The sequence below is a fragment of the Rhodobacter flavimaris genome (assembly GCF_021378075.1).
Classification (GTDB): Bacteria; Pseudomonadota; Alphaproteobacteria; order Rhodobacterales; family Rhodobacteraceae; genus Rhodobacter; species Rhodobacter flavimaris.
Window position 1 is genome coordinate 1 of record NZ_JAJUOS010000019.1, and the last position, 45,747, is coordinate 45,747.

46 protein-coding genes and 1 pseudogene are annotated in these 45,747 nt (G+C 64.9%); 34 read left to right on the plus strand and 13 right to left on the minus strand.

All coding sequences use genetic code 11. From position 1 onward, the window contains the following. Nucleotides 1–114, plus strand: a pseudogene (locus tag LZA78_RS16875) (IS5/IS1182 family transposase); the annotation flags it as partial. Between the two features lie 228 nt (nt 115–342). Here the strand turns inward: LZA78_RS16875 and LZA78_RS16880 are convergent. Then, nucleotides 343–1,608 (minus strand): isoprenylcysteine carboxylmethyltransferase family protein, encoded by a 1,266-nt coding sequence (locus LZA78_RS16880; RefSeq protein ID WP_233678068.1) that lies wholly within the window; start codon nt 1,606–1,608, stop codon nt 343–345. A gap of 651 nt (nt 1,609–2,259) precedes the next feature. On the opposite strand from LZA78_RS16880, the gene LZA78_RS16885 reads away from it, so the two are divergent. The 5 genes from LZA78_RS16885 to LZA78_RS16905 all read left to right on the plus strand — a co-directional run bounded on the left by LZA78_RS16885 (nt 2,260) and on the right by LZA78_RS16905 (nt 6,460). Beyond that, nucleotides 2,260–2,757: a hypothetical protein gene (locus tag LZA78_RS16885; protein WP_233678069.1), complete on the plus strand. Its 498-nt coding sequence runs from the start codon at nt 2,260–2,262 to the stop codon at nt 2,755–2,757. Between the two features lie 192 nt (nt 2,758–2,949). Beyond that, nucleotides 2,950–3,570, plus strand: a complete 621-nt coding sequence (gene rpsD, locus LZA78_RS16890) for a 30S ribosomal protein S4 (protein ID WP_233678070.1) — start codon at nt 2,950–2,952, stop codon at nt 3,568–3,570. A gap of 132 nt (nt 3,571–3,702) precedes the next feature. Then, entirely contained in the window at nt 3,703–4,794 is a 1,092-nt protein-coding gene (hisC, locus tag LZA78_RS16895; RefSeq protein WP_233678071.1) for a histidinol-phosphate transaminase, read from the plus strand. Beyond that, nucleotides 4,791–5,717: a prephenate/arogenate dehydrogenase family protein gene (locus LZA78_RS16900; RefSeq protein ID WP_233678072.1), complete on the plus strand. Its 927-nt coding sequence runs from the start codon at nt 4,791–4,793 to the stop codon at nt 5,715–5,717. The genes hisC and LZA78_RS16900 overlap by 4 nt, the downstream gene beginning before the upstream one ends. After that, the gene (locus LZA78_RS16905; RefSeq protein WP_233678073.1) at nt 5,717–6,460 is read left to right on the plus strand and encodes an extensin-like domain-containing protein; all 744 of its coding nucleotides are present in this window, start codon (nt 5,717–5,719) and stop codon (nt 6,458–6,460) included. The genes LZA78_RS16900 and LZA78_RS16905 overlap by 1 nt, the downstream gene beginning before the upstream one ends. Here LZA78_RS16905 and LZA78_RS16910 read toward each other — a convergent pair. Continuing rightward, on the minus strand, nt 6,448–7,434 hold the full coding sequence (locus tag LZA78_RS16910; RefSeq protein ID WP_233678074.1) for a DUF2125 domain-containing protein: 987 nt from the start codon (nt 7,432–7,434) through the stop codon (nt 6,448–6,450). The genes LZA78_RS16905 and LZA78_RS16910 overlap by 13 nt on opposite strands. 62 nt (nt 7,435–7,496) lie before the next feature. Between LZA78_RS16910 and LZA78_RS16915 the strand changes: the two genes are divergently transcribed. The 3 genes from LZA78_RS16915 to LZA78_RS16925 all read left to right on the plus strand — a co-directional run bounded on the left by LZA78_RS16915 (nt 7,497) and on the right by LZA78_RS16925 (nt 10,677). Beyond that, nucleotides 7,497–8,030 carry a gamma-glutamylcyclotransferase gene (locus tag LZA78_RS16915; RefSeq protein ID WP_233678075.1) on the plus strand — a complete coding sequence of 178 codons (534 nt, stop codon included), beginning with the start codon at nt 7,497–7,499 and terminating at the stop codon, nt 8,028–8,030. A 61-nt stretch (nt 8,031–8,091) separates the two neighbouring features. Beyond that, entirely contained in the window at nt 8,092–9,282 is a 1,191-nt protein-coding gene (locus LZA78_RS16920) for a biopolymer transporter ExbB (RefSeq protein ID WP_233678076.1), read from the plus strand. 3 nt (nt 9,283–9,285) lie between these two features. Then, on the plus strand, nt 9,286–10,677 hold the full coding sequence (locus LZA78_RS16925) for a peptidoglycan -binding protein (protein ID WP_233678077.1): 1,392 nt from the start codon (nt 9,286–9,288) through the stop codon (nt 10,675–10,677). 139 nt (nt 10,678–10,816) lie between these two features. Here LZA78_RS16925 and clpA read toward each other — a convergent pair whose 3' ends face one another. From clpA to gloB, 3 genes are all read right to left on the minus strand, one after another. Continuing rightward, entirely contained in the window at nt 10,817–13,135 is a 2,319-nt protein-coding gene (gene clpA, locus LZA78_RS16930; protein ID WP_233678078.1) for an ATP-dependent Clp protease ATP-binding subunit ClpA, read from the minus strand. A gap of 172 nt (nt 13,136–13,307) precedes the next feature. Beyond that, nucleotides 13,308–14,483, minus strand: a complete 1,176-nt coding sequence (locus LZA78_RS16935; protein ID WP_233678079.1) for an HPP family protein — start codon at nt 14,481–14,483, stop codon at nt 13,308–13,310. Nucleotides 14,484–14,487: 4 nt separating this feature from the next. Beyond that, nucleotides 14,488–15,258: a hydroxyacylglutathione hydrolase gene (gene gloB / locus LZA78_RS16940; RefSeq protein WP_233678080.1), complete on the minus strand. Its 771-nt coding sequence runs from the start codon at nt 15,256–15,258 to the stop codon at nt 14,488–14,490. 60 nt (nt 15,259–15,318) lie between these two features. On the opposite strand from gloB, the gene LZA78_RS16945 reads away from it, so the two are divergent. From LZA78_RS16945 to LZA78_RS16975, 7 genes are all read left to right on the plus strand, one after another. Further along, nucleotides 15,319–16,074 carry a class I SAM-dependent methyltransferase gene (locus LZA78_RS16945; RefSeq protein WP_233678081.1) on the plus strand — a complete coding sequence of 252 codons (756 nt, stop codon included), beginning with the start codon at nt 15,319–15,321 and terminating at the stop codon, nt 16,072–16,074. A gap of 320 nt (nt 16,075–16,394) precedes the next feature. Beyond that, on the plus strand, nt 16,395–16,955 hold the full coding sequence (locus tag LZA78_RS16950; RefSeq protein ID WP_233678082.1) for a F0F1 ATP synthase subunit delta: 561 nt from the start codon (nt 16,395–16,397) through the stop codon (nt 16,953–16,955). Continuing rightward, a complete protein-coding gene (atpA, locus tag LZA78_RS16955; RefSeq protein WP_233678083.1) occupies nt 16,955–18,484 on the plus strand; it encodes a F0F1 ATP synthase subunit alpha in 1,530 nt (509 codons plus the stop codon). Before LZA78_RS16950 ends, atpA begins: the two co-directional genes overlap by 1 nt. 21 nt (nt 18,485–18,505) lie before the next feature. Continuing rightward, nucleotides 18,506–19,381, plus strand: coding sequence for a F0F1 ATP synthase subunit gamma (locus LZA78_RS16960; RefSeq protein WP_233678084.1), 876 nt, complete (start codon nt 18,506–18,508; stop codon nt 19,379–19,381). A gap of 21 nt (nt 19,382–19,402) precedes the next feature. Next, nucleotides 19,403–20,821: a F0F1 ATP synthase subunit beta gene (gene atpD / locus LZA78_RS16965; RefSeq protein WP_233678085.1), complete on the plus strand. Its 1,419-nt coding sequence runs from the start codon at nt 19,403–19,405 to the stop codon at nt 20,819–20,821. Nucleotides 20,822–20,833: 12 nt separating this feature from the next. Further along, entirely contained in the window at nt 20,834–21,232 is a 399-nt protein-coding gene (locus LZA78_RS16970; RefSeq protein WP_233678086.1) for a F0F1 ATP synthase subunit epsilon, read from the plus strand. Between the two features lie 134 nt (nt 21,233–21,366). Further along, nucleotides 21,367–21,912 (plus strand): LysE family translocator, encoded by a 546-nt coding sequence (locus tag LZA78_RS16975; RefSeq protein ID WP_233678087.1) that lies wholly within the window; start codon nt 21,367–21,369, stop codon nt 21,910–21,912. Between the two features lie 85 nt (nt 21,913–21,997). On the opposite strand, the gene groL is transcribed toward LZA78_RS16975, so the two are convergent. After that, nucleotides 21,998–23,635 (minus strand): chaperonin GroEL, encoded by a 1,638-nt coding sequence (groL, locus tag LZA78_RS16980; RefSeq protein ID WP_233678088.1) that lies wholly within the window; start codon nt 23,633–23,635, stop codon nt 21,998–22,000. Nucleotides 23,636–23,691: 56 nt separating this feature from the next. Next, nucleotides 23,692–23,979, minus strand: a complete 288-nt coding sequence (gene groES / locus LZA78_RS16985) for a co-chaperone GroES (protein WP_218630959.1) — start codon at nt 23,977–23,979, stop codon at nt 23,692–23,694. Nucleotides 23,980–24,194: 215 nt separating this feature from the next. Here groES and msrB point away from each other — a divergent pair, with 215 nt between their 5' ends. The 5 genes from msrB (at nt 24,195) to LZA78_RS17010 (ending at nt 27,456) form a co-directional block, all read left to right on the plus strand. Next, the gene (gene msrB / locus LZA78_RS16990; protein WP_233678089.1) at nt 24,195–24,635 is read left to right on the plus strand and encodes a peptide-methionine (R)-S-oxide reductase MsrB; all 441 of its coding nucleotides are present in this window, start codon (nt 24,195–24,197) and stop codon (nt 24,633–24,635) included. A gap of 68 nt (nt 24,636–24,703) precedes the next feature. After that, entirely contained in the window at nt 24,704–25,750 is a 1,047-nt protein-coding gene (locus tag LZA78_RS16995; protein WP_233678090.1) for an aldo/keto reductase, read from the plus strand. After that, on the plus strand, nt 25,728–26,078 hold the full coding sequence (locus LZA78_RS17000; protein ID WP_233678091.1) for a hypothetical protein: 351 nt from the start codon (nt 25,728–25,730) through the stop codon (nt 26,076–26,078). Before LZA78_RS16995 ends, LZA78_RS17000 begins: the two co-directional genes overlap by 23 nt. Then, entirely contained in the window at nt 26,066–26,563 is a 498-nt protein-coding gene (locus tag LZA78_RS17005) for a lipocalin/fatty acid-binding family protein (RefSeq protein WP_233678092.1), read from the plus strand. Before LZA78_RS17000 ends, LZA78_RS17005 begins: the two co-directional genes overlap by 13 nt. Further along, a complete protein-coding gene (locus LZA78_RS17010) occupies nt 26,560–27,456 on the plus strand; it encodes an EamA family transporter (protein ID WP_233678093.1) in 897 nt (298 codons plus the stop codon). The genes LZA78_RS17005 and LZA78_RS17010 overlap by 4 nt, the downstream gene beginning before the upstream one ends. Here LZA78_RS17010 and LZA78_RS17015 read toward each other — a convergent pair. Continuing rightward, nucleotides 27,453–28,169 carry an NUDIX hydrolase gene (locus LZA78_RS17015; protein WP_233678094.1) on the minus strand — a complete coding sequence of 239 codons (717 nt, stop codon included), beginning with the start codon at nt 28,167–28,169 and terminating at the stop codon, nt 27,453–27,455. The genes LZA78_RS17010 and LZA78_RS17015 overlap by 4 nt on opposite strands. Next, nucleotides 28,162–28,566, minus strand: coding sequence for a DUF983 domain-containing protein (locus LZA78_RS17020; RefSeq protein WP_233678095.1), 405 nt, complete (start codon nt 28,564–28,566; stop codon nt 28,162–28,164). The genes LZA78_RS17015 and LZA78_RS17020 overlap by 8 nt, the downstream gene beginning before the upstream one ends. Before the next feature lie 178 nt (nt 28,567–28,744). Between LZA78_RS17020 and LZA78_RS17025 the strand changes: the two genes are divergently transcribed. From LZA78_RS17025 to LZA78_RS17040, 4 genes are all read left to right on the plus strand, one after another. Continuing rightward, nucleotides 28,745–29,467, plus strand: coding sequence for an EF-hand domain-containing protein (locus LZA78_RS17025; RefSeq protein WP_233678096.1), 723 nt, complete (start codon nt 28,745–28,747; stop codon nt 29,465–29,467). An 81-nt stretch (nt 29,468–29,548) separates the two neighbouring features. Beyond that, a complete protein-coding gene (locus LZA78_RS17030; RefSeq protein ID WP_233678097.1) occupies nt 29,549–30,133 on the plus strand; it encodes an RNA polymerase sigma factor in 585 nt (194 codons plus the stop codon). After that, nucleotides 30,126–30,494 (plus strand): hypothetical protein, encoded by a 369-nt coding sequence (locus LZA78_RS17035; RefSeq protein WP_233678098.1) that lies wholly within the window; start codon nt 30,126–30,128, stop codon nt 30,492–30,494. Before LZA78_RS17030 ends, LZA78_RS17035 begins: the two co-directional genes overlap by 8 nt. A gap of 10 nt (nt 30,495–30,504) precedes the next feature. Next, a complete protein-coding gene (locus LZA78_RS17040; RefSeq protein WP_233678099.1) occupies nt 30,505–31,005 on the plus strand; it encodes a periplasmic heavy metal sensor in 501 nt (166 codons plus the stop codon). Nucleotides 31,006–31,009: 4 nt separating this feature from the next. Here the strand turns inward: LZA78_RS17040 and LZA78_RS17045 are convergent, their stop codons facing one another. Beyond that, nucleotides 31,010–32,401 carry a diguanylate cyclase domain-containing protein gene (locus LZA78_RS17045; protein ID WP_233678100.1) on the minus strand — a complete coding sequence of 464 codons (1,392 nt, stop codon included), beginning with the start codon at nt 32,399–32,401 and terminating at the stop codon, nt 31,010–31,012. 95 nt (nt 32,402–32,496) lie between these two features. On the opposite strand from LZA78_RS17045, the gene LZA78_RS17050 reads away from it, so the two are divergent. The 7 genes from LZA78_RS17050 to dacB all read left to right on the plus strand — a co-directional run bounded on the left by LZA78_RS17050 (nt 32,497) and on the right by dacB (nt 39,118). Further along, entirely contained in the window at nt 32,497–32,775 is a 279-nt protein-coding gene (locus LZA78_RS17050) for a DUF3572 domain-containing protein (protein ID WP_233678101.1), read from the plus strand. Between the two features lie 9 nt (nt 32,776–32,784). After that, nucleotides 32,785–33,483 (plus strand): HAD family hydrolase, encoded by a 699-nt coding sequence (locus LZA78_RS17055; RefSeq protein WP_233678102.1) that lies wholly within the window; start codon nt 32,785–32,787, stop codon nt 33,481–33,483. 64 nt (nt 33,484–33,547) lie between these two features. After that, on the plus strand, nt 33,548–35,290 hold the full coding sequence (locus tag LZA78_RS17060) for a DUF4153 domain-containing protein (protein ID WP_233678103.1): 1,743 nt from the start codon (nt 33,548–33,550) through the stop codon (nt 35,288–35,290). Nucleotides 35,291–35,347: 57 nt separating this feature from the next. Further along, entirely contained in the window at nt 35,348–35,935 is a 588-nt protein-coding gene (locus tag LZA78_RS17065; RefSeq protein WP_233678104.1) for a heme NO-binding domain-containing protein, read from the plus strand. Further along, nucleotides 35,932–36,984 (plus strand): GGDEF domain-containing protein, encoded by a 1,053-nt coding sequence (locus LZA78_RS17070; RefSeq protein ID WP_233678105.1) that lies wholly within the window; start codon nt 35,932–35,934, stop codon nt 36,982–36,984. Before LZA78_RS17065 ends, LZA78_RS17070 begins: the two co-directional genes overlap by 4 nt. A gap of 60 nt (nt 36,985–37,044) precedes the next feature. Further along, nucleotides 37,045–37,653: a nicotinate-nucleotide adenylyltransferase gene (locus LZA78_RS17075; RefSeq protein WP_233678106.1), complete on the plus strand. Its 609-nt coding sequence runs from the start codon at nt 37,045–37,047 to the stop codon at nt 37,651–37,653. Between the two features lie 55 nt (nt 37,654–37,708). Continuing rightward, nucleotides 37,709–39,118: a D-alanyl-D-alanine carboxypeptidase/D-alanyl-D-alanine endopeptidase gene (gene dacB / locus LZA78_RS17080; RefSeq protein WP_233678107.1), complete on the plus strand. Its 1,410-nt coding sequence runs from the start codon at nt 37,709–37,711 to the stop codon at nt 39,116–39,118. 3 nt (nt 39,119–39,121) lie between these two features. On the opposite strand, the gene LZA78_RS17085 is transcribed toward dacB, so the two are convergent. After that, nucleotides 39,122–39,544, minus strand: coding sequence for a tellurite resistance TerB family protein (locus tag LZA78_RS17085; RefSeq protein ID WP_233678108.1), 423 nt, complete (start codon nt 39,542–39,544; stop codon nt 39,122–39,124). Between the two features lie 106 nt (nt 39,545–39,650). On the opposite strand from LZA78_RS17085, the gene LZA78_RS17090 reads away from it, so the two are divergent. Next, nucleotides 39,651–41,258: a lysine--tRNA ligase gene (locus tag LZA78_RS17090; protein ID WP_233678109.1), complete on the plus strand. Its 1,608-nt coding sequence runs from the start codon at nt 39,651–39,653 to the stop codon at nt 41,256–41,258. Here the strand turns inward: LZA78_RS17090 and LZA78_RS17095 are convergent, their stop codons facing one another. Next, nucleotides 41,259–42,140, minus strand: a complete 882-nt coding sequence (locus LZA78_RS17095) for a CHAD domain-containing protein (RefSeq protein ID WP_233678110.1) — start codon at nt 42,138–42,140, stop codon at nt 41,259–41,261. Between the two features lie 188 nt (nt 42,141–42,328). Between LZA78_RS17095 and LZA78_RS17100 the strand changes: the two genes are divergently transcribed. Continuing rightward, the gene (locus tag LZA78_RS17100; RefSeq protein ID WP_233678111.1) at nt 42,329–44,617 is read left to right on the plus strand and encodes a glycosyl hydrolase family 28-related protein; all 2,289 of its coding nucleotides are present in this window, start codon (nt 42,329–42,331) and stop codon (nt 44,615–44,617) included. A gap of 49 nt (nt 44,618–44,666) precedes the next feature. On the opposite strand, the gene LZA78_RS17105 is transcribed toward LZA78_RS17100, so the two are convergent. Beyond that, complete coding sequence (locus LZA78_RS17105; protein ID WP_233678112.1) at nt 44,667–45,161, minus strand: HugZ family pyridoxamine 5'-phosphate oxidase; 495 nt, start codon at nt 45,159–45,161, stop codon at nt 44,667–44,669. Nucleotides 45,162–45,747: the final 586 nt, after the last annotated feature.

The window sequence follows — 45,747 nt, forward strand, 5'->3', positions numbered from 1 at the left end:
ATCATGTTCGGCAGGCTCAAGGACTGGCGACGCGTAGCGACACGCTACGACAGATGTCCGAAGGTCTTTCTCTCAGCTGTCGCTCTCGCCGCTACCGTGCTGTTTTGGTTATGAGGCCTGAGCCTAGCTCTTGTTGTGCAACAGTGCCCATAGCAAGGCTGAACTAATCGCCCCCCCATAGCCCCAGCCCCGGAACTTCTTGCCAACATTCCCTATGGCACCAACCGGTTTTGGTAATCCTACCGCTCCAGCCATCTTTCCTTACTTCGATGTTCTCGATCGCGGCATTGTCAGCGCTCTGGCCAGAGCGGAGATGGCCCGCTCAGTAGATTGCGCCTTCCTTCAGGGCCGCGCCCTGTTTAAGAACCGAAACATCCCGTTGCGCCGGATATACTCGGCATAGGCGACATAGGTCGGGTCTTTCATCAGGTGCCGCTCTTCGGTCTTGGCGCGGGCGTAGTAGATCAGGTTCACTCCAACCATCAGTGCGCAGTTCTGGAGTGCGGTCAGGACTGACCCGTCCTGCGGGATGAAAGGGATCGCGATCAGCCACCAGAAGATGTTCTTGAAGATGTAGGAAGGGTGCTTGGTCCAGCGATAGGTGCCGCTAGTGATGATCCCTCGGTGGGTAAGGTTCGAGAACCGGATACCATAGGACATTGCGGTCCATACCCATAGCGATTTCATGAGGATAATCGCCGCGGCCCAAGCGATATAGAGAGGCTCATTTTCCCAAAGCCATGCGCCCCAACTCCAATCCGTATTGTAGGCAAGATACTTGCCATACAACAGCGGCCAGAAGGGGGAGTAGCAAATGATGGTCACGAGCCACCCGGACAGTGTCGTGTCGGTGCTGCGAATGTTCGTTCCCAAGGCTCGCAGCGTAAGCATGTAGCCGGCGACGGCAATCGTCAGGTCAAGGAAAAGGATCCCCGAATAGAGAAACGAGTAGGTGATCTGCGGCATGCGCGAGCCGTCGAAATCGAAGCTGCGAAGCGAACCGACCTCGTTACTAAGGTAGCCGTACATCATCGGTAGGAAGTAGGCCTTCACGAGCCACCCGAGCAGGAAGTTCTTCTCGCGAGCGATGCGGCGCGGCTGCATGCGAAGCAGCGCGTCGCCGATCACCCAGAGAGAATCCTCGGGCTCGTCCTGATGCATATCGACCAGCACGACATACGGGATCGAAATCGCCGCGAGGACCCACCAGAACGTTTCCAGAAGCCAGAAGAATGGTGCATACAGCTTCTCGTCGTAGACCGGGAATAACCAGTAAGAGACGCCGATTACGCCGAGGATCGCGCTCAGGCCGACCAGCTTGCGAAGGGTTCTCGAGAGCGAGATGTCGCGCCGCGCGTAGTTCATGCCGACCCCGGGGGCGAGGTGGCTCTTATTGTACGCGATTTCCACGAAGGCGACGGGAACGGCAAAGATAACGATATAGAGGAGCGCCGCCGCGGGCGCGTAGTCGAGCGGGCGCAGCCAGAAAGTCACCCAAATGCCTACTGCCATCCCCAGTACAACCGCGAGCATCGTGGCATTGCTGCAGACGGACTGCGGCGGGGCGTCCCTGCGTGCGATGTCTTGGTCGTGCAAAGAAATCGTCATCGAATAACCGGCTATGTCGCTGCGTCAACTAGGGCACACTCGCGTCTGCGACACAACAGGTTTGCGCAGCCCGGCGGTGGTCTGCCCGAACTGGTTGGCCATGCGTTGCAGGATTATCTCGTCGCTACGGAAGTAATGATCTGCGATTAGGATGAAGTCTTGGCCACACGCATCTGGTTGGTATCAGAGCCGAGCGTCCGCCAGAACTGGCCGATCTCGCAGCTTTATCAGTACCGTAGGGCATTGAAGGTGTATTGCCCGAAAAAAGACTTGCCGCCTTAGCGCAGCTGTCCAATTTGAACGCACGCCCCTTACAGGTCACTACAGGGCCGGTCTGACGTCGCCAACAGCAACTTCTGACCGATTGCGAAGTGCCCTTGGGCGATGACGTCGGCCATCGTAGGGCCCCAATCGACTACACGTTGTCAACGAAAACACCGCCGCCAAACAGTCACGCCAATGCGTTCAGTCGGGAGTTGACGGCGCAATCGGCGCACACATTTCGGTGACCGGGGCGGCGCGGAGGCGCCGCGCCGCTTTTCACTCTTGCGAAAGGGGCCGAAAAAAACTACCGCCGCAAGCAACTCTATCCTGAGTCAGGCATTTTCGGCGGCTGCGTCGTGACGGTCCGAAACCGAGGACCGGCGCGGAGTGTCGGGACTGGCTGGCAGACCAACCGGAAAGTCGAACGTCGTGACCCTGCGCTCCTTGCTTGCCCTCTCGATGCTGCCCCTGCTTGCTGCCTGCGGCGGCACAGGCGACATGCAGCTTTACCCCATTCAGGGGCCGATCGCGAACGAGGATCCGGCCAGCCTGATCCCGATCACGCTTGAGGCCGATACCGAGACCTCGGGGATCGTCACCTTCCGCCTGCCCAAGCCGAACAAGTCCAAGTGCCAGGGCACCTGGAGCTCGGTCGCGCCGAAGGTGCGCACCAAGGAGCGCGGCCTGTCGCTGACGCTGCGCGACACCGGCGGCAAGTACAAGAACTCGACCGAGGATCTGGGCGGCGTCAACTCGGGCGAGATCTACGCGGTCTGCAATGACGGCAACCGTCTGCAGGGCACGTTCATCTCGGGGTCGGGCACGCAAAGCGGAACGGGGACGGTCACCGACTCCCTCGGAAATGTCTACAAGCTGCTCTACTGAGCGGCCGAATTCCGGGATTCGCGCGTTGACACTGGCGCGCGGGGCTGTATAAGCCCGCCATCCCGGTAGCCAAGGCTGCCGGGTCATTCATTGGTGTTGGTGGACCCCGCAAGGGGAAACCTGTCGCCCAAGGCTCGGATGGGGTCGCGGGAAAGGACAACGCCCTTCGCTACTTTATGAAGGAGATCAGCCGTGACCAAACGCACGTCTGCCAAGTACAAAATCGACCGCCGCATGGGCGAAAACATCTGGGGCCGCGCCAAGTCGCCGCTGAACAAGCGCGAATACGGCCCGGGCCAGCACGGCCAGCGCCGCAAGGGCAAGCTGTCGGACTTCGGTACCCAGCTGCGCGCCAAGCAGAAGCTGAAAGGCTACTACGGCGACCTGACCGAAAAGCAATTCCGCCGCATCTACGCCGAAGCCGAGCGTGTGAAGGGCGACACCGGTGAAAACCTGGTCGGCCTGCTCGAGCGTCGCCTGGATGCCGTGATCTACCGCGCCAAGTTCGTTCCGACCGTCTTCGCGGCGCGTCAGTTCGTGAACCACGGCCACGTCACCGTCAACGGCAAGCGCGTGAACATCGCCTCGTACCGCGTCAAGGAAGGCGACGTGATCGCCGTTCGTGACCGCTCGAAGCAGCTCGCCATCGTTCTCGAAGCCGTTCAGTCGGCCGAGCGCGACGTGCCGGATTACCTGGAAGTCGACCACAACAAGATGACCGCGACCTTTGTGCGCACCCCGGCCCTGTCGGACGTGCCGTACCCGGTCGTGATGGAACCTAACCTGGTCGTCGAATTCTACGCGAAGAACTGATCCTTCAGTTCAGCCAGATCTTCGAAAGGGCCGGGTTATCCCGGCCCTTTTTCGTTTCCGTCGGGGGAAGATGCTGCTGGCTTTGTCCCCCGCCGCCCGCTAGAAAGCGCGCGGAGTCTTGAGGGAAGAGTCATGAACGATCATATCCGTCCGCAGCCCGGCATCATGGAGATTGCACTCTATGAGGGCGGGCAGTCGCATGTGGCGGGCGTGACCGATGCGGTCAAGCTCAGCTCGAACGAGAACCCGTTCGGCCCGTCGGACAAGGCAAAAGAGGCGTTCACGCGCGCAGCGCACAAGTTGCACCGCTATCCCTCGACCGATCACGCCAGCCTGCGTCAGGCCATCGGCGATGTACACGGGCTCGATCCCGCGCGCATCATCTGCGGCGTAGGTTCGGACGAGATCATCAACTTCCTCTGCCAGGCCTATGCTGGCCCGAAGGATGAGGTCGTGTTCACCGAGCACGGCTTCCTGATGTATCGCATCTACACCCATGCCGCCGGGGCGACCCCTGTCTGCGTGCCCGAGCGCGAACGCACCACCGATGTGGATGCGATCCTGAAGGCCTGCAACAAGCGCACGAAACTGGTGTTCATCGCCAATCCGAACAACCCGACCGGCACGATGATCGGTCTGGCCGAGTTGGAGCGTCTGGCCGCCGGGCTGCCTAAACAGGCGATGCTGGTGATCGACGGCGCCTATGCGGAATATGTCGAGGGCTATGACGGCGGCGCTGAACTCGCGACCCGCCTGCCCAACGTCTTCATGACGCGCACCTTCTCGAAGATCTACGGTCTGGGCGGGCTGCGGATCGGCTGGGGCTACGGCCCCAAGGCGATCATCGACGTGCTCAACCGCGTGCGCGGGCCGTTCAACCTCTCGACGGCACAGCTCGAGACCGCCGAGGCCGCCGTGCGCGACCAGGACTGGATCGCGCGCTGCCGCGACGACAACACCCGGCTGCGTGCCTGGCTGGCCGAGGCGCTGGCCGAGAAGGGCGTGCCCTCGGACACCTCGACGGCGAACTTCATCCTCGCGCGCTTCGGCTCCGAGGAAGAGGCCGCGGCCTGCGACGAGTTCCTGAAGAAAGACGGGCTGATCGTGCGGCGCGTGGCGGGCTACGGCCTGCCGAACTGCCTGCGCATCACCGTGGGCGATGAGCCCTCGTGCCGCCGCGTGGCGCATATGATCGGTCTGTTCAAGGCGGGCGGGGCGGCATGAAGGGCTACAATCGCGTCGCGCTGATCGGACTGGGGCTGATCGCCTCGTCCATGGCCCATGCGATGCGGGCCAATGGGCTGGCCGGCGAGATTGTCGGTCATGCCAAATCGCCCGAGACGCGGGCGACCGCGGTTGAGATCGGTCTGTGCGACCGGGTTTGCGAAACTGCGGCCGATGCCGTGCGCGGCGCCGATCTGGTGGTGCTCTGCGTGCCGGTCGGGGCCATGGGCGCCATCGCCGCCGAGATCGCGCCGCATCTGGCCGTAGGTGCGACTATTACCGATGTCGGCTCGGTCAAGCAGGCCGTGGTTGAGGCCGTGGCCCCGCATCTGCCGCCGCATGTGAATTTCATCCCCGGCCACCCGCTTGCCGGGACCGAGCATTCTGGTCCGCGTTCGGGCTTTGCCTCGCTTTTCGTGAACCGCTGGTGGCTGCTGACTCCGCTTGAGGGCAACGATCCGGCGGCGGTGCAGCGGCTGCGCGACTTCCTGACGGGCCTCGGTGCCAATGTCGATGAGATGGACGTGCAGCGCCACGATCTGGTGCTGGCGGTCGTGTCGCATACGCCCCACCTGATCGCCTACACGATGGTGGGCGTGGCCGACCATCTGCGCCGCGTCACGCAGGACGAGGTCATCAAATACTCGGCCTCGGGTTTTCGGGATTTCACCCGGATCGCGGCCTCGGACCCGACCATGTGGCGCGATGTCTTCCTGACCAACAAGGAAGCCACGCTCGACATCCTCGGCCGCTTTACCGAAGAGCTGTTCATGCTGCAACGCGCGATCCGGATGGAGGATGGCGCCTTCCTGCATGACTATTTCACCCGCACGCGGGCGATCCGTCGCGGCATCATCGAGGCCGGGCAGGACACCGCAGCGCCGGACTTTGGCCGCGGCGTGCCTCCGTCGGACAAGGCCTGATGCGGGCGGCGCTTGTGCTGGCCCTTGGCCTTGAGCTGGCCGCGGGGGCTGTTCGGGCCGATGCGCCGCAAACCTCGCCGCGGCCGCAAGCGGCCCCGCGGCTGGCGACCGTGCCCGGTCCAACCAACGCGGGCCTTGCGCTTCTGTCCTCGGCCCGTCCTTCGACAAAACCGGGCAAGCTGAAACTCGCCGCCATGTCGGGCGCAAGCGTTCCCGCCAAGGTCGGCAAGCCCGGTGCCCGTGGGGCGGTCTGCGGCGTTGCGGGGATCACCGGCGTGTCGATCCCGCCGATTCCCAGCAAGGTGTCGGGCTGCGGGCTTGAGGATGGCGTGAAGGTCACGGCCGTCTCGGGCATTCCGCTGTCAATCCCCGCCACGGCGAAGGCGCTGAAAACCTGGGTAGACAAGGGCATCGTGCCGGCCGTCGGCAATCGCGGCGGCGGTGTTGCGCGGCTTGAGCTGGCGGGCAGCTATACCTGCCGGGCGCGCAACAACCAGAAGGGCTCGAAAGCCTCCGAGCACGGACGCGGGCGCGCGATCGACCTCAAGGGCATCCGGCTGGCGAATGGCAAGGTCATCACTGTTCTCGATGGCTGGAAATCCGAGGCAAAGCTGCTCAAGGCGGTGCATAGATCCGCCTGCGGCACGTTTGGCACCGTGCTTGGCCCCAAGTCGGACCGCTTCCACCAGGACCATATCCATGTCGATACGGCCCGGCACCAGAACGGCGCCTACTGCCGCTGAAGCACCGGTGCGGGGCCAAGGGGCACCGGCCCAAGGCTCGCGCGGCCGCTCTGGAACGCCAGCGGCACCCTCAGCACGCCGCCGTTTTGCTGCGCGATATAGGCGCCAAGTCCGGTCAGGGCGGGCAGCCTGCGCGCCTCGATCCAGCCTGCCGCAACCGCGATATCAAGCCAGTCGCGCCACTCGGCCGTGCTGATCTGGATCGTGCCTTCGGGCTGGCCGGTTGCGGTGATGCGCAGCCCGCCGCTGGCACTCAGCCCGCGCCCGGCCCAATCGAGCGAAAGGGCTTGCAGGTCTATCTCTTCGATACGCGGCGGCGTGGTTTGCGCCGTGGCGCTTAGGTCCGCGTCAAGGCGCAACGTTGCGTCCAGCGTCAGCGCGTCGATCCGGTCGGGCAGGGGGGCGCCAAGCGCGTCGGCCATCGTGCCGGGGGGTAGGGTGACATCCCCGACCCCGGCAGTGACCCGGTAGGTTGCGGGCGCATCGGTCCGTTCCGCCGCGGCATCGATCCGCGCGGCGGCGAGCGTCGCCTCCGCGCTGCCCTCAGGGCGCAGCGCGACATAGCGCAATTCGGCCTGCACCCCTTTCAGCGGCAGATCCGGCGCAAGGCCAAGGCTCAGCCGACCGCTCCCGGTGCTGTTGGTCAGCGTGAAACGCTGGCCGCCAAGGGTCAGTTGGCTCTCGGGGTGCATGTCCAGATGCAGCTCCAGCGGGCTCCAGCCGGGCGCCCAAAGCTGCGCCGAGGGGGCGGACCAGTGCCACCCGGCGACTGGGTCGGCAAGCTCGGGGCGCGTCACGTTCAGGGCGAACCGTGCCGGGAAGCCCCCGGTTTCAAGCGCCTCGGCATTGCCGCGCCCCTCGGCTCGCGCGCCCTCAAGCGCCATCGCCGCGCCGCGTTCGAGCACGGTCGTTCCCGCCAGCCAGTAGCCCGAATATAGCCCCGCCACGGCAAGGCCCGCCCAGATCAGCCGCATCCGCACCTCTTTCCATCGACGCCTGTCAGATGTATCCCCGAGGCGGCAGGAGGACCAGCGCGATGACCAAAACGTTATGGATCTTTGGCTACGGCTCGTTGATCTGGGATCCGGGCTTTACCCCGGCCGAGGTGCGGCGCGCCTGGTTGCGGGGGTGGCACCGCTCGTTCTGTATGCGCTCGATCCATTTTCGCGGCACGCCCGAGGCGCCGGGCCTGGTGCTGGCGCTTGACGCAAGCCCCGATTCCGTCTGCGCGGGTCTGGCGTTTCGTGTGCCCGAGCCCGAGGCCGACGAGGTTCTGGCCTGCCTGCGCGCGCGCGAACTGGTCTCGGACGCCTATCTCGAACGCCAGTTGCCGGTCACCTGCGAAGAGGGCGAGACCTTCGAGGCCATCACCTATGTGATCGACCACGAGGGGCCGCAATATTGCGCGCTCGACCTAGAGGAGCAGGCGCAGATCATCGCCCGCGCGATCGGCGGGCGCGGGCCGAACCGCGATTACCTGTTCAACACCGCAGCCCATCTGACCGAGCTTGGGCTGGCCGATCCCGACCTTGACTGGCTCTCCGCGCGGGTCCGCGAGCTGACCCGATAGGGCTTGGCACTGCCGCCAAGCCCGCCTATCCTCGCGCAAACAATAGCCAACGAGGCAGTGTATGCGCGGCACCATCCGGCTTGATCCGCAGTTTTCGCAACCCGTCCGGCAGATCACCCTGATGGTGATCGTCCTGGTTCTGGTCGCAGCGGGAGGGTGGCTTGCCTATAGCCGCATTCTGCCCATCTTCATCGCGAACCCCTGGCTGAACGGGCTGATCCTGACGGTCTTCGTGCTGGGCGTTCTGGCCTGCTTCTGGCAGGTGGCGCAACTGGTCAAGGCGGTCAGCTGGATCGAGAGTTTCGCCGCCGACCGGCCGGGCCGTCCGGCCTATGTCGCGCCGCGAATGCTGGCGCCGCTGGCTGCGCTGCTTGGCGCGCGCGGCGGTTCGCGCTCGATCGCCACTTCGGCGGCACGTTCGATCCTCGAGTCGGTCGAGACCCGGATCGACGAGGCGCGCGACATCACGCGTTACCTCTCCAACCTGCTGATTTTCCTAGGACTTCTGGGCACGTTCTATGGTCTGGCCACGACTGTTCCGGCGGTGGTCGAAACGATCCGCGCGCTTGCCCCGCAAGAGGGCGAAAGCAGCATTGACGTCTTCGAGAAGCTGATGACGGGCCTTGAGGCGCAGCTTGGCGGTATGGGCACGGCGTTTTCCTCCTCGCTTCTGGGTCTTGCGGGCTCGCTAGTGGTCGGGTTGCTAGAGCTGTTCGTGACCCACGGCCAGAACCGCTTCTACCGCGAGCTGGAGGAGTGGATTTCCTCGATCACGCGGCTTTCTTTCGCGGCGGCCGAGGGCGATGGCGAGGCTTCGGCGGTGGCCGAGATACTCGATCATATGTCCGAGCAGATGGCCGTGTTGCAGTCGATCTTCGCGCAATCCGATGCCGGCCGTGCCGAGGTCGATCGCCGTCTGGGCGAGATGACAAGCGCGGTCGCCTATCTGGCGGACCGCTTGGGCAGTGAGATTGACGCACGCACCGAACAGGGCCGCGCGCTGAACCGCATGGCCGAAGGGCAGGACCGGCTGACCCTGGCGCTGGAGCGCCTGGCGCATCAGGCTGAGACCGACGAGACCGCCGAGATCGCGGCGGAAACGCGGATGCGGCTGCGCTCGATCGACCTGCAAATGCTGCGGCTGCTTGAAGAGGTCTCGGCGGGGCGGCAGGAAAGCATGGCCGAGCTGCGCAACGATTTCGCGGCGCTGACGCGGGCGATCCTGCACAATACCCGCAATCGGGAGGGCTAAGCGATGGCGCTTGCCCGCCGCAATGGTCAGAAGTTCTCATCGACGATCTGGCCCGGTTTCGTCGATGCGATGACCGCGCTGCTGATGGTGCTGATGTTCGTGCTGACGATCTTCATGGTCGTGCAGTCGGTCATGCGCGACACGATCACCACCAAGGAGCACGAGCTTTCCGCCCTGTCCGAGCAGGTCGCGGGCCTCGCACGTGCGCTTGCGCTGGAGGAAGAGCGCACGGCGCAGTTGACCGGAGATCTGGATACGGCACGGGAGCAGGCCGATGTGCAGACCGCGCTGATCGCGACGCTGAGCAAGCGGATTGAAACGCGCGAGGCGGAACTGGCCGAGGCGGGGCAGAAGATCACCGCGTTCGAGGCCCAAGTCGCCTCACTTCTGTCGCAGCGCGATGCCGCGCGGGCGGATGCCGATGCGCGCGCCGAGGAGCTGCGCCTTGATCGCGCGACCATCGAGGAGTTGCGCGGCAAGCTGAAGGCGTCCGGCGATGAGCTGGCGGCGATGACCCTTTCGCTTGAGGCCGCGCGCCAGAAGGCCGAGGAAACGCTGACCCTGCTTGCCGCGGCCGAGGCCGCGAAGAAGGATTTGCAGACGCGGTTGGAGACGCGCCTGACGGACGCCGAGAAAGAGGCCGCCTTGCGGGCCGTGGCCGAACAGGCGCTGGCGAGCGAGAAGGAAATCTCGGGCGAGGCCGCGCGCAAGGTGGCCCTGCTGAACGAGCAGATCGCGGCCCTGCGGGCGCAGCTGTCCGAGATTCAGGGAATTCTGGACGCCGCGCAGGAGCGGGACGCCGATGCACAGGTTCAGGTCGAGACGCTCGGGCAGCAGCTGAACGCGGCGCTGGCGCAGGTGGCCGCCGAGCAGAAGCGCCGAGCGCAGCTTGAGGAAGAGGCGCGCAAGAAGGCCGAGGCCGAGGCGGCGGATCTGGCGAGGTATCGCTCGGAGTTCTTTGGGCGGATGTCGGAACTGCTGGCCGGGCGCGAGGGTGTGCGCGTCGTGGGGGATCGCTTCGTGTTTTCCTCCGAGGTGCTGTTCCAGCCGGGGGCCGCCGATCTGGCGCCCGAGGGCAAGGCGCAGATCGCGCGAGTCGCCGAGACTTTCACCGAATTGGCCGACAAGATCCCACCGCAGATCGACTGGATCCTGCGCGTCGATGGCCATACCGACAACGTGCCCTTGCTGGGCACTGGCGCGTTCCGCGATAACTGGGAGCTGAGCCAGGCGCGCGCGCTGTCGGTGGTGCGTTACATGATCGACGAGTTGGGCTTCCCGCCCTACCGTTTGGCAGCGACCGGCTTTGGTGAATTCCGCCCCGTGGCCGAGGGCGATAGCCCCGAGGCGCGGGCCGCGAACCGCCGTATCGAGTTGAAGCTGACCGAACGCTGAGGGCGGCGGGGCAGGGGGCGGTCTGCCCCCTCTTTGCGCCTTTGGCGCAAATTCACCCCCGAGGATATTTTTCACCACATTGAAGGTGGGGTAATGGAAAGGGCCCGGAGTTCCGGGCCCTTTTGTTTGGTGGATGGCCTTAGCCTGCCGGAAGCAGGCGTTGCTTGGGGCCCGTGATGCGCGGCTTGCTGGGTTCTTCGACCTCGAGCACGATGGCGTCATCCTTGACGCTGGCGCGCACCACGCCGCCCTTGGTGAGCTTGCCGAACAGCAGTTCCTCTGCCAGAGGCTTCTTGATGTGCTCCTGGATCACGCGGCCAAGCGGCCGGGCGCCCATCTTGTCGTCATAGCCCTTTTCGGCCAGCCAGTTGGCGGCTTCGGGGGTAAGCTCGATATGCACGTTGCGGTCGATCAGCTGCGCTTCGAGTTGCAGCACGAACTTGTCCACGACTTGCAGGATCACCTCGCGCGAGAGGGGCGCGAAGTTCACCACCGCATCCAGACGGTTGCGGAACTCGGGCGTGAAGGTGCGCTCGATTGCGGCTGTATCCTCGCCCTCGCGGCGTTCGCGGCCGAAGCCGATGGCGGCTTTGGCCATATCGGCCGCGCCCGCGTTCGAGGTCATGATCAGGATCACGTTGCGGAAATCCACCGTCCGGCCGTTATGGTCGGTGAGTTTGCCGTGGTCCATCACCTGAAGCAGGATGTTGTAGACATCCGGGTGCGCCTTTTCCATCTCGTCCAGAAGCAGCACGCAATGGGGGTGCTGATCCACGCCATCCGTCAGCATCCCGCCCTGGTCGAAGCCGACATAGCCGGGAGGCGCGCCGATCAGGCGCGAGACCGCGTGTTTCTCCATGTATTCCGACATGTCGAAGCGCAGCAGTTCCACGCCAAGCGTGTCGGCGAGTTGCTTGGCGACCTCGGTTTTGCCGACGCCGGTGGGGCCAGCGAAGAGGTAGTTGCCGATGGGCTTTTCGGGTTCGCGCAGGCCCGCGCGGGCCAGCTTGATCGCCGAGGCCAGCGTTTCGATCGCCTTGTCCTGACCGAAGACGACGCGCTTGAGCGTCTTTTCGAGATCGCGCAGCACCTCGGCATCGTCCTTCGAGACGTTCTTGGGCGGGATGCGGGCGATCTTGGCCACGACGGCCTCGATCTCCTTGGCGCCAAGCGTCTTGCGGCGCTTCGATTCCGGAAGCAGGTGCTGGGCCGCGCCTGCCTCGTCGATCACGTCGATAGCCTTGTCGGGCAGTTTGCGGTCATGGATGTAGCGCGCCGACAGCTCCACCGCCGATTTGATTGCGTCATTGGTGTAGCGGATGTCGTGGTGCGTTTCGAAATAGGGCTTGAGGCCCATCAGGATCTTGATCGAGTCGCCGACCGAGGGCTCGTTCACGTCGATCTTCTGGAACCGGCGGGACAGCGCGCGGTCCTTCTCGAAGTGCTGGCGGAACTCCTTGTAGGTGGTCGAGCCCATGCAGCGCATCTTGCCCCCGCCAAGCGCGGGCTTGAGCAGGTTAGAGGCATCCATCGCGCCGCCCGAGGTGGCGCCCGCGCCGATCACGGTGTGGATCTCGTCGATGAAGAGGATCGCGTCGGGGTGGTCCTCAAGCTCTTTCACGACGGCCTTCAGGCGTTCCTCGAAATCGCCGCGGTAGCGGGTGCCCGCCAGAAGCGCGCCCATGTCGAGCGAGAAGATCGTCGATTTCGCAAGGATTTCCGGGGTTTCGCCGCGCGTGATCTTGAGCGCGAGGCCCTCCGCGATGGCGGTCTTGCCCACGCCGGGATCGCCCACCAGAAGCGGGTTGTTCTTGCGGCGGCGGCAAAGCACTTGGATGCAGCGCTCGACTTCTTCCTCGCGGCCGATCAGCGGGTCGATATCGCCCTTAGCCGATTTCTCGTTGAGGTTGACGCAGTATTTCGACAGCGCGGATTCCTTGGCCTCGCCCGCCTGGGTGGTCTCGGCCTTGTGCTCCTCTTCGGCGCCGGTCACGGGGCGGGCCTCGCCGAACTCGGGGTCTTTGGCCACGCCATGGGCGATGAAGTTCACCGCGTCATAGCGGGTCATGTCCTGCTCTTGCAGGAAAAAGGCGGCGTTCGACTCGCGCTCCGCAAAGATCGCGACAAGCACGTTGGCCCCGGTGACCTCGGCGCGGCCCGAGCTTTGCACATGGATCGCGGCGCGCTGGATGACGCGCTGGAAGGCGGCGGTCGGCACGGCCTCGGAGCCCTCGATCTCGGTGATGAGAGTCGAGAGATCATCGTCGATGAACTCGGTCAGGGTTTCACGCAGCTCTTCGAGGTCAACCCCGCAGGCGCGCATCACGCGGCTTGCGTCCGGCTCTTCGATCAACGCCAGCAGCAGGTGTTCGAGAGTGGCGAGTTCATGCTTGCGCGCGTTGGCCAGCGCGAGTGCGCCGTGGATGGCTTGTTCGAGCGTGTTCGAGAACGAAGGCATGTGGCGCTCCTTTCATAGCTGGCGGACCCGACACATCGCTGGCCCGTTATGTTTAGAGTTCGGTGGAAATGCGGCGGCTTCAAGGGTGGAATGCGCAAAATTGCATCACAATTCATTATGTGCTTCGAAAGTGACCATTTTGCACAACATCAAGCCGCGCCTTCGGGCAGGTTCACGGGTCTTTGCGCTCAGAGCCGATCAGCAACGAGAGCAGCAGGCTCATCACATCGCTGCGCCCGAGGATGCCGACGAGGCGTCCATTCTCGGTCACAGGGATCGCTTGCGCGCCGGGTTTGGCGAGGCGCGCGATCAATTCGCCGACCGGGGTGGCGATGTCCACCGGCTCGGTGGTGGTGTCCATCAGGGCCGCCGCGTCGGGTTCAGGCGGGGCAGAGCGCAGCCGGAACGGGCGGCGTAGCGCGGCCTGTTCGGCCTCGAGGCGTTGCAAGACCCGCCCCTGATCGACCATGCCGACAAGGCGCCCCTCGCTGTCGGCCACCGGCAGGCTGCGCAGATCGAGCACCTCCATCTTGCGCACGATCTCGGACATCGGGGCCTCGGGGCCGACCGAGACGGGGCGCGGGCTCATCAGTGAACCGGCCGAGGCGGAGAGCAGCGTTTCGGTGGCGCGTGCCCGCGCGGCATTCAGCAAGCGTGCCAGATCGGCGGTGCCGAGGTTGGCGGATTGCTGGAATTCGAGCAGCAGGCCGGCTAAGTCGTCTTCACTGAGGCGCGGCGTGCGGCGTGCCGCGGGGCCGGGGCGGGGCGGGGCCGCCAGCGGGCGCGAGGGATAAGCGATGCCGAAGGCGCGGTGCCAGGCCATCGCCAGCAGCACCAAAACCACCGTGATCGCGCCCACGGGCATCAGTACGAACTCGAAGCCGAGCGGGCGCCCGGCCTCATATTCCAGCGCGCCGAGCAGCGCGATCCCCGCTGCGGGCGGGTGCAGGGCGCGCAGGGCCATCATGGCGCAGATCGCCAGTGCCACCGCCAGCCCGTCGGCATAGGGTGGCGGCACGAAGCGCAGCACGACCACGGCGCTGGCGGCCGAAACCATCATCCCGACAATCGCCGACCAAGGTTGCGCCAGCGGCGAATTTGGCAGGGCAAACAGCAAGACCGCTGTCGAGGCAAAGCCCGAGATCAGGTAGATCCCCGCCTCGCGCGATTGCGGCAGCGTGTAGCTGATAAGGGCGGTCACCAGAATTCCAAGCCCCGCACCGGTGGCCGCACGCAGGATATCCACCGTGCGCCGCCGCCCCATCGCCGGCCCGAGACGTCGCACGAGCCGCGCCTGCATCTCGGTCTTGGTCGCGTCGGTCGGCTTCTCGCTGGCTGGCTCGGTCATTGGCTCAGAAGCGGTCCTTGCGGGCGCGGGCTTCGGTGAAGGTGGCAAGGGGGCTGGCATCGGCGGGCAGGGCCATCGCCGCGCGCAGCTTTTCATCGTCGCTGCGCAGGAAGGGGTTGGTGGCCTTTTCCAACGCGAGCGTCGCGGGAACGGTCGGCTGCCCCTCGGCACGGCGTGCGCGCACATCGGCCATACGGCTCAGCAGGGCGGGGTTCTCGGGTTCAAGGCTCAGCGCAAAGCGGCCGTTCGCCTCAGTATACTCATGCCCCGAGCAGACCAGTGTGTCATCGGGCAGCGCGGAAAGGCGCGCGAGGCTATCGAACATCTGCGCGGGCGTGCCCTCGAACAGGCGCCCGCAGCCCCAGCTCATGAGGCTGTCGCCCGAGAACAGCAGCCCGGCGGCCGGGAAATGATAGGCGACATGGCCAAGCGTATGCCCGCCCGCGTCGATCACATCGACCTTCTGCATCCCGATCGGCAGCCTCTGGCCGGGCGCGACCATGATATCAAGCGGGGGCAGGCGATGCGCATCGGCCTCTGCGCCGATCACATGGGCACCGGTTGCCTGCGCCAAGGCCTCGACCCCGGCGATATGATCATTGTGGTGATGCGTGATCAGGATTTGGTTGAGCTTCCACCCCCGCGTGCTCAACGCGGTCAGGATGGGCGCGGCCTCGGGCACATCGACGACAAAGATCGTGTCGGTCGACGGGTCGCGGACCAGATAGGCGTAATTGTCCGCGAGGCAGGGCAGGATCACAAGTTCAAGGGCCATGGCGTTTCGTGTCGCTTTGTCTATTCTGACCAAGCTTCGCCCAAGGAGGCCGGAACCGCAATGCACCTCGACGTGCTTGATCTGCGCAATTTCTACTACCGCACCCAGCTTGGGCGGGCGGCGCAGAAGGCTGTGCGGGACCGGGTGCAGACGCTTTGGCCCGCCGGGCCCGAGATGACGGGGCAGACCGTGGCGGGGTTCGGCTTCGCCGTGCCGCTGCTGCGCCCCTATCTGGAACCCGCGCGGCGGGTGATCGGGCTGATGCCCTCGCAGCAGGGGGTGATGCCCTGGCCCGCCGGGATGCCCAATGTGTCCGTGCTGTGCGACGAGACCCGCTGGCCGCTGGAAACCGGGATGGTAGACCGGCTGGTGGTGATGCACGGGCTTGAGACCTCTGACCATCCCGATGCTCTGCTTGAGGAATGCTGGCGCGTGCTTGGCCCCGGCGGCAAGGCCCTGATGATCGTGCCTAACCGCAGCGGCCTCTGGGCGCCACGCGAAACGACACCTTTCGGTTTCGGGCGGCCCTATACGATCAGCCAGCTCGATGCGCAGGTGCGGCGCGCAGGCTTCGTGCCCGAGCGCCATGCCGCGGCACTCTATATACCTCCATCGCACCGTCGCTTCTGGCTGCGCTCGGTCGCCATGTGGGAGCGGTTGGGATCGCGCGCGGCGGGCATTCTGGCGGCGGGTGTGGTCATGCTGGAAGTTTCCAAGCAGGTCCATGCACCGCGCAGGCCCGGTCTGGGCGCCGCCGTTCGCAAGCCCTTGTCTATCCTCGAAGGGGCGGTCAAACCCGCTGCCGACCCGATCTGAGCGACGGGCGGCGACCTCGACGCCGCTGCTGCGCTGCGTGAATCACCCGAGGGAATCCACCGTGTTGACGCTAGCGTCACCTTGGGCTTTTTTCCGTTAGCGCCGGAACTTTTCAAGGCTTTGCGCTAACGAAAGGCGGTGGGATGCAAATAGCATGTCTTGCATTCACATTCTCTTGTGCAAGACGGTTGCGAGGGGAGGGATGCTCTGCTACACGCGGGGCCGATATAAGGTGTGTGGGAGCACCCATGCGCTAGGGGAAGCTCCGCATTCTCCGCCTCTGGTAGGGGAGTGGGGGCAAGAGCATCGGAAGGGTGGACGTGTCCGAACCAGCTTCGATTTCCGCAGCCATTGCCGGGCGCTATGCCACGGCTGTTTTTGAACTCGCCCGCGAGGCCGGGGCGCTTGCCGCGCTCGAGGCTGATGTGGATGCGCTTCGTGCCGCGTTGGCCGAATCGAGCGATCTGCGTGAGCTGATCGCCTCGCCGGTTTACTCGCGCGATGACCAGGGTGCCGCTGTGGGTGCCCTCGCCGCGAAAATGGGCCTTTCGGCATCGCTTGCCAACGGTCTGCAGCTGATGTCGGCCAAGCGCCGTCTGTTCGCGCTGCCCCAGCTGCTTTCCGCGCTGGCCGCCGCGATCGCCGAAGAAAAAGGTGAGGTGACCGCTGAGGTTATCGCCGCTTCGGCCCTCTCGAAAGCGCAGGCCGACAAACTGGCGGCCACGCTTCAGTCGCAGACGGGCAAGTCCGTCAAATTGAACATTGCCGTGGATGAAAGCCTCATCGGCGGCATGATCGTAAAGCTGGGCTCGCGGATGATCGACACGTCGGTCAAGGCGAAACTCGCTTCCCTCCAGAACGCCATGAAAGAGGTCGGATAATGGGCATCCAAGCAGCTGAGATCTCTGCTATCCTCAAGGAGCAGATCAAGAACTTCGGGCAGGACGCCCAAGTTGCCGAAGTGGGCCGCGTGCTCTCGGTCGGTGACGGTATTGCCCGTGTGCACGGGCTCGACAACGTCCAAGCCGGTGAAATGGTGGAATTCCCCGGTGGTATCCGCGGGATGGCGCTGAACCTCGAAGTCGATAACGTCGGTATCGTTATCTTCGGTTCGGACCGTGACATCAAAGAAGGCGACACCGTCAAGCGCACCAACTCCATCGTGGACGTTCCGGTGGGTGAAGGCCTGCTCGGCCGCGTCGTCGATGGCCTCGGCAACCCGATCGACGGCAAAGGCCCGATCGCGGCGACCGAGCGTCGCGTGGCCGACGTGAAGGCCCCCGGCATCATTCCGCGTAAATCGGTTCACGAACCGATGGCGACCGGCCTCAAGTCGGTTGACGCCATGATCCCCGTTGGCCGTGGCCAGCGCGAACTGATCATCGGCGACCGTCAGACCGGCAAGACCGCGATCGCGCTCGACACCATTCTGAACCAGAAGGTCTACAACGACGCCAACCCCGAGAAGAAGCTGCACTGCTTCTACGTCGCCGTTGGTCAGAAGCGTTCGACCGTGGCTCAGCTCGTGAAGAAGCTCGAGGAAACCGGCGCGATCGAATACACCACGATCATCGCCGCGACCGCTTCGGACCCGGCTCCGCTCCAGTTCCTGGCGCCCTACGCTGCGACCGCAATGGCCGAGTACTTCCGTGACTCGGGCCGCCACGCCCTGATCATCTACGATGACCTCTCGAAGCAGGCCGTTGCCTACCGTCAGATGTCGCTGCTGCTGCGCCGCCCGCCGGGCCGCGAAGCCTATCCGGGCGACGTTTTCTACCTGCACTCGCGTCTGCTGGAGCGTTCGGCGAAGCTGAACGAAGACTTCGGCGCTGGCTCGCTGACCGCTCTTCCGGTCATCGAAACCCAGGGCGGCGACGTGTCGGCCTTCATTCCGACCAACGTGATCTCGATCACCGACGGTCAGATCTTCCTCGAAACCGAACTGTTCTACCAGGGTATCCGCCCGGCCGTGAACACCGGTCTGTCGGTGTCGCGCGTGGGTTCGTCGGCTCAGACGAACGCCATGAAGTCGGTCGCCGGCCCGGTTAAGCTGGAACTGGCTCAGTATCGTGAAATGGCGGCCTTCGCCCAGTTCGGCTCGGACCTCGACGCCGCAACCCAGAAGCTGCTGAACCGCGGTGCGCGCCTGACCGAGCTGATGAAGCAGCCGCAGTACTCGCCGCTGACCAACGCGGAAATCGTCGCGGTCATCTTCGCGGGCACCAACGGCTTCCTGGACGCCGTTCCGGTGAAAGACGTCGGCCGCTGGGAGAAGGGCCTGCTGGCCTATCTGCGCAGCAACCGCAAGGACGTGCTCGACTGGATCACCAACGACGATCCGAAGATCAAAGGTGACGCCGAGGCGAAGCTCAAAGCCGCGATCGAAGATTTCGCCAAGACCTTCGCTTGATTGGCCTGAAAGGACAGGGAAATGCCCAGCCTTAAGGACCTAAAGAACCGGATCACGAGTGTTAAGAACACTCGCAAGATCACCAAGGCGATGCAGATGGTCGCGGCCGCAAAATTGCGCCGCGCCCAGGAAGCCGCCGAGAGCGCCCGGCCCTTCGCCGAGCGTATGAATGCCGTCATGTCGGGGCTTGCCGCCTCGGTGGGCGGCTCCGACAGCGCGCCCCGGCTTCTGGCCGGGACGGGCTCGGATCAGACCCACCTTCTGGTGGTGATGACCGGTGAGCGCGGGCTTTGCGGTGGCTTCAACGCCAACATCGCCAAACTCGCGCGGGCTCGGGCCAACGAGCTGCTGGCACAAGGCAAGACGGTGAAGATCCTGACCGTCGGCAAGAAGGGCCGCGACGCGATGCGCCGCGACCTGGGCCAGTATTTCGTGGCTCACGTCGATCTCTCCGAGATCAAGAAAATCGGCTACGTGGATGCCCAGAAGATCGCCCGCGATCTGCTGGACCGTTTCGAAGCCGCCGAATTCGACGTCGCGACGATCTTCTTCTCGCGCTTCGAATCCGTGATCTCGCAGGTGCCGAGCGCGAAGCAGATCATTCCTGCCCAGTTCGAGGAGGCCGATGCCGCTGGCGCTTCGGCGTTCTATGATTACGAACCGAGCGAGGAAGCGATCCTGGCAGACCTTCTGCCGCGCGGTGTCGCAACGGCGATCTTCGCCGCCCTTCTGGAGAATAACGCCTCGTTCAACGGGGCCCAGATGTCGGCGATGGACAACGCCACCCGCAACGCGGGCGACATGATCGACAAGCTGACGATCGAGTTCAACCGCTCGCGTCAGGCCGTGATCACCAACGAGCTTATCGAAATCATTTCGGGCGCCGAGGCGCTCTGACGGAACCGGAGATAGAAGACAATGGCAAGCAAAGGCAAAGTGACCCAGGTCATCGGCGCCGTCGTGGACGTCCAGTTCGAAGACGGCCTGCCCGCGATTCTGAACGCGCTCGAGACCGAAAACAACGGCAAGAAACTGGTGCTGGAAGTTGCGCAGCACCTCGGTGAAAACACCGTCCGCACCATCGCCATGGACGCCAGCGAAGGCCTCGTGCGCGGCGCGGAAGTGATCGACACCGGCGCACCGATCTCGGTGCCGGTCGGCAACGCGACCCTCGGCCGCATCCTGAACGTCATCGGCGAGCCGGTGGACGAAAAGGGCCCGGTTGTCGCGTCGGAGCACCGTGCGATCCACCAGCCCGCCCCGGAATTCGCGTCGCAGTCGACCGCGTCGGAAATTCTGGTCACCGGCATCAAGGTTATCGACCTGCTGGCTCCCTACTCGAAGGGCGGCAAGATCGGCCTGTTCGGCGGCGCCGGCGTGGGCAAGACCGTTCTGATCATGGAACTGATCAACAACATCGCCAAAGTGCACTCGGGCTTCTCGGTGTTCGCGGGCGTTGGTGAACGGACCCGTGAAGGCAACGACCTCTATCACGAGATGATCGAATCGGGCGTTATCGTCCCCGACAACCTCGAAGAGTCGAAAGTGGCCCTGGTCTACGGCCAGATGAACGAACCGCCGGGCGCTCGTATGCGCGTGGCTCTGTCGGGTCTGACCCTGGCCGAGCAGTTCCGCGACCAGTCGGGTACGGACGTGCTGTTCTTCGTGGACAACATCTTCCGCTTCACCCAGGCGGGTTCGGAAGTGTCGGCACTTCTCGGCCGTATTCCTTCGGCCGTGGGCTACCAGCCGACGCTGGCGACCGACATGGGCGCGCTGCAGGAACGCATCACCTCGACCAACGCTGGCTCGATCACCTCGGTGCAGGCCATCTACGTTCCGGCCGACGACCTTACCGACCCGGCTCCGGCCACCTCGTTCGCCCACCTCGACGCCACGACCGTTCTGTCGCGTGCGATCTCGGAACTCGGCATCTACCCGGCCGTGGACCCGCTCGACTCGACCTCGCGTCTGATGGACCCGGCCGTCGTGGGTGAAGAGCACTACAAGGTCGCCTTCGAAGTCCAGGGTATCCTCCAGCGCTACAAGTCGCTGCAGGACATCATCGCCATCCTCGGCATGGACGAACTGTCGGAAGAGGACAAGCTGACCGTGGCTCGCGCCCGTAAGATCCAGCGTTTCCTCTCGCAGCCGTTCGACGTGGCGAAAGTGTTCACCGGCTCGGACGGTGTGCAGGTTCCGCTGGAAGACACGATCAAGTCGTTCAAGGCTGTTGTGGCTGGCGAATACGACCACCTGCCGGAAGCGGCCTTCTACATGGTCGGCGGTATTGACGAAGTGATCGCCAAGGCCGCGAAACTCGCCGCTGCGGCGTAAGGAGGCTGATCCATGGCCGATACGATGCAGTTCGACCTCGTCTCCCCTGAACGGAAGCTCGCTTCCGTCCAGGCGCGCGAGGTGCGGATCCCGGGCGCTGAAGGTGACCTGACCGCGATGCCGGGTCACTCGGCCCTGATCACGACCCTGCGCCCCGGCATCCTGACCGTCGTCGGACCCGAAGGCACCGCGGAATATGCGGTGACCGGCGGCTTCGCCGAGATCAGTGCCGAAGGTGTGAGCGTTCTGGCCGAGCGCGGTGTGCCGAAGGCGGAACTGACCGCCGCGATCCACGCCGAGATGATGGCCGAGGCGAAGAAAGTCGTTGACGTGGCCCATCCGTCGGTGGCGGATGCCGCGGTCAAGATGCTGTCGGATATGGAAGCCCTTGGCGCCCATATCAACGCCTGAGAACGGCTTTAAGCTATGCGAAAAGGCCCCGGTGCGAACCGGGGCCTTTTTCTTTGCGGCACTGTTTCGTGCCGCATATTGCCCAGCCCCGTGAATCTGCCTCTTATCGTGGCACCTTAAAGGGGAGGGCCGCGATGACCTGGGAAAGCTGGATTTCCTATGTGCTCGCCTATAGCGTCATTTCGGTCATACCCGGCCCGAGCGTGCTGATGATCATCAGTCAGTCACTGACCAGAGGCCGCTGCGCGGCGCTCAGCTGTATCGCTGGGGATCTTGCCGGAGGGCTGATCGTGATGACGGTGGCTTACCTCGGGGTGGTGATGGTGCTTGCGGCGTCCAGCCTGGCCTTTGTGGCTCTTAAGTGGGCTGGCGTAACCTATATGGCCTATCTCGGCTGCGCTCAGATCCTAGCCGCGCGATCGCTTGTCGAGCGTGAGCTAGAGGGGCTACCGCGTGCGGCCACAAGCTTCCGCGCCGGGTTTCTGACCGGGGTGCTCAACCCCAAGGCCATTCTGTTCTACATGGCGTTCCTGCCGCAGTTCCTGATCCTGATGGCCAGCTCGACCGTTGTTGTCGCGCTTGTGCCGGGTGCCTACGCCCTGACGGCCGCGATGGTCGGGCAGCGCCTGCGCGCGCAAGCGTATGGGCTATGCCTCTGGCGCCGGCCTGCTCGGTGGTAGCGGGCTTCTGGCGGCAGCGCGTAGGCAGCCACCAAAGCAAAAAGGGCGCCCGGAGGCGCCCTTTTCGTTTCCCTTGGGGGGATGATTACATCATGCCGCCCATGCCGCCCATGTCGGGCATGCCACCGGCCGGAGCTTTCGGCTCGGGCTTCTCGGCGATCATGCATTCGGTGGTGACCAGCAGGCCAGCAACCGAGGCCGCATCTTCCAGCGCGGTGCGGGTCACCTTGGCCGGGTCGATGACGCCGAACTTGAACATGTCGCCATATTCTTCGGTCTGAGCGTTGAAGCCGAAGGCCAGATCCGAGGACTCGCGGACCTTGCCGGCAACGACGGCACCGTCAACGCCAGCGTTCTCGGCGATCTGGCGCATCGGAGCTTCCAGCGCGCGCTTGACGATCGCGATACCGGCTTCCTGGTCGCCATTGGCGCCCTTGAGGCCGTCGAGCTGCTTGCCAGCCTGAACCAGAGCAACGCCACCGCCGACAACGATGCCTTCCTGAACGGCCGCACGGGTCGCGTTCAGCGCGTCGTCAACGCGGTCCTTGCGCTCTTTCACTTCGACTTCGGTCATGCCGCCAACGCGGATGACGGCCACGCCGCCAGCCAGCTTGGCCACGCGCTCTTGCAGCTTCTCGCGGTCGTAGTCCGAGGTGGTTTCCTCGATCTGGGTGCGGATCTGAGCCACGCGGGCTTCGATCTCGGCCTTGTCGCCAGCGCCGTCCACGATGGTGGTGTTCTCTTTCGAGATCGCGATTTTCTTGGCGCGGCCGAGCATGTCGATGCCGACGTTCTCAAGCTTCATGCCGAGGTCTTCCGAGATCACCTGGCCGCCGGTCAGGATCGCGATGTCCTGCAGCATGGCCTTGCGGCGGTCGCCGAAGCCCGGAGCCTTGACGGCAGCGATCTTGAGGCCGCCACGCAGCTTGTTGACCACGAGGGTGGCCAGCGCTTCGCCTTCCACGTCCTCGGCGATGATCAGCAGCGGCTTTTGCGACTGGATCACGGCTTCGAGCAGCGGAACCATCGGCTGCAGCGACGAGAGCTTCTTCTCGTGCAGCAGGATGTAGCAGTCTTCGAGATCCGCGATCATCTTGTCGGGGTTGGTCACGAAGTAGGGCGACAGGTAGCCGCGGTCGAACTGCATGCCTTCGACGACTTCGACTTCGGTCTCCATGCCCTTGTTTTCTTCGACGGTGATGACACCCTCGTTGCCGACCTTCTGCATCGCGTCAGCGATGAAGCGGCCGATGGTGGCTTCGCCGTTGGCCGAGATGGTGCCAACCTGGGCGACTTCGTCCGAGTCCTTCACCGGGCGGGCAGCGGCCTTGATGGCCTCGACGACCTTGGCGGTGGCCAGGTCGATGCCGCGCTTGAGATCCATCGGGTTCATGCCGGCGGCAACCGCCTTCATGCCTTCGCGCACGATGGCCTGGGCCAGAACGGTCGCGGTGGTGGTGCCGTCGCCAGCCTCGTCATTGGTGCGCGAGGCGACTTCTTTCACCATCTGCGCGCCCATGTTTTCGAACTTGTCCGACAGTTCGATTTCCTTGGCGACCGAAACGCCGTCCTTGGTGATGCGCGGGGCACCGAACGACTTTTCGATAACGACGTTGCGGCCTTTCGGGCCCAGGGTCACCTTCACCGCATCGGCGAGGATGTTCACGCCCTTGAGCATACGGTCACGGGCGTCGGTCGAGAACTTCACGTCCTTGGCTGCCATTTTGCTTGGCTCCTTGACTTGGAATATCGTTAGAGATCAGAGGGTTCTCGTAAGAATTACGAGATAATCCCCATGATGTCGGATTCTTTCATGATCAGCATTTCGGTGCCGTCGAGGGTCACTTCGGTGCCCGACCATTTGCCGAACAGCACGCGGTCGCCAACTTTGACCGAGGGTGCGATCAGCTCGCCCGAATCCTTGCGCGCGCCTTCGCCGACAGCGACGATTTCGCCTTCAGCCGGCTTTTCTTTCGCCGAGTCGGGGATGATCAGCCCGCCCTTGGTCTTTTCTTCGCTTTGCACGCGCTTGACCAGCACGCGGTCATGAAGCGGTTTGAATGCCATCTGGGTCACTCCCTAAGGTTCCAGGTCCTAAACTTTTAGCACTCAGCGATGGCGAGTGCTAACGGCGCAGGAGTTAGGCATTCCTTCCCCAAGGTGTCAACACCCTGGCCATGGATTTTCTGTGAAATCGACACGCGACTAGCGCAGGCGCGGGGTGGGGCTTTCCCTATGCGCTGCGGCCCCTATCTGTCGGGAAAGCGGAACAGGAGGAACCCATGACGGAATTTCGCAAGACCCCCGAGGCTCTGGCGCGCCTGACCCCCGAGCAATACCGAGTCACGCAGGAAAATGGCACCGAGCGGCCGTGGTCGGGCGAGTTCGTCTCGAATAAGCGGCGCGGGATCTATGTGGATATCGTCTCTGGCGAGCCGCTGTTTTCTTCGGCGGATAAGTATGAGTCGGGCTGTGGCTGGCCCTCGTTCACGCGGCCGATCCTGTCCGAGCATATCCGCGAGTTGGACGACACGAGCCATGGGATGGTGCGCACCGAGGTCCGCTCGACCCATGGCGACAGCCATCTGGGCCATGTGTTCGAGGATGGCCCGGTCGAAGAGGGCGGCTTGCGCTACTGCATCAACTCTGCCTCGCTGCGGTTCATCCCGCTCGAGGAAATGGCCGAGGCGGGTTATGCCGACCTGATCGACCTGGTCGAGTGACCCCGCCCCCTTTCCCTTGCCCGGCCCCTGTGGCAGGGTCGCGCCCAAACCGGATCGAGGAGTAGATGATGCGCAAGGTAGAGCTTGGCGGCACTGGCCTGATGGTGTCCGAGCTGTGTCTGGGCTCGATGACCTGGGGCACGCAGAACACCGAGGCCGAGGGCCACGCCCAGATTGACCGTGCCGTCGCGCGCGGGGTGGATTTCATCGACACGGCCGAGATGTATCCGGTCAACCCGGTCAGCGCAGAAACCTGCGGCCGCACCGAAGAGATCATCGGCACCTGGTTCGCGGGCCATGGGCAGCGAGATAAGATCGTTCTGGCGACCAAGGTCTCGGGCGAGGGGCTGCGGGCCGTGCGCGATGGCGCGCCGATCTCGCCCGCGTCGATCCGGCTGGCGGTCGAAGGCTCGCTGCGGCGTTTGCAGACCGACTATATAGACGTCTACCAGTTCCACTGGCCGAACCGGGGCAGCTACCACTTCCGCCAGAACTGGAAATTCGCGCCGAACAAGCAGGCACCGAAAGAGGCAATCGAGGCCGACATGGTCGCCTGTCTCGAAACCCTTCAGGCGCTGGTGGCGGAGGGCAAGATCCGCCACTTCGGCCTGTCGAACGAAAGCGCATGGGGCACGGCGCAGTGGCTGCGGCTGGCCGAGGCTGGGTATGGCCCGCGCGTGGCCTCGATCCAAAACGAATATTCGCTGATGTGCCGCCTTTACGATACCGACCTGGCCGAGCTGGGCCTGCATGAGCAGGTTACGCTGCTGGCCTATTCGCCGCTGGCGGTGGGGATGCTGAGCGGCAAGTATTCGGGCGGCGCCGTGCCCGAAGGCTCGCGCCGGTCGATCGTGCGCGAGTTGGGCGGGCGCTCGAACGCGCGGGCGTTCGATATCGCCGATCACTACGTTGCGCTGGCGCGGCAGGCGGCGCTTGATCCGGTGACGATGGCCGTGGCCTGGACGCTGAGCCGTCCCTTCCCAATTGTGCCGATCATCGGGGCGACCTCGGTCGAACAGCTGGACAAGTCGCTCGATGCGGCGGGGTTAGAGCTGCCGGGCGATCTGCTGCGCGAGATCGAAAGGACGCATCATGCGCATCCGATGCCGTTCTGATTTGCGCGCGCTTGCCCTTGCCATGGCCGCGGCGGCGTTGCTGGTCGGGTGCAAGCCCGATGACGGCAAGCTGGAAGCCGTGGGCGAGTCGCTGATGCAGCTGGAGCAGGCCGCCTGCGAGAAGCGCGGTGGCGAGTGGAAATCTGACGGCAGCGCGCGGTTTTGCCTGAACCGCACCCGCGATGGCGGCGAAAACTGCCGCACCGCGCGCGATTGCGAAAGCGCGTGTCTTGCGCGCTCGATGACCTGCGCGCCGGTCAAGCCGCTGGTTGGCTGCAATGAGGTGATCACGAGTGGTGGGCTGCGGGTGACCGAATGCGTCGACTGATCCCGGCGCTTTTGTGCCTGCTGGCCGCCTGTGCCGAACCGCAGCCGCAGCTGACCCTGCGTAACCGCGAGGCGATGATCTCGTCGGCGGTGGTCTTCGATCCGGCGCGCTTCGCGGGGCGCTGGTATGTCGCGGCAAGCGGCGTTCCGGGCTGTGCGGGCGCCGCGCAGGACTGGGCGTTTGACGGGCGCGGCGCCTATGCGCTTAGCGGGATCGACTGCGCGGGCACGCGCCCCGCGCATCTGTCGGGCCGCGCGGTCATTACCGGCCCCGGCGCGCGCTTTGCGCCAGACGCGGGGTTCGGGCGGGCGCCGGTCTGGGTGCTCTGGGTTGATCAGGATTACCGCATCGCCGTCCTTGGCACGCCGGAGGGGCAGTTCGGGATGATCGTCACGCGCGAACTTCCGCCGCGTGCCGATCTGATGGCCGCCGCGCAAGAGGTTCTTACCTTCAACGGGTATGATCCGCGGCGGATCGGGCGGTGACGCTGCTTTGGGTCTGGGTCACGCTGGCGGCAGCTGCCGTGCAGACCCTGCGCTTCATGCTGCAAAAGCGGCTGACCGGGACCGGCCTTTCGACCGGCGGCGCGACCTTTTCGCGGTTCCTCTTCGGGGCGCCGATTGCTGCGTTGGCGGCGGTGCTCACCCTTGTGGTGACGGGGGCCGAGGTGCCTGTGCCCGGGCCGCGCTTTTGGGCTTTCGCGCTGGCCGGAGGCGCCGCGCAGGTCGCCGCGACCTTCCTGACGGTCGCCCTGTTCAAACTGCGAAATTTCGCCGTGGGCGTGGCCTTCACCAAGACTGAGACGGTTCAGGTCGCCGCCTTCTCGGTACTGGTTCTGGGCGAGGCCGTGACGCCGCTTGGCTGGGCCGGGATCGCGCTTGGGCTGGTGGGCGTGCTTTTGCTGTCGCGCACACCGCGCGGCACGGCCTTTTCGGCGCGTGCGGTGGTTTATGGCGTGCTGGCAGGGGGGCTCTTTGGCCTCTCGTCCATCGGCTATCGCGGCGCGACGCTGGAGCTGATGCCCGCCGCCTTCTTCACCCGCGCAATCGTGACGCTGGCCTGCGTGACCTTCGCGCAAAGCCTTGGCATGGCGCTTTACCTGCGTCTGGCCGAGCCGGGCGAGCTTGGGCGCGTGATCCGGGCCTGGCGGCGCACGATCTGGGTAGGCGTGACGGGCGTTGCAGGCTCGGCGGGATGGTTCACGGCGTTTGCGCTGATGAACGCGGCCTATGTGCGTGCTCTTGGCCAGGTCGAGATCGTCTTTACCCTGCTCGTCTCCGTGCTGGTCTTCCGCGAGAGGCTGAGTCCGCGCGAGGGGGCGGGGATCGCCCTTGTCGTGGCCTCGCTGATCGCGATCGTGCTGGCGCAGTCGGCCTAGTCGATCCGCCGGAATACCGACCGCGAGCCCGAGTTGTCGAAGAAGGGCACGCTGGCGGGGGGCGCGATCTGCGCGCCCGACTCGGCTAGCAGGGCCTGCACCTCGGCCAGCACGACCTCGGTGATGAAGGGCAGGTTCAGCGCGCGGGCCTCTGCCATCGGCACCCAATGTAGATGCGAAAGCTCGTCGCAGGCGCGTGAGAAATCCTCGGCGTCGGTGGACAGATCGGCGGCGTCGATCAGGAAGAAACGCGCGTCGAAGCGGCGCGGCCTGCCCGGAGGCGTAATCGCGCGGAACACGAAATGCAGCGGCGCGGCCGAGGGGGTCATGCCCTGCGCGGCAAAACCCGTCCAGTCGGCGGGCGGTGCGCCGGGCCAGTCGCCGCGCGTGCCGAGGATCTGCCCGGTCTCTTCCCACAGCTCGCGCACGGCAGCCGCCGCAAGGGCGTGGCCGATCTGGGCGGGGGCCTCGACATCCAGACGCCGCGCGCAGGTGGCATTCAGAGGGCTGCCGAAGGGGATCGCGGCATCGCCCTGATCCAGTGCGCCTCCGGGGAAGACGTATTTCGACGGCATGAAGGCCGCGCCAGCACCGCGCATCCCCATCAGAACGCGCGGTGCGCCGGGGCCGTCGCGGCGCACCACCAGAACCGTCGCTGCATGGCGGATTGCCGTCTTGTCGGGCGAGGGCGCTGCCAGGGCCGCCTCAGTCATGCACGACCTCACCGGAGCCGAACCCGTGCATCCGCCGCGACCACTGGATCGCGACAATCGCCCCCTTCATGCGCGGCAGGAGCGCCAGCGACAGCGCAACCGTGCCGGTCAGGAAGATCGCAATCATGGTCAGGGGGGCAGGGCGGAACGCAACGAAGAACCACAGCATCAGCGGCGCCATCAGGTGACCCACGATCAGGATCGTCAGATAGGCCGGACCGTCGTCGGCGCGGTGATGCTCCAGCACCTCGCCACAATCGGGGCAGGACGCGCGCACCTTGAGATAGCCTTCAAGCAGATCGCCCTTGCCGCAGGCGGGGCAGCGGCACATCAGGCCGCGGCGGATGGCGGCGCCGATGGGGCGGTCGTCCTCGGTTTCGTGGCTTGCTGCGATCATCGTTTTCTCCCTTTGCGCCTTTATCGGCTGAATGCGGGGCAGAAGCAAAGCCTAAGCGCAGCGGGCAATGCGTTCACGCTTGAGTGAGCGGCCCCGTGTTGCGACGGAAACCCGAAAGATCGGCGTTTGGACTGATGTGAGCAGCGCAGGACGCGCCGCAGGAAACAGGAGAAAGACGATGAAACGCAGCATCAAGCACGCTCTTGTCGGAGTTTTGCTGGCCGGGACGGCCCTTGCCGCGGTGCCGGTCGTGGCGCAGCAGCTGAATGGCCAGCCCCCGATGCAGGCGCAGATGCAGAATGGCACTGGCCCGATGGGGCAGGGGCCGTTCGCGGGCGCCATGGGCGCAGGCCCGATGGGCGGCGCCGGGATGATGGGGCCAATGGGCGGTGCAGATATGGACGATGGCCCGATGGGCATGATGTTCGACCGCTTCGATGCAGATGGTGACGGCACAGTCACCAAGGAAGAAATCGCCGCCAAGCGCACGGCTGACGCGGTTGCGCTGGATGCCAATGGCGATGGCAAGCTGAGCGCCGAGGAACTGGTCGCCGCCGATATGCGCCGCGTCCAGTTGCGCGTGGAAGAGCGCGTGAAGGCGCGTATCGCGGCTCAGGATGCGGATGGTGACGGTATGCTCTCTGCGGCCGAACTGGCGATGCCCGAGATGCCGATGATGATGTTCGAGCGTCTCGATGCCAACGGCGACGGCGCGCTTGGCAAGGACGAACTCGCCGCGGCCAAGGTCCGGATGCAGGGCGGCATGATGGGGCGCGGCGAACGCGGCGGCCATGGTCATGAAGGCAAGCATATGGGCGGCCACATGGGTGGCGGGCGTCATGGCGGCCAGCAGGATGGCATGATGGGCCAGCGCTGGATGATGAACCCGCAAGGGAACTGAGAATGGCCCGGCCCGGGGCACAGCCTCGGGCCGGTTGTCCAAATTGCCTTTGCCCGGGATTCGGGCTAGGCGGGGACGAGTATGGACATGGCATTCGACGCGCTTTCCGACGCCTCGGACGAGGCTTTGCTGGTTCTCTATGGCAATGGAGACCCCACGGCGGCGCGTTCGCTGACCCTGCGCATGGGGCCGCTGGCCTTTCGAGTCGCCTTGCGGATGCTCGGCGACCGGGCCGAGGCAGAGGATCTCGCGCAGGAAGCCATGTTGCGTTTGTGGAAGATCGCGCCCGAGTGGCGGCAGGGTGAGGCGAAGGTTTCGACCTGGCTTTACCGCGTGGTGACCAATCTGGCCACGGATCGCCTGCGCCGCCGTCGCGGTGTGGGGCTGGACGAGGCGCCTGAGGTGGCCGACGGGGCGGCTTCGGCGCTTGATCGGATGATCGACGAGGATCGCGCCGCCGCGCTGCAACTGGCGCTTGATCAGTTGCCCGCGCGGCAAAGGCAGGCGGTGATCCTGCGCCATCTGGAAGGTCTTTCGAACCCCGAGATCGCAGCAGCGATGGAAATCGGGGTCGAGGCCGTAGAAAGTTTGACGGCGCGTGGAAAGCGCGCCTTGGCAGCCCTGCTGGAGGGGCGACGGGAAGAATTGGGGTATGGTCATGACTGACGAAAAGGCGAAAGGGTTGGCGCTCGACGATTTCTTTGCAGCCGCCCGAAACGATCTGCCCGAGCCCTCGGGCGCGTTTCTTGCGCGTGTGCTGAACGATTCCGAGGCGGTGCAGGCCGGGTTCGCAGCCCCGGCGGCGCCCACGCCGCGCATGGGGCTGTTCGCGCGCTTCGCCGACCTGGTTGGCGGCTGGCCTGCCTTGGGCGGTATGGTGACGGCAACGCTTGCCGGCGCCTGGATCGGTTTTGTCGGGGTCGATCGGATCGACGCGCTGTCGGGGGTTTATTTCGCCTCGGCGGAGACGCTCGGGACGGTTAATCTCTTGCCGGACGGGGACCTTCTGGCCCTGGCCGCGGAATGACGGGGGAGCGATGACGCAGGAAACGACCAATGCCAAACCGGCGAAGAGCACTCCGACCTGGGTGCGCGTGTTGCTGGGCGTGTCGCTGACGCTGAACCTGCTGGTTGCGGGTGTCGTCGTGGGCGGCATTCTGGGGCATGAGCGCCATCCGCCGCGCCCCGAGGTCGAAGAGGTCAATCTGGGGCCCTTCACCGGCGCCTTTTCGCGCAACGACCGCGAGGCGCTGCGCCGCGCCGCCGAAGCCGAGGGGCTGAGCTTCCGCGCCATGCGGCGCGACGCGCGCGAGGATCTCGACGCCCTCATTGGTGCTCTGGAGGCCGACCCCTGGGATCGCAGCGCCGTAGAGGCGATGATTGGCCGCTACAGGGAACGGACCCTGGGCCGGATCGGCATTGGCGAGCGGCTGATGATCGAGCGGCTCGACCAGATGCAGCCCGAAGAACGTCGCGCCTTTGCCGAGCGGCTGCGTGAGGGCTTCGATCATAGCCGGATGGCGCCGCGGGATCGCTAAGCCCTCAGGCGGCGCTGCTGCGCGAGGCGGTGGTCACCCGGTTGCGCCCCTCGCGCTTGGAGCGCATGAGCGCCTGATCCGCAGCGTCCAGAGCCGCTGCAACCGGATCGGTGCCATGGCTTGTCGTCACGCCCACGGAAATCGTGACCGTGACACTCCCGGCATCGCCCGGCAGCGAAAAAGGCGTGGCCTCAATCGCGCTGCAAATCGCCGAGGCGATCGCCTCGGCCTGTGCCAAGGAGGTTTCGGGCAGGGCGATCAGGAACTCCTCCCCGCCGAAGCGCGCCAGCAGATCCTGCTCTCGAAGGCAATTGCGCAGGCGCTGAGCGACCTCGGTCAGGACAGCGTCGCCCGCCGCATGACCGAAGGTGTCGTTGATTTCCTTGAAACGGTCGAGGTCAAGCGCCATGAGCGCGAAGGCCTGTCCGCTGGTCCTTGCCTGATCGGCAAGGCTACCCAACCGTTGCAAGGCAAAGCGGCGGTTATAGAGCCCAGTCAGGGAATCTGTCATCGCAAGCCTCAGACCATCCGCGATATAATTCCGTTTGCGGTCGCGCATACGCTTGCGGTCCAGATGCGTCGAAAGGCGCAGCGCGGCCTCGTGCGCTTGCACGGGCTGAGCGATCTTGACAGGCAGAACGTCGTCGGCGCCCAGATCGAGCGCCATGACAATCGTATCGCTGTCGCCCCGTTCCGCCGCGACACAGACCACCGAGTTGCGCGATTGCGCGCGCGAGCGCAACTCGGACATCAGACGCAGCCCGTCGCCGGGTTGAGCTCGGTCGATAGCGATCACATAGGCGTCTGGCGCCCGCGCCGCCGTTTGGTCGAGCGCCTCGCCGGCGGTCATGCTCTCGATCCAGTCGTTTGGCAGGTCCCGTGCCAGCGCACCGGTCCACAGCGACGTTGTTTCGCGATCCGGCGCGATGACAGCGATCCGCGCTGCGGGCGTGAAATGCGACGAGGGCTCGGCTAGGCCCCAGTCGCGGCAGGCGGCCTCTCCGGCGCGCAGGTCCTGCTCGGCCTCGCGGGCGCGCAGCAGGCTGCGCAGCCGCGCCATCAGGATGCTTTCGTCTACGGGTTTGGCCATGAAATCGTCAGCACCCGCGCGCAAGGCCGCCAGCCTGTCCTCTGGCGTCGGTGATGCGCTGAGGACGATCACGGGGAGAGTGGCGGTTGTCGGGTGCGTCTTGATCCGACGGCACAGCGCGATGCCGTCGATATCGGGCAGGTTCATGTCCAGAAGCAGAAGATCGGGCGCCTCCTGCGCGATCTGGCGCAGCACCTCGGCCCCGGTCCAGGCCTGAACGGTATCGTACCGGGCCGCCGAAAGTTTGACCTTCAGCACGATCCGGTTCGTCGCAACATCATCCACGATCAGGATTTTTCCTGCCATGGCGATCCGAACTCCCTTACCCTGAAACAATACGTCCTGTAGCTATGCGTGGATAAGGTTAACAAACTCTTTCACGCCGCAAGGGGGCAGGGGCAATGCAGCATGAATCGGCGCAGGTTCTGGCCATCCGCACACTCGGCTGGCTGGCCGGGCAGGACGAGATTTTTGGCGCTTTCCTGGCCGCCTCGGGGGCTGCGGCAAGCGATGTGCGGGCGATGGCCTCTGATCCCGGTTTTTTGTGCGCGATGCTCGATTTCCTCATGCAAAGCGATGCCTGGGTGATTACCTGTGCCAATAATCTGGGCGTGCCCCCCGAGGCGCTGCAAGGCGCGCGCGCGGTGCTTGGCGGCGGCGATCAGAGGCACTGGACCTGAGGGGATACGATGACGCGGATCGCAGGGATCCTGTTCGACAAGGACGGAACGCTCTTTGATTTCAACGCCACCTGGGCGGTGTGGGCTTATGGCGTGATCGAGCGGCTGAGCGACGGCGATGCCGAACGCGCGGCCCTGATGGCTGATGCGATTGGCTTTCTGCCCGCGCAGATGCGCTTTGCCGCCGGGTCGCCGGTGATCGCGGGCACCCCCGCCGAAGTCGCGGGCTACCTGCTGACGCATCTTCCGGGTCGCGCGCTGGATGAACTGGTGACCGAGCTCGACGCCGCCGCGCAGACGGCGCCGCAGGTGGCGGCGGTTCCGCTTGCGCCCTGTCTGGGCGGGCTGCAGGCGCAGGGGCTGCGTCTGGGTGTCTGCACCAATGATTCAGAGGCCGCCGCGCGCGCGCATCTCGAAACAGCCGGGGTCGTGCAGCTTTTCGATATGATCGTGGGCTATGACAGCGGTTATGGCGAGAAACCCGCGCCCGGGCCGCTGCTGGCCTTCGCGCGCAAAGTCGGGCTGGAGCCCGCGACGATTGCGATGGTGGGCGACAGCCCGCATGATCTGCATGCCGCGCGTGCGGCGGGCATGGTTGCCGTGGGCGTGCTGAGCGGCCCCGCCGACGAGGCCACTCTTGCGCCACTTGCCGATGTCGTCCTGCCGGACATCTCGGCGCTTGCCGCATGGGCGGCGCTTCGAGGCTGATGGCGCCTCTGGCCAAGCACCTGCCCAAGGGCTAGCGTGAAGCGATAGCGCAGGGAGGCGGGCGATGATCGGGGCGAGAATTCAGTATCTTCTGCTGGGTATGGCCGGCGGCCTTGCGTTCTGGTTGCTTCAGAAGATCGACGAAGAGATCGCGGCGGGGCGCCTGCTGCTCGCGCTCGGCGTCTTTTCGGTGGTGTTCTTCGGTGGTGCGCTTGCGATGCTGAGCGAGCTTGGCCTGCGGCGCGCGATAATTGGCGCGGCGGGGCTCGGCGTCGCGGCCACGTTGCTGGCGCTTTGGGAAAGCCTCGGGTTCGCCAAGGCGGGTCAGACGCTGTCGGCAGGCCACGCCGTCGTGGCGCTGGCAGCCATCGGGGCGCTGCCGGTGCCGTTCCTGATCGCTGCTGGCTTGCCCGGCAGCAAGGGCTGGTCAGATTACCGCGTCCTGTTTGTAGAAAGCTGGAACATCGTCGTGCGATACGGCGCGGCCTGGCTTTTCATCGGTGTGGTCTGGATGGTCCTGATGTTGGGGGCTGAGCTGTTGGTGCTGGTGGGGATCAGCTTCTTGACCGATCTACTGCGCGAGGATCTGGTGATCTTGCTGATTTGCGGCGCGGCACTTGGTCTGGGGCTGTCGGTGGTGGCCGAGATGTCGGACATGGTCTCGCCCTACCTGTTACTGCGCTTGCTGCGCCTGCTGACGCCGGTGGTGCTGGCGCTGGTGCTGGTCTTCCTGGCCGCGCTGCCGGTGCGCGGGCTGACGCATCTGTTCGGCGGCCTGACCCCGAGCGGTGTTTTGCTGGGGATGGCCTGGGCATCGATCTCGCTTGTCTCCATCGCGGTCGATCAGGACGATGTCGAAGCCGTGCACGGGCCACTTCTGAGTTGGGCGGGGCGCGGGCTTGCGCTGGTGCTGCCGGTGCTGGCGGCGCTTGCAGGATGGGGGATCTTGTTGCGCGTGCAAGACCACGGCTGGACGCCCGACCGGGTGATGGCGGCTACCGTGGCGGCGGTCGTTCTTGGTTATGCGGGTCTTTACGCGCTGAGCGTGCTGGCCGGGCGGAGCTGGATGGCCTGGGTTCGGCGCGCCAATATCCTGATGGCGCTGGCCCTTATTGCGCTTGGGGTGTTGTGGCTCTCGCCGCTCATCAACCCCGAGAAAATCTCGGCCCGCTCGCAGATGGCGCGGTTCGCGGCGGGCGAATTGCCGCTTGCCGAGCTGCCGCTGTGGGAGTTCAAGCGCGAATGGGGCCACGCGGGCGAGACTGCCCTGGCCGAGTTGCAGAAACTGGCGCAGGACCCCGCGCAGGGCGATCTTGCGAAGCGGCTTGCGCAGCTGGACAGCGCCGAGAGCCGGTATGATCTGCCCGGCCCTGGGGAAACCGATCTTGCCGCTCAGGCCGAGGAATTCCGCGCCCATGTGACCACAGTGACGGGGGGCGCCGAGGTGCCCGAGGCGCTCTGGATCGAGCTTGTGCGCGTGACCTCGCCGGACTACGCGGCGGATTGCGCAGCAAAGACTGCGGCGGGGCATGGGCGTTGCGTTCTCGTGCTGGCTGACTTCCGGCCCGATGTGTCGGGCGCCGAAGCGATTTTCTTCCGCGCCCGACCGGACGGCGTGCTTGAGACCCAAGCCTTCCGCTCCGAGGGCGAGCGGTGGATGACGACGGCAGCGGTGCCTCTGGGCGGAACTGGGGCGCTGCCCGCGGATGTGCTGATCGACACCCTTTCGGGGCAGGCGCCGGCGCTCGTTCCTTCGGGCATCATGGCGCTTGAGATCGGCGGCACGAAGTTCACCGTTTCGCCCTGAGCGCCTTGGGGAATTGTTAACGGGCCTGCCCTAACGTGCCTCTTTGACGGAGGCATCATGCACGGCTTGATCAACAAATCGATTCAGGCGTTTCTGCGCGCCAATTACGGCCAAAGGCTATGGTTGCAGGTGGCCGAGCGCGTCGGCTTCGAATCCGAGGGGTTCGAGGCGATGCTGCGCTATGACGACCAGTTGACCGAGGATTTGCTGCAAGCCTCGATCGAGGCGCTCGACAAGCCGCGCGGAGCGTTGCTGGAGGATATCGGTGCCTACCTCGCCTCGCTCGAGCCGATCCGGCGGTTACTGCGCTTCGGAGGAGAGGACTACTGGGAGTTTCTGCAATCGCTCGACGAGTTGCAGGGCCGTGGCCAGATGACGCTGCCCGATCTGGAACTCCCTGAACTGACATTGCGCACCGAGCGGGCTGACCGCTTTCTTCTGATTGTGCGCAGCACGATCAACGGGTGGGGGGCGGTGATGACCGGCTTGCTGCGGGCGATGGCGGACGATTACGGCGCCCTCGCGATGATCGAGCAGGCAGACACCGCGGATGGGCAAGAGGCGGTGCAGGTGGTCTTGCTGGAGGCGACGTTCAACGAGGGGCGGCGGTTCGAACTCGCCCGCCCGGTCGGGGGCGTGCGATGACGGTTCCCTGTGCCTGTCAGAACTGGTTGCGCCTGGCGCGCGGTCTTGGGCCGGATGCTCTGGGGCAGTTGATGCCGATGTTCCTGTGGCTCGATCCGCAGGGGCGGATCAGCGCCCTTGGACCGGCGCTCAGCAAGATCCTGGGGCCGGGTCGCCTATTGGGGGCGCGGTTTGAACAGCATTTTCGGTTGCGTTGCGCGCGTGCCGGCCGGTCGGGGGTGGCCTCGGCGTTGGACGGACGCCGCCGAATCAGCCTGTCGCTGCGCGCCCGCCCCGAGATCACGTTGCGCGGCTCGGTTGCCGATGTCGGGATGGGGGCGTCAGACGGGTTGCTTTTGAACCTAAGCTTCGGGATCCATCTTGCCGAGGCCGTGCGCGAGTTCGGTCTGACCGAAACCGATTTCGCACCCTCGGACTTGGCGATGGAGCTGCTTTACCTGCAAGAGGCCAAGGCAACGGTGCTGAACGAGTTGCGCGCCCTGACCGTGCGGCTGGAAGATGCGCGGCGCTCGGCGCTGAGCGAGGCGCAGACCGATCCGCTGACCGGGGTTGCGAACCGCAGGGCTTTCGATCTGGCGCTGGAACGCCTGATCCGGGGCCTTGGGCGCGGCGGGCAAAGCTTCGCGCTGGCCCATGTCGATCTGGACTATTTCAAGTCGGTCAACGACACGCTTGGCCATGCCGCGGGCGACCAGCTCTTGCGAAACGTTGCACGGGTGCTTGAGGAAGAGACCCGCCGAAGCGATCTGGTCGCGCGGGTCGGAGGCGATGAATTCGTGCTTCTGTTGCGTGGCGCGTCCGATCGTGATCGCCTCCACTCGCTTGGCGAACGGATCATCGCCCGGCTGGAAGAGCCGTTCAGCTATGGCGAGCAGACCTGCCGGATCTCGGCCTCGATCGGTGTCGCGCTTTCGCCCGATTACGACGAACCGACGGCCGAGGTGATGCTTGCCGATGCGGACGCGGCGCTTTACCTGTCGAAGCGGTTGGGCAAGGGGCGCTGCTCGCTGGCCTCGGCCAGCGCAGCGGCCGAAGGGATGCGCGCCTAACGTCATTGGGGTGTTACATTTTTCTTTCCAGTCCCGAGGTGGATCGGTTAGGGCTTGCGCATGAAGCAGGGCTTTCCCATCGCGGCGCCGGGGATGCGGATCGGCATTCTGGGTGGATCGTTCGATCCTGCCCACGAAGGCCATGCGCATATCACCCATCAGGCGATCCGGCATTTCGGGCTGGACCGGGTGTGGTGGATGCTCAGCCCGGGGAACCCTCTCAAGGTGCGCGGACCCGCGCCGATGGCCCGTCGCATGGCGCAGGCGCGCAAGGTGATCCCCGATCCGCGTGTCGATATCACCGATCTCGAGGTCCGTTTGGGCACGCGCTACACGGCCGAAACGCTCTCGCGCCTGCTGCCGTTGTATCGCGGCGTGCAGTTCGTCTGGCTGATGGGGGCAGACAACCTGGTGCAGTTCGACCGTTGGGAGAACTGGCAAGAGATCATGCGGATGGTGCCGGTGGGGGTTCTTGCACGGCCCGGATCGCGTCTGGCCGGGAAATGCGCCCGTGCGGCGCGGATCTTTGACGCGCATCGTCTTCCGGCCGAACAATCGCACCGCCTGCCGCTGGCGCAGCCGCCCGCCTGGTGCTTCGTCGATATGCCGATGTCCGATCTGTCCTCATCCGCGATCCGGGCGCGGGGCGACTGGCGCGGCACGGCTTGAAGCCGAGCAAACTTGCGCGCTAGGCTGGGGTGACGGCTTCGGTGCGGAGTGAGCGATGCAGTTTTCACGGCGTCAGATGATCTTCGGGGCGGGCGCGCTTGCCTGCGCCATCCCGCGTGGCTCTTGGGCGGCTGGCGGAGCGGACGGCCTGATCGGGGGGCTTAGCGGGGACGTCAGCTATGTCGTGGCCGATCTTGCCAGTGGCAAGAAGCTTGAGGCGCGTGGCGCCGAGAAGGCCATGCCCCCCGCGTCGACCGTTAAGGCGATCACCTCGCTTTACGCGCTGGAGGCCCTGGGGGGCGGGTATCGCTTCGCCACCCGGCTGATCGCGACCGGGCCTATCTCGGGCGGCGTACTTCAGGGGGATCTGGTACTTGCGGGGGGCGGCGATCCGACGCTGACGACCGACGATCTGGGCGACATGGCCGCGCGACTGGCTGCAATCGGTTTGCGCGGGGTCAGCGGGCGCTTCCTTGTCTGGGGAGGGGCCTTGCCCTATGCGCCCGAGATCGCGGGCGATCAGCCGATCCATGTCGGCTATAACCCGGCGATCTCGGGGCTGATCCTGAACTTCAACCGCGTACATTTTGAGTGGCGCCGCGCCGGGCAAGGCTGGCAGGTGGGCATGGACGCGCGGGGCGAGCGGTTTCAACCCAAGGCCTTCACCGCCGAGGTCGCCCTAGCGAACCGCAAGTCGCCGCTGTTCACCTATGCCAATTCGGGCGGCAAGGAGCATTGGACGGTCGCTGCAAGCGGCCTCAACAAGCATGGCAGCCGTTGGCTGCCGGTACGCAACCCCGATGCCTATGCGGGCGACGTATTCCAGACACTGGCGCGCGCGCAGGGGATCGCGCTGCCCGCGCCCGGATCGGTCCGGGATCTGCCAGGCGGCACGGTTCTGGTCGAGCATCGCTCGGAGCAGCTTGGGACCATCCTGCGCGGGATGATGAAATATTCGACCAATGTGACCGCCGAGGCCGTTGGGATGACGACAAGTGTTGCGCGCGGGATGCCAGCGGCCCGCGGCCAATCGGGCGCCTCGATGGGGCAGTGGCTCGCCTCGCGTCTGGGCGGTTCGGGGGGGCAGTTCGCCGACCATTCGGGGCTCGGGGCGGAAACCCGCGTTTCCGCGCAAGAGATGGTGCGGGCGCTTGCGCAGCTTGGACCCGCGATGGGGCTGCGCGATCTGATGAAGGGCTTCGATCTGCGCGACGACGCGGGGCGCAAGATCCAGAACCAGACGCTTGATATCGCGGCCAAGACCGGCACGCTGAACTTCGCCTCATCGCTGGCAGGCTACATGACCGGGCGCAACGGGCGGCAGTTGGTCTTTGCGATCATGACGGCCGACATGAACCAGCGCCGCCGCACGGCCGGTCAGGAAACACCCGCAGGCTCGCGCGAGTGGATCCGTCGCTCGAAAATCCTGCAAAGCCGCCTGCTGGAGCGCTGGTCGGCCCTTTAAGCCTTAGAGCTTGACGTGGCGCACCTTGGCGCCCCACTCGATGGCCACGGCGTGGAGCCGGTCGATCGCCAGTTCGCCGCGAACCTCCTCAAGCATCCGCAGCTCGGGCTGGTGCAGCACGCCATCGGCGGCGGCCACGTCGCAGGCCAGCGCATAGGCGGTTTCATACAGTTTTTCGGGCAAGGCCGCGCGCACGAGGCCAAAGAGCGCCTCGAGCCCCTCTTCCTCTTCGAAAAGCGCATAGACGGTCTGCGCCACGGGGCGGATGCGGTCGATGTCATAGGTGGCGAAGATCGGCATGTGGTTCACCATCCGCTCGATCGCGACCAGTTCCGAGGTGCGGATATTCTCGTCCGAGGCGGAAACCGCGACCATGACCGCGACAAGCGCGTCTTGCGGGGAAAGCGAGGGCAGGGTGTCGGTCACGGGAAGGCATCCTTTCACTGGTTCTGCGGGCAAATTATTGACGATTGCGCCCCCGTTCAATAGGTGGGTCGCGAATGGGCGCATGGGGCGCCCGGTGAGGTGTGAAATGACGAGCCTTCGTGACGCAGCGATGAAATCCAAAGCCTGGCCCTTCGAGGAAGCCCGCCGGGTTCTCAAGCGTTACGAAAAGAAAGACCCGGAAAAGGGCTACGTGCTTTTCGAGACGGGTTATGGCCCGTCGGGTCTGCCGCATATCGGCACCTTTGGCGAGGTGGCGCGCACCACGATGATCCGCCGCGCCTTCGAGACGATCTCGGACATCCCCACGCGCCTGCTGTGCTTCTCGGACGACATGGACGGGATGCGCAAGGTGCCGGAAAACGTGCCGAACCAGGAACTGCTGAAGGCCAACATCCAGAAGCCGCTGACCGAGGTGCCGGACCCGTTCGAAGAGTTCGAAAGCTTCGGCCACCACAACAACGCGATGCTGCGCCGGTTCCTTGACACCTTCGGGTTCGAGTATGAATTCGCCAGTGCCACCGAGTATTACAAGTCGGGCAAGTTCGACGCGATCCTGCTGAAGGCCGCCGAGAAATACGATGAGATCATGGCGATCATGCTAAAGTCGTTGCGCGAAGAGCGTCAACAGACCTACTCGTGCTTCCTGCCGATCCATCCGGAAACCGGGCGCGTGCTTTACGTGCCGATGAAGAATGTCGATGCCAAGGCCGGCACCGTGACCTTCGATGACGAAGAGGGGCGCGAGTGGACGCTGCCGATCACCGGCGGCAACGTGAAGCTGCAATGGAAGCCCGATTTCGGCGCGCGTTGGGCCGCGCTCGACGTCGATTTCGAGATGTATGGCAAGGACCACTCGACCAACACGCCGATCTATGACGGGATCTGCCGGGTGCTGGGTGGCCGCGCGCCCGAGCATTTCACCTATGAGCTATTCCTCGATGCCAATGGCGAGAAGATCTCGAAGTCGAAGGGCAACGGCCTGTCGATCGACGAATGGCTGACCTATGCCTCGACCGAGAGCCTGAGCTACTTCATGTATCTCAAGCCCAAGACCGCCAAGCGCCTGTGGTGGGACGTGATCCCGAAAATGGTGGACGAGTATCACCAGCAGCTGCGCGCCTATCCCGATCAGGATATCGACCAGCAGGTGAACAACCCGGTGTGGCATATCCACGGCGGTAACCCGCCTGAGTCGAAGATGGTGGTGCCGTTCGCGATGCTGCTCAACCTCGCTTCGGTGGCCGGTGCGACCGACAAGGACGGGCTGTGGGGCTTCATCAAGCGCTACGCCCCCGAAGCCACGCCCGAGACGCATCCCGACCTCGATCAGGCGGCCGGGTTCGCGGTGCGCTACTTCCACGATTTCGTCGCGCCGGAACGCCAGTTCCGCCTACCGAGCGATCAGGAACGCGCCGCGATGGCGGATCTGGTGGCCCGCCTCGAAGCACTGCCCGATCAGGATCTGCACCTGACTTTCGCCGATGCAGACCCCTCGGAAGCGTTGCAGACCATGGTCTTCGCGGTCGGCAAGGAACATGGGTTTGAGAACCTGCGCGAGTGGTTCCAGGCGCTTTACGAGGTGCTTCTGGGCGCGTCGCAGGGGCCGCGTTTCGGCGGGTTCATCGCGCTTTACGGCGTGAAAGAGACCATCGCGCTGATCAATCGCGGGCTGGCGGGCGAACTGGCGGCCTGATCACTCGGCACGCCAGAGTTTGAACCAGCGCCCCCAACGGTCGGCCAAGGCCTCGGGCGGTTCGGCAAAAAGACGGGAGCCGAGGCGGAATGCCTCGGCTTCCTGCGTTTTCTGGATCTGTCTGATCTGGCGGTGCAGGGCTTTCGCCGCGTGATGCGGAAGATGGGTGGGCGCGGCCTCGACCAGCACGGCAAGATCGTGATGCTGGCCAAGCAGCTCGCCCAGGGTATCAACGATCTGGGCGTGGCCTAGCATCATCTCGGGCCAGATCGGCGCCAGCAGGCGTGTGTGATACCAGTGGTGCTTGGCCCGTGAACGCCAGGCGTGCAGCGCCTCATCGGTCGGATCGCGCTGTGCGCGGGCCATCCGGGCCTGCGCCTGCGCAAAGCTCTTGGTCAGGCCGGGGGCTAGGACCTTCCAGCCTTTGCCAATCACCGTCCATTCCGCGGCACGGTCGCGGATCGCCGCGATGTCCAGCGCGAAGGTTTCCAGCGCGTCGTGCGAAGGGTCTGTGCCCACGCCACCCGAAAGCCGTTCGAGCATCAGGCCAGCTTCGGTGGCGACGGGGGCGATCCCCTTCAGGGTCGCGCGCATGACCTCGGCGTCGCGCAGGTGTGCGATCCCGGCGGCGGCCTCGCGCAGGGCGGCGTTTTCCTCGGCGAAGCCCTCGAAACGCGGGGCGACAAGGCGCAAGAGGCCGCGCGTCTTCTTGGTGGCCTTGCGCAACTCGTGGATACGCGCGGCGCCATCGGGCGAGCGTGCGATCTCCGCGGCGAAGGAAAGCTCTTCGGTCGCGATGCGGCGCAGCATCGCGGTGGCGTCGGTATCGTCGGCTTGCAAGTGGTAGGGCATGGTGCGGTCAGTCTGGCTGCTTGGCCGCATGGTAGCAAGCGGCTGCGTCGGTTCCGTGACAGCCGCAGCGTTCGCTGCCCTCAGCACTTTTTTAACCCTGGCGGCTAGTTCTTGCCCGGCCGGTGCGGCGGGCGCCCCGTGCATTTCCATGACGATCCGCCATCGCGCCGCTTCATGCCGGTGGCGCATGGGCAGGACTGAACCAAGAGGAACCTCGAATGAACATTGCGGTGACAGAGGGTCTGGCGCTGATGCCGCCGGCTTTCGAACTGGGGCTTGATGTCTGGTCGAGCGGGGACGGAACCGCCGGATCGGCGACCTATCTGGGCGCGGCAAATGCCGCGATCGTCCCGGCCGATCAGGATTTCGGCGCCTGTCTGGAACTGACCAAGACGCAATCGACGCAAAAGCTGCGCTATATGGGCCAGACGCCCATCCTGCCCGGCGCCTATCTGCGCATCACCGCGCGCGTCAAGGCGGTCAGCGGCAACCTTCCCATCGTGCGGATCGCCGCCTACGCGATGAATTCGGCGGGGCATGTCGCGGGGCTGATCGAGCAATCGACCCAGGTTGAGTTAGAGAGCTACGGGCGGGTCGTGACCGCCTCGGCCATCGTCGGCACCGGGCAGCGCGTGGGCGTGGACATGCCCTGGGGCACGCAACCCAGCTACGGCCATTTCGGGATCGACCTGACGGGCGCCAACGGCGGCGTGGTGCGCATCGACGATATTGTGATCGAGGACGTGACCGAGGTTTTCCTGCGCGACATGATGGACTGGGTCGATGTACGCGATTACGGCGCGCGCGGCGATGGCGTCACCGATGACCGGGCCGCCTTCATCGCGGCCGACAATGCCGCCAACGGGCGCATGATCGTGGTGCCCGAGGGCAGCTACTTGATCGGCTCGACCCTGTCGATCAACGCCCCGATCCGCTTTGTCGGCACGCTGGTGATGCCCACCGCTGCGCGGCTTTCGCTGATGTCGAGCTACGATTTCCCGACCTATGCCGAAGCGTTCGGCGGCGAACTTGCCGGTCTGAAGAAGGCGCTTCAGGCGCTGTTCGCCTATACCGATCACAATTCGCTCGACCTGAAGGGCCGCCGCGTCGAGGTGACCGAGCCGATCGACATCAAGGCGCTTGCGCCGGATCTGAGTAGCTTTTCGAACCGCCGCGTGCTGCGCAATGGCCAGTTGAACGTTATCGACGGCACGGTCTGGGCCGACACGGTCGTGACCTCGCAGGCGACCTATTCCACCAGCGCGCCCGACACGCTGACTGGCGTCGCCAACATCGCCAACATCCCGGTGGGTGCGCGCGTCTCGGGCGCGGGTGTCGGGCGCGAGGTCTATGTGCGCGCGGTAAATGTGGGTGCGGGCTCGCTGACGCTGTCGCAGCCGCTGTTTGGCGGTGCGGGCACGCGCACGCTGACCTTCACGCGGCATAAATACGTGCTCGATTTCTCGGGGCTCGCGAAGCTCGACCGGTTCAACATCGATGACGTCGAGATCCTGTGCAACGGCGAGGCCAGCGCGATCATGTTGCCGCCCTCGGGTCAGATGTTCCATGTGCGCGACTGCTATATCAACGCGCCGAAGGACAAGGGGATCACCTCGATCGGCACCGGCTGTCAGGACATGCTGATCGACCGCTGCCAGTTCCTGTCGAATGAAAGCCAGGTTCCGGCGACGCAGCGTGTCTCGGTCGCGTTCAACGTCAATGCCAATGACACCAAGATCCGGGATTCGCGCTTCGTGCGGTTTGGGACCACGATGATCCTGCACGGAACGGGGCACCTGATCGTCGGCAATCACTGGTTTCAGGGTGACGAGGAAACGAACGGCGCCCGCATTGCCGGCCTGGTGTTCACGCAGACCAACGTGCAATCGGCGGTGACGGGGAACTACATCGACAACTCGGTGGTCGAGTGGACGAATGAATACGATCCGACCCCGAATTTCGGCAACGAGTATTCCTTTGGCGGCCTGACCGTCACCGGCAACACCTTCGTCAGCCTCGACTCGGCGCCCTGGTTCACCTGGTTCTCGATCAAGCCCTATGGTTCGGGGCATTTCATTCACGGCCTGAATATCTCGTGCAACGTGTTCCGCGCCATCAATGGGGACGTCGATCGCTTCGAGAAGGTGGACACGACCTATGCCGACCTTGACCGCTCGCGCTTCCGCAATATCCAGATCGAGGCGAATACGTTCAACGGCGTCGGGCAGTTCGTCTGCAACCCGGTCTTTCTGCAGGTCGATCAGGCGACGGCCCAAACGGTCTGGACGATGACCCCGGGCGCCTATCTTCCGTTCGGCGGGTGGGCGCGGAACGTGGAAAGCGTTCTGGCCGAGGGGATGATCACGAACAACGCCGGCTCGCGCATTTCGTCGATGCCCTATGTCGTGGTCGAGCAGGGCACCGCCAAGCAGGATGTCACGCTGAACTGGGCGGAGGCCGCCAAGGGGCGCGTGCAGGTCAAGATCCGCTGCGATAACCCGAACTGAGATTGTTCTGCCTTCGGCTGGCAAGAAGGGCGCCCCTCGGGGCGCCCTTTCATTTTCTGGCCAGATCCTCGGCGCTCAACCGATAGGCGCGCGCGAATCCTCCGTTGAGCAGGCCCGACAGAAGCCGGAACTCGACAAAAAAGAAGTCCGGCAGGTCGATATAAAGCTTCGCCTTCGGATGATCGGCCAACCATCTGTCGCGCGCGAGGGCGTTGCGCGGGTCATCCGGCGGCAGGGCGCAGGCCTCGGCCTGCAGGCTGATCCGAGGGTGCGTCAGCGGGTCGCCCTTTGCACCCGGCTCCCCCAGCAAAAGGCCCGCCCGCGCGTCGCGCCGCAACGCCCGGCTATGCGCCGAAAGGCCGGAGAGCAGAGTCCAGAGCCCGCCTTCGGGGCCCGGGCCAATGGCGATGCGGCTGACCGCGGGGAAGCCCGTCTCTGGGTCGATCACAGCAAGCGACCCGAACCGTGCCGCGGAAATCAAGTCCTGCGCAAGCTGACGTGCCTCGTCGTCGGTGGAGCGGATCGGGGATTGGGGCGGTGCCATTTGGGGCCTTCTGCAAGGATCTTTTGGATCATTGGATGACATGCGTAGCAATGCGCGCGACGCCAAGCAAGCGGTGCTGGAACGCTGAATGCGTCGCGAATCATCGGCGGATGGTCGTAAACGCGCGGCTTCGTGGCCCTCTAGGTCTACGAACGCGGCAGTGCAGAAAATTTCAGCAAGGGTGACGCATGGTAAATGAGCATGCGTGCGCTTGTCTGAGCATGAACATGCAAGGACTTGAAAGGAAATGCAAAAATTTGTTGGATTTCAGCAACATTTACAATGTTAACGCAATCGGTGTGAAAATATTTACAAGAAAAAGCATATAAAATCGTGACTTACTGGAAGATACATGTTTGATTTACAATGACCCCGAGGTAGCGTGCCCCCGAATATTATCGAGGCTAGGGAGCGGCGCGTAGCCGCGAGGATTTTAGGGAGGAGGCCAGTATGGCGACCCAGGAACAGACCGTTGCAGCGCCCGACGTGCGCGAGGTTCCGGCAGGATTTGAGAATGCTCACGCGAACACGCAGAAGTATCTGGAGATGTATCGCGAGTCTGTTGAGAACCCGGATGCGTTCTGGG

What these genes read in the sequence shown, in the direction of transcription:
- LZA78_RS16880 (WP_233678068.1), bottom strand. Translation starts at nt 1,608, where the DNA reads ATGACGATTTCTTTGCACGACCAAGACATCGCACGCAGGGACGCCCCG.
- hisC (WP_233678071.1), top strand. Translation starts at nt 3,703, where the DNA reads ATGAACGATCATATCCGTCCGCAGCCCGGCATCATGGAGATTGCACTC.
- LZA78_RS16900 (WP_233678072.1), top strand. Translation starts at nt 4,791, where the DNA reads ATGAAGGGCTACAATCGCGTCGCGCTGATCGGACTGGGGCTGATCGCC.
- LZA78_RS16905 (WP_233678073.1), top strand. Translation starts at nt 5,717, where the DNA reads ATGCGGGCGGCGCTTGTGCTGGCCCTTGGCCTTGAGCTGGCCGCGGGG.
- LZA78_RS16910 (WP_233678074.1), bottom strand. Translation starts at nt 7,434, where the DNA reads ATGCGGCTGATCTGGGCGGGCCTTGCCGTGGCGGGGCTATATTCGGGC.
- LZA78_RS16915 (WP_233678075.1), top strand. Translation starts at nt 7,497, where the DNA reads ATGACCAAAACGTTATGGATCTTTGGCTACGGCTCGTTGATCTGGGAT.
- LZA78_RS16920 (WP_233678076.1), top strand. Translation starts at nt 8,092, where the DNA reads ATGCGCGGCACCATCCGGCTTGATCCGCAGTTTTCGCAACCCGTCCGG.
- LZA78_RS16925 (WP_233678077.1), top strand. Translation starts at nt 9,286, where the DNA reads ATGGCGCTTGCCCGCCGCAATGGTCAGAAGTTCTCATCGACGATCTGG.
- clpA (WP_233678078.1), bottom strand. Translation starts at nt 13,135, where the DNA reads ATGCCTTCGTTCTCGAACACGCTCGAACAAGCCATCCACGGCGCACTC.
- LZA78_RS16935 (WP_233678079.1), bottom strand. Translation starts at nt 14,483, where the DNA reads ATGACCGAGCCAGCCAGCGAGAAGCCGACCGACGCGACCAAGACCGAG.
- gloB (WP_233678080.1), bottom strand. Translation starts at nt 15,258, where the DNA reads ATGGCCCTTGAACTTGTGATCCTGCCCTGCCTCGCGGACAATTACGCC.
- LZA78_RS16945 (WP_233678081.1), top strand. Translation starts at nt 15,319, where the DNA reads ATGCACCTCGACGTGCTTGATCTGCGCAATTTCTACTACCGCACCCAG.
- atpA (WP_233678083.1), top strand. Translation starts at nt 16,955, where the DNA reads ATGGGCATCCAAGCAGCTGAGATCTCTGCTATCCTCAAGGAGCAGATC.
- LZA78_RS16960 (WP_233678084.1), top strand. Translation starts at nt 18,506, where the DNA reads ATGCCCAGCCTTAAGGACCTAAAGAACCGGATCACGAGTGTTAAGAAC.
- atpD (WP_233678085.1), top strand. Translation starts at nt 19,403, where the DNA reads ATGGCAAGCAAAGGCAAAGTGACCCAGGTCATCGGCGCCGTCGTGGAC.
- LZA78_RS16970 (WP_233678086.1), top strand. Translation starts at nt 20,834, where the DNA reads ATGGCCGATACGATGCAGTTCGACCTCGTCTCCCCTGAACGGAAGCTC.
- LZA78_RS16975 (WP_233678087.1), top strand. Translation starts at nt 21,367, where the DNA reads ATGACCTGGGAAAGCTGGATTTCCTATGTGCTCGCCTATAGCGTCATT.
- groL (WP_233678088.1), bottom strand. Translation starts at nt 23,635, where the DNA reads ATGGCAGCCAAGGACGTGAAGTTCTCGACCGACGCCCGTGACCGTATG.
- groES (WP_218630959.1), bottom strand. Translation starts at nt 23,979, where the DNA reads ATGGCATTCAAACCGCTTCATGACCGCGTGCTGGTCAAGCGCGTGCAA.
- msrB (WP_233678089.1), top strand. Translation starts at nt 24,195, where the DNA reads ATGACGGAATTTCGCAAGACCCCCGAGGCTCTGGCGCGCCTGACCCCC.
- LZA78_RS16995 (WP_233678090.1), top strand. Translation starts at nt 24,704, where the DNA reads ATGCGCAAGGTAGAGCTTGGCGGCACTGGCCTGATGGTGTCCGAGCTG.
- LZA78_RS17000 (WP_233678091.1), top strand. Translation starts at nt 25,728, where the DNA reads ATGCGCATCCGATGCCGTTCTGATTTGCGCGCGCTTGCCCTTGCCATG.
- LZA78_RS17005 (WP_233678092.1), top strand. Translation starts at nt 26,066, where the DNA reads ATGCGTCGACTGATCCCGGCGCTTTTGTGCCTGCTGGCCGCCTGTGCC.
- LZA78_RS17015 (WP_233678094.1), bottom strand. Translation starts at nt 28,169, where the DNA reads ATGACTGAGGCGGCCCTGGCAGCGCCCTCGCCCGACAAGACGGCAATC.
- LZA78_RS17020 (WP_233678095.1), bottom strand. Translation starts at nt 28,566, where the DNA reads ATGATCGCAGCAAGCCACGAAACCGAGGACGACCGCCCCATCGGCGCC.
- LZA78_RS17025 (WP_233678096.1), top strand. Translation starts at nt 28,745, where the DNA reads ATGAAACGCAGCATCAAGCACGCTCTTGTCGGAGTTTTGCTGGCCGGG.
- LZA78_RS17030 (WP_233678097.1), top strand. Translation starts at nt 29,549, where the DNA reads ATGGACATGGCATTCGACGCGCTTTCCGACGCCTCGGACGAGGCTTTG.
- LZA78_RS17035 (WP_233678098.1), top strand. Translation starts at nt 30,126, where the DNA reads ATGACTGACGAAAAGGCGAAAGGGTTGGCGCTCGACGATTTCTTTGCA.
- LZA78_RS17040 (WP_233678099.1), top strand. Translation starts at nt 30,505, where the DNA reads ATGACGCAGGAAACGACCAATGCCAAACCGGCGAAGAGCACTCCGACC.
- LZA78_RS17045 (WP_233678100.1), bottom strand. Translation starts at nt 32,401, where the DNA reads ATGGCAGGAAAAATCCTGATCGTGGATGATGTTGCGACGAACCGGATC.
- LZA78_RS17050 (WP_233678101.1), top strand. Translation starts at nt 32,497, where the DNA reads ATGCAGCATGAATCGGCGCAGGTTCTGGCCATCCGCACACTCGGCTGG.
- LZA78_RS17055 (WP_233678102.1), top strand. Translation starts at nt 32,785, where the DNA reads ATGACGCGGATCGCAGGGATCCTGTTCGACAAGGACGGAACGCTCTTT.
- LZA78_RS17060 (WP_233678103.1), top strand. Translation starts at nt 33,548, where the DNA reads ATGATCGGGGCGAGAATTCAGTATCTTCTGCTGGGTATGGCCGGCGGC.
- LZA78_RS17065 (WP_233678104.1), top strand. Translation starts at nt 35,348, where the DNA reads ATGCACGGCTTGATCAACAAATCGATTCAGGCGTTTCTGCGCGCCAAT.
- LZA78_RS17070 (WP_233678105.1), top strand. Translation starts at nt 35,932, where the DNA reads ATGACGGTTCCCTGTGCCTGTCAGAACTGGTTGCGCCTGGCGCGCGGT.
- LZA78_RS17075 (WP_233678106.1), top strand. Translation starts at nt 37,045, where the DNA reads ATGAAGCAGGGCTTTCCCATCGCGGCGCCGGGGATGCGGATCGGCATT.
- dacB (WP_233678107.1), top strand. Translation starts at nt 37,709, where the DNA reads ATGCAGTTTTCACGGCGTCAGATGATCTTCGGGGCGGGCGCGCTTGCC.
- LZA78_RS17090 (WP_233678109.1), top strand. Translation starts at nt 39,651, where the DNA reads ATGACGAGCCTTCGTGACGCAGCGATGAAATCCAAAGCCTGGCCCTTC.
- LZA78_RS17095 (WP_233678110.1), bottom strand. Translation starts at nt 42,140, where the DNA reads ATGCGGCCAAGCAGCCAGACTGACCGCACCATGCCCTACCACTTGCAA.
- LZA78_RS17100 (WP_233678111.1), top strand. Translation starts at nt 42,329, where the DNA reads ATGAACATTGCGGTGACAGAGGGTCTGGCGCTGATGCCGCCGGCTTTC.
- LZA78_RS17105 (WP_233678112.1), bottom strand. Translation starts at nt 45,161, where the DNA reads ATGGCACCGCCCCAATCCCCGATCCGCTCCACCGACGACGAGGCACGT.